Raw genomic sequence first — 54,766 nt, forward strand, 5'->3', positions numbered from 1 at the left:
CAGAAAAAGACAAACAAATAAATGAAATGAAAAAAGGATTTAATGAAAAAATTGAAGAAATTAATGCCCTGAAAGACATTCCTGCAGATACCAAAAAAAATAATCAATTCAATATTACTCGCCCAGAAATAAGTTCTTATTCAGATACAAGATTAACTTTACTGCAGGTTATGTAGGCATAGAGATTGTTGATTTGTCTTAATGTAAATCCAACCATAAATGCAGATATTATAGTGCCGACATTAACAGCTGCAAAAATGTTTGTATACCACAGTCCACACATTACCAAAGAAATTATTACCATTGATGCATCAAAACCCATTTTAATAGTTGAAAATCTCCATCCTGTTACAATAGCTATTGATTCAACACATCCTTCACCAGAAAGAGGCGCTATGTTTGCAGGCATATATACAAATATTCCAAACGCTATTAAAAAGATACTTAAAACAAGATAAGCAACTGCCATCACTGCAGATCCATCAAATGGAATCAAATTCACAATATACAAAGAAAGATTAGTGAAATATCCGAAAAGGACACAATTAATCAGCTGAAGCAGTCTTCTTTTATGAAATTTTGATTTTAAAATTAAAAATTGGATAAAAACCAGTGCCGCATTAAATACAAAAGTAGTCATTCCAATGTCTATATTGGTTATTAAAGCTAGGGAATATGCAATTGAGCTTATCGGAGTTGTTCCAAGCGTTGAGACTATTGAAAATGCCACACCCATTGACATTATGAACAATCCTACAACAAAAAAACAAATCCTTTTAATCATAATTTAAATAGACTCCTTTAAAGTATAAATAACTTTACATCTTTTTTAAATCTACAGAATTTCCTGTGATATGAAAATTCAGTTTATGGATATATTTTACGCAGGTGCCTATAAAGAGCGCACTCAAAATTGTTCCAGCCCCCACACTTCCAAGCTCTCCTAAAAATCCGTAACTTAACAGTAAAGCTGTTAATACAATGCATACATCAATATATACCTTAATTTTTGAAAATGGACGATTTGATTTAATGGCTATTGCCTGAGTAACTCCTTCAACTGAAAGCGGAATGAGATTTGTCGGAACATAGAAAAATAAGCCCAAAGCAATAAAAAGAACAGCAAGTGCAGTCATTAATAATGCAATTAAAAGATTATCTGCATTAGGGACGAAATTCATTAAAGAGACTGAAAAACTTGTAAATACACCAAACAACACACCCACAAATACCTGAAGGAAGTGTTTTTTATTAAAATCATCCCTAAGCAAAATCCATTCTATAACAACAAGCAATGCATGAAACAAAAATGTTGCAACTCCAATATTAATCAGCCAGATAAGATTAATTGCATATGGAATTGAACTGACCGGCGCTGAACCCAGACATGACTTGATTGAAAATGCCACACCCAATGTACAGGTACAGGCCAAAGACATAACTAAACACCCTTTTAAATGTGAGCTCTTCTCCACTAAATTGCATATAACTCAATATATTTTAACTATTATTTAAAAATATTGTCCTACTTTTAAACAAATAAATAAAATTTATTTCACAACAATAAAAAAATTGAATAAAGTGACATATTAAAAATATTTAATAAGTATAAAAATTAAACATATTAATAGCTGTATACTGGCTAATCGTTATATATCTCGGAGGAATTTAATGAATGATATTTTATTAATGCTTCCCGGTCCGACAACAGTTCACCCTAGAGTACTCAATGCAATGTCCCAGGCTGTTGTTAACCACAGAAGCGCAAGATATGGTGAAATTTTAACTGAAACTACTGAATTGATGAGTAAAGTTTTCCAAACCCCAAATAATTCTTATTTATTAACTGGATCTGGAACTGCAGCAATGGAAGCTGGAATTGCAAATACTGTAGCTCCTGGAGAAAAAATGTTAAATGTAGTAGGTGGAAAATTCGGTGAACGTTTCATGAAAATAGCTCAAACCCACGGAATTGACGCTGTAGAGTTAGCTGTCGAATGGGGAACTGCTGTAACTCCTGAAGCTATCAAAGAAGCTTTGGACGCTGATGAAGATATTAAAGCAGTTAGCGTAATTCACAATGAAACTTCCACTGGAGTAGCTGCACCTATTAAAGAAATCGGTAAAGTAATGAAAAATTATGATGCATTATACATTGTAGATACCGTTTCATCCCTTGGAGGAGACGAAGTAAATGTAGAAAAATTCGGCATTGACGTTTGTCTTACCGGATCTCAAAAATGTTTAGCTGCACCACCTGGAATGGCAGCAATTACCTTAAGTGACGATGCATGGGCTGCTGTTGACAAAGTGGAAACCAATACTTTCTACTTGGATTTAAAAGCTGCAAGAAAAAGCGGAGACAAAGTCCCACCTGAAACCCCATATACTCCATCTGTTTCACTTACCTATGCAATGAACGAAGCTTTAAAGATGGTTATGGAAGAAGGACTTGATGAAAGAGTTGCACGTCACCACAAAGCTGCTAAAGCAAGTGTAGCTGCTGTTAAAGCATTAGGTTTAGAATTATTCGCTGATGAAGCTGTTTCATCTGCAACCGTAACTGCAGTTAAAATGCCTGAAGGAATTACCGATGCAGACTTCAGAGGCACTACCCGTGACAAATACGGCGTAGAGTTAGCAGGCGGTCAAGATCACTTAAAAGGAAACATTTTCAGAATCGGACATATGGGAAATATTTCCTACAAAGAATTAACCCAAACCTTTGCAGCAATCGGTATGACCTTGAAAGGTTTAGGTGTAATTGACGATGCAGGCGCAGGTGTTGCATCAATTGCAGAATCATATTTATGATTCTGATATTTTCTTTTTTTTTGAGTCTGTAAAATTTTATAGGCTTATTTGATTTTAAATTTTTACAGTTGAAATTTCACTTCAATGAAAATTCATCCTAATTTTTCTTTAATTTTAATTTTAATGGTTAAAAAATAGTAAATTACTTAAATAAGTGAGGATAAATAATATTTTATGACCAAACAAAATATATTGCCCCTAATAGTAATATAGACTTCATACAACTTAAACTTTTTGAGTTATCTGGTTATTTAAATTTCATCAGAGAGCATTTGAAAAGTAATGCTCTCATTGTTGCAATTCATCCATGACTTGCAGAAGTCCCGGTATTCTTGCACTAATTAGATAAACTCATACAAAATATATAAAAAATGTTTAGATACTTATCATTTTACATCTCCAACATCCAATAATAATTATTCATAATTTATATCAAACAATAATTTTTTTCACTACCTATCACACAGTTAAATATTATTAAATATATAACATAAAATTATGAGTATTAAGGATTTGTTTTCAGATGAAAAGGTGAACACAGGTAGGCAAATGGAACTTGATATAGCAAAAGGCCTTTCAATTATTTTTATGGTTTTTATTAATTTCCTGATATTGGTTGGGGATTTTAATCATTCAATTAGTTTTACATATAATATTCTTTTTGCAGATGTTTTAGGAGGACCTTGTCCTGCTCCAATTTTCATGTTTTGTATGGGAGTAGGTATTGTCTATTCAAGGCATAGCCAATGGGACACCATGATTAAAAGAGGATGCATTTTATATCTTACAGGCATTTTAGTGAATTTATTTGAATATGTTTTACCTTACTTTACAAGCGGTTCACTATTGGGCAGGTGGGATCTTTACCATATCCATGGCGGATTAATATTCTTTTTTTGTGGGATTTTAATATTTGCAGGTTTGTCTTTCGTTTTAATAGGCATTCTTAAGAAATTTGAACTTTCAAACAAATGGCTGATTATCATAGCATTGGCAATGTCTTTAATTGGTAGCCTCTTGAGATGTGTTGATTTCGGCACACCAGTTTTAAATATATTCATTGGTTATTTCATTGGAACCAATACAGAATATACAGCATTTCCATTATTTAACTGGTTTATTTTTCCAATTGCAGGATTAATATGGGGACAATATTTCATCAGAGTTAAAAACAAAGCACAATTCTTTAAATACTGGCCAATTTTTATTATATTGATTATAATATATTTCGGACTATCTCCAACATTATGGGGAAAAGAATTATTTGCCGGCAGAGGGGTACTGTATTATTACATGACAACATTGGACGCAATATTGTGTATAATCTATATTCATGGAGTTATGGGGCTTTGCTATTATTTGGCTAAATATTTGCCGGATAGAATCAATAAGGTATTTTCAACATTAAGCAGCAACATCAATAGAATTTATATTGGACAATCATTTTTCATACCTTTAACAATAATAGGTTTAGCTTATATATTTAAAGATATTCTATTTACCGATTTGACATGTGCCATATTTTCAATATTAATTTTAATCGTATCTACAGCCTGTGCTATATTGTCTAAGAAATTAAGAACTGGTTGAAGTGAATATTTTCTCTAGAAAAAATTTAAAACATATTCTTACTTCAACTATTTTAAATCATTGCATGCCTGCTAAGTACATATAAGCAATGTCAATTCTTGTTCTCCTTTCAATTTCACGAGATGACAATCCTCCGTCAAAAACACTCATTAAAACTAGTCTAAGCAACATTTCACGAGGATAAGCGAGTTCACCTGACTTATCACGAAACTCTCGGTTTGCTTCAGAACAATCAATTTAATCGACCACATTTTTAATAAAATAACATGGATGATCTTCAGGAATCAAATTCCTCAAGTCCATAGGCACCAACATAGTTTGATTAATAGTATCATCTTTCAAAAGCATAAATAAAACAACCATAAAGATTTATATCTATCATAAGAGATTGTAATTCATAATATATAAAATTAAAGGAAAAATAAGCAAAAAAAATTTAAAAAATAATGGGAGTCATGTCCCATCCTGATCTGTAATTTTAGTATTTTATAATATGCATTTGACTGAGATATTGAATCCGGATTTTTTAAAAATTTTTGTTATAAGTTATACTAATTTACACTTGAAATTGTACTAACTTATAAGTAATATATTTTTTACATAGAATTTTTGGTCGTGATAAGTTATAAGTAACATATTTTTACATTGAAATTTTTTTTGTGATAAGTTATAAGTAATATATTTTTTACATCAGTATAAGTTATAAGTGAAAAGTTACACTTGAAATACACCTCTCAGTTAAAAATTTTAAGTTATAAGTGAAAAGTTACACTTGAAACACACCCCTCCATTTCAAATGTATAAGTTATAAGAAAAAAGTTACACTTGAAACTTATGTCTAAACTACAAAAAAAGTATTACTGAAATTTAACTAAAAAAATATTTTAAAGATTAACACCAACAATTATATAAGAATAACAGGATGTGAAACTATGTCTGAAAATATTAAAGTAGCAGTAAGTGAACTGCACAAACTCATAAATATAAAAAATGTAATCGGCGAGCCAATCGAAACCGAAGATAAAATAATCATTCCAGTTATGAGAATGGGAGTAGGATTCGGTGCAGGCGAAAACCTGACAAGCAATGAAGGTGGAGCAGTAGGTGCAGGTGCAGGTGTTGAACCAATATCAATGGTACTGATTCCTAAAAAAGGAAATGACTCTGAAGGAGTTCGTGTTCTTGATTTAAGTAAAGGAACTGAAAAAAATAAAGCATTATCTGATTTAAGTCTAATCATAAGCGACCTTGTAAAAACATACCTGGGCGGCAGTAACGATGATGTTGAATATGACGAATCAGAATACATAGAACCCGAATTTACAACAAAAGAGGAAATAGAAGAATAGGAATTACCATATGTTAAACATCCTAGGGATGATTATTTTAATAATCATCTTATTTATTATTATTTTGCTCTATATCGGAGTTAAGCTGGCTTTTGTTTATGAAAAGCAGGGCAGCGAATTTAAAGGATGTTTAAAAATACTTATTTTAAAGAAAATTAAAATTTATTCTGTTAATTTTCCTTCTGATGATGAAGAAGAAAACGAAGATGAAGAGGAAAATGAAGACCGTGATTCCTCACTCATTGAACTAATAAAACCGTGTTTAGGATACTTCAAAGAATTTATAAAGTCTTTTATCAAATGCATTAAGATTACAAGGCTTGAAAACCACCTGATTTTTGGACTTGACTCCTATGCAGACACTGCCAAATACATCGGATATATCTGGAGTCTGATTATTATTGTAAATGAGGTTCACAAAAATGCAAGATTAACAGCTGAGCCTTCATTTAACGGAAGCAGATTAGACGGCAAAGGAGCAAACGAGCTTGATATCAATCTTTTGAAGTTACTTCCTTCTGCAGTCAAACTGATTTCTAAAAAAGAAGTCCGCCAATTAATAAAAGGTGTTAGAAATGGATAAGCATATTATCAGCTTTTTAGAAGACATTGTGGGATATGAAGAAATTCAGGAGTATGAATTTGAAAAACTTTACGGTTTTACATTTGTCTTTAAAAAAGCAATATTTACAATCAATGATAAAATTTCATCTGCAGAAATAAAACCTGTCGGAATAATTTTTGAAGAAAATGGTGAATATTACCTTGCACCTATAGATGTAATTGATGAAATAGAGCAAGTTGTTAAAGAATTTGTTGAAAAGGAAATTATTTAGGTAGAGGGACATCCTCACTTCTAACAATCACTTCAACAACAATAGGACCCTTAAGGTCTTTTTCAAGAAGGTACTCCAAATCAGACAGCCTGTCTATGCGAACAGCATCTATAAAATAGCTTGAAGCTAATTTTACAAAATCAGGATTTTGGAGTTTTATCTGGTACGGTTTCATATCATAGAACTGCTCCTGCCATTGTCTGATGATTCCAAATTCTGAATTGTTCAAAATGAATATGATTATATCCAGATTATTTTCCCTGATGCATGCAAGTTCCTGAAGGTTCATCTGAAAGTCACCGTCACCGACTATGCATACTATTTTTTCACCAGTTGCAAAACTTGCACCGACAGCAGCTGGCAATCCGTATCCCATAGGTGCAAGACCTCCTGAAAATAACAGCTGGCCAGGTTTTAGTGATTTTTTTAAAAGTGTGGTCCAGGTGGTGTGACTTCCCGCATCTGAAGCTATAATAGTATCGTCAAATTTCTCCAAGATTCTTTTGATGGCAGCTTGAGGAGCTAAATCATCGTCAAGACCACTAATTTCAATGGAATTGTCTATTTTTAAAATTTCATCAATCCAGTGAACTGGTTTGAAGTTTATTTCATCTAAAAAGTCTTCAACCTTTCCATGAATCTGACAATCACCAACCAGAACGTCCTTGTTGATGTTTACATGAATGAGATTATCCGGAATTTGAGGCAGTGTTCTCTCACTTGCTCTGATTCCAAGTCCTATTATGCAGTCGGCATTTTCATATGCATATTTTGATCTTGGTGAATTTCTAATTCCTGCAAGACCCAAATTCAAATCATCCCTGTCTGATATTATGCCCTTTGCATGAAATGTTGTGGATATGGGAATCTGATATTTTTTTGAAATTTCATAAATCTTATCTCTCTGTGAGATTGCACCTGCACCCAATATCAAAAGCGGCTTTTCAGAAGAGTCAATAAGTTTTTGAGCATCAGAAACCTTTGACAGGTCATCCTCACACAGATAGCACAAGTCAAATTCCTTAAAATCTTCTGACATGAGCACATCCTTTGATAAGTTAATATGAATCGGACCTTTAGGCATATTTTTAAGCTCATAAAGTGCTGCCTTTAAAACGTAAATTGCTTCTGTACCATTTAAAGGATTATATGATGCACGAGTAAGAGGTTTTAAGACCTCAACTTGCGGAAGACTTTGGAAATAATCACTTCCACGATATTTAAGCTCATTATCACCTGTCAAAAGCAAAATAGGAACATTGTCCTTAAATGCAGTTGCCAGTGCCATTGTAAAGTTTAAAGCACCCGGTGAAACAGTTGAAATGCATACTCCGATTTTTCCGCTTGATCTAGTATAGCCGTCTGCGGCATGGGCTGCAGCCTGTTCGTGGCGAACCAGAACGTGGTTAATATCGGATTTTGATAATGCTTTGTATAAAGGCAATATCTGATCGCCTGGAATTCCAAAAACGTCTTTAACGCCTTCATTTTCTAAGATTTCAACCAGCTTATCTGCTACATTCACTCTTCCGCCTCCTGGTAAGACCCGTTGTACTCTCCTGAGCCTTCAACCGGAAATACAACTGCCTGGGCAATCCTGTCACCTGATTTGATTTTAAAGTCATATTCCCCATGATTGTAAATCATAAACATCAGTGTTCCGTAAAATCCAGGATCTCCAACTGCGGTCTGAACTGAAACAAATGACCTTAAAAGTGTTGAGCGGGGAAGGTAGAGCATAGTATATCCTTTGGGAATTTTAATTTTCCTTTTTATGCTTGCCAGATATGCTTTATGAGGCTTTAATGTGTAAATGTCACCTTCAAGTTCTTTAATTTCAGGCAAATTTTTTTCATTGTCTATTAGTGAGCCTTCAGAGCATTGTATGTAAATTTTATCAAGTTCAAGGTCAATTCCGGATGGCTGTACCAAATCTGCAAAGTCCGGAAACAGCTTAACGAGTTCTTCTTCACCGAGCATAATTATCAAATCCTTTAATAATCTATATATACTCCATAGATAATAAATTTTAATTGGTGATAAAAAATGCCTGTAATTACAATAGCTGGAAATAACGGAATAACTTTAGAAAATAAAAGAGAAATGGTAAAAAAAGTATCAGAAATTGTTGCTGAAGCATATGAATTACCTGTTGAAGCAATAACCGTATTGGTTCAGGGCTACGACAAGGAAGACATTGGAGTAGCTGGAGAACTTCTATCTGACAGGGAATAATTACTTTATTCCTTACTTTTTTTATAATAATTACCGTCCTTTACAAGCAGATTCATTTCAATAAGTTCACCCAGATTTTTATCTATCTTTTCATCGAAGTTTTTGGATTTGTATCTAATCATTGCCTTTTTAATATCTTCAAATGTGGATGAATCATCAATTGCATCATAAATGCTTTTCTGGAAAGGCGTTAATGTAAAAATAATCTCATCGAGAGCCTGAGCTTTACCTGTGACATTGCCGAAATCCCAGTAGTCATCCTTAACTTTAACATTAAGCTCCTCTTCCAGCTGCACAATTTTGTCTTTTAGAAGGTCAAGGTGAGGATAACTTGCAAGACCGTATTTGTGCTTGGATATTTTAGCTAAAAACTCTTCATAACATTTTTTAAGATCAATATTTTTTGAATAAAATGAATCAAGAACATATACATTATCGTCAATGACTTTAACTACCTTATAGTCACCTGAATCCTCGCAGTAGTTAACAGTTTCAAATTCATTGACATTCCACATATGATCCATAAGGAAATTTCTCACAAACTCCGCATCTTCAAGACTGTCATAATATCCGAAGATATAGTCATCACCGGCAATACGTTTTTTGATTACGAATGTATCAAATACCTTTAAAATATTGAGACCATATTTTGAGTTGTTCGGGTTTCTTTTATGCTTTTTAACCAGTCTTGAAACAGTATCTTGGGAGGGTTTTTGTTTGTATTTGGCAAGAAGATATATTTTATCCTCATAAACTGTTAAAACAAGGTAATTTTCATCATGCCCGATGATTTGAGGAGTTTTATTTAAATCCCAGTCATTTTCAACCAAAAAGTCCCTGATAAATATTGCATCGTCCAGATTAGTTATTTTTGCATAGGTTTTGGATGCCTTTACAATAGTATATGAGTTTCTGTTTTCCCTGATGTATTTCATTGTATATATATTGAACTTACTATTAAAAAAAATATTGGATAAAAAAAGAAAAAAAATGCTTTAATTGAATTTAACAGAAGCTGCCACCTGTTTAATTAAAGCTAAATTGTCACCGCCAATGAGAACAACCTGATTGTCATGACTCAGACATGCCACATAATCATCATCTTTAATGGCCGGAGTTATATCATCATCAAAGGACAATTTGACTGAACCGTTGGAATTATCCTTGTCTGAAAATTCCATGCCTTTTGATGAAATGGAGAGGTTGTCACCTTCTGCTTCGGAAACGCTGAAATTGTCTTTGGAAAGGGCTACAGAATCGCCGTCAACAGAGAAATTCAAGCCTTTTTTTGGAATAAAGCTGCTTGCAAAATCAAATGCCTCCTTGAATGAACCGTTGACATTGCCTGCTTTTATATTCGGATTTTTGAGCTTGACTATTGTGCAGTTTGCATTTTCCTCAACAACGTCATTGCCTTTTTTCAGGTCATTTAAAAACTTGGCGGCCATGTCATTGCCTGAGCGGGAGTCATTGAAATAGACTATGCTACTGATATCCTTGGAATTGTTTGCGGTATTTTCATAAACAACAAGAGCCATATCTGTCCCATTAGCACTGATGTTGGTTGTAGCCTGCTCGGAAAAATCACACTCTGCAGGAAGATTGATGCTGAAGTTAGTAAACTCAATAGCACCTGCTGCAGATATTGTAAATGCAACGAGAACTACAATCACTATACTCAATATTTTAGAATTAATTTTCAAATAATCACCATATAAAAATATGGAAACAGGTAATAAAAAAACTATCGAAAAAAAAAAGAAAATAAGAAAATAATTCCTATTTTTTAACAGTTACTGTCTTTTGAACAGTGTCTTTTAGATAAGTTGCCTTATATGTTATTTTTTTGCCGACTTTAAGGTTTGAGGTTTTAAAGACAGCTTTTGAAATTCCATTTTTGTTGGTTTTGACTTTTAAGGTTTTACCGTTGAATTTAAATTTAATAACCTTATTTTTAACTTTGCCTGAAAGCTTGGCTTTTAAAACCACATTTTTGGATGATTTTTTAACTTTAACAGTGCTTAAACTCAAAATATGTTTTACAGTGAGCTTTTTGCTTGTTGAGGCAGATTTGAAAAATGCCTGAATCCTGTACTGGCCAGGTTTTAATTTGTTAACCTTAAGTGTGGCAATGCCTTTCTTATCTGTTTTGACCTTAAGTGTTTTACCTGCAACCTTGAAGGTCACATAGGTATTTTTAGCAATCTTATCGTTTATATAGACTTTAACTTTGGCATTATTTGTATAGGCAACATTAACGTTCGCTATTTTAACTTTAGTGTTTAAAACATCGAAAAATGCAAATAATGTGACATTATATCCGTTATCTCCAATATAATATGCATCAACATCATATGTTCCGATTTTGAAGTTTTTAAGTGAAAGACGTGCCTGGCCGTTTTTAATTTGGACAGTGAAGTTTTGGCCGTTAATACTGAAGATTACTTTTCCTTTTGAAGTCTTTAGGGTTTTGACAACAACTGATTTGTCCTCACCGACATAGATTTCATTAGGACATGTTATATCCGGTTCGACTTCAAGATAATCGGTTCGATTGCTTAGGTTAAAGTCATCACCTGTATAAGTTGCAAAGATTTTATAAATGTCAGGCTCGAGATTACCCAAATCGATCAGGGCATATCCTTTGACAAGTTTTGCGCTTTTGAAAAATTTATCGTTAACGTATACTTCAAGACTGCCTTTAGCTGAAGGAGGAAGTGTTAAATGTACCTCTTTTTCAAGGCCGATGTAGGAGGATGACTGAATGTAAATCTCGTATTCAATTGTGAAATTTGTTGATTCTGACCAGTTGTAGTATTTATCATCTCCCTTGAAGTCAAAATTGAGTGTGTGGTTTCCGGCAGGAAGTCTTGAAACATCTATTTCAATCCAGCCTGAATTGTCTATTTCAAAATCTCTGATTTGAGCACCGTCAATAGTAATGTTAATCAGATTTTTGTTAAAGTCTGTCGGCACGACTATTACGACCTGACCTCCTTCACCGTATATGAATGATCCATAATCAAAGATATCCACATAATAGTCCACATTGACCTGCACTTTTTTGGATTTGGAAAATTTGCTTGCATTGTACTGGACTTCAATCATATGCTGGCCGCAGGTTATTTTTGGAAATGTTGAATATAAAAATTCACCGTATTTGTCGAGTTTATCTGAAAAGACTTTTTTGCCGTCAACAAAGACGCTTACAACACCGTCAGTATTGTTGATTATCCTTGCACTTATGCAGTCGTCATGTTCGAGAATGATATGGGAAGGTATGTCTATCAGCATGTCAACAACAGTGAAGTTGAAAGTCCTGTTGAATTTCTTATAGTACTTATCCCCGCTGTAAACCACAGTCAGGTTATGGCTTCCAAGAGGCAGTGTGTTGAATTTTGTAACATTCAAAAAGCAGTACTGACGTGCAGTGAAATTATCTGCAAAAATACCATCAATATAAATTTTAACTTCCCCATTTGCAGAAAAGGGGAAAAATAATGATGCACGAGCCATCTCATCATCCTTTAGAATTTCTTCAGTAAATCCCGGAGTTGTAAAGTTAGAAGGAATATTCATGACTTTAAGAGTGTGATTTGACGGGATTAAAGTATTGTTGAAAAAGAGATCTATTTTGTAGTTTAGATGGTCTGTATTTCTGTTAACAACTATTAAAGAAATTGCCTTTTTAGGAATTGAGATTGGAATCTTGACGGATTCTGATATGTTTTCATTGTAAAATTCCACATTATTGATTGTTGCTTTTAGATTTCCGCTTGTATTTTCCGGAATTTCAACATCAATATATCCCAAATCTTCTTTATAAACAGTATCATTGAATGATACCTTTATATCATCGACTATTTGCGTTTCGTTGGCGGCATCTCCTGATGCGGAAATTGGAGCCATCACGCAAAAAGCGAGTAAAAATATTAAAATTAACAATAATTTTGATTTCACGATTTTCGCCTCTAAATTATATTTGAATATATCTATATTCAAACTAATATAAAACTGATTGGCAAAAAATTAAAAAAAAAGAAAAAATAGATAAAAATCTATCTTTTAACTGTGACACCAACTTTAACAGTGTCTTTTAGGTAAGTTGCCTGATAGGTTATTTTTTTACCTGACTTGAGTTTTCCTAAAACTTTTGATGGAATAGTAAGTATTGCAACACCTTTTGAATTGGTTTTTACCTTGGTTGATATACCTGGGAATTTGAAACTGATCCATTTGTTTTTAAGGTATTTTCCGTTGACTTTAGCCAAACTTGCCTGAATGACAAGACTTTTTGCTGACCTTTTAACAGTTACTTTTTTAAGTGTCACAAGATGTTTTACTGTCAATATTTTTGTTACAGTTTTACCAAGAGCTATTGTGGTTATTTTATAGTTTCCAGGAGCTTTTGTGATTTTTAAGCTTGCATAACCGTTTTTATCAACAAATGTGGATTTAACTTCAACATTGTTGATTTTAAATACTACTCTTGCGCCGGCAGCAGGTTTAGAACCGATTGTTACTTTTACCTTGTAGATTCCGTTGGCAGTATATACTGTATTGAAATTGCTTGCTATTACAACGGAATTTGTAGGATTTACAGCTTTAAAGGAAGCATAGATTCCTTCACCATCATTAAATGAAGATGATTCTTCAAAATTGACATAACCATATTTTGCATCATTGATTTCAAATCCAGTAATGTCATAGTTTCCAGAAGCCAGTCCGATTGACGGGATTACAATATTGCCGTTTTTATAAGCTATATCAAAGTCAATATAATCATCTAAAGCATCACTATATATTGAAAGTAAAAATGAACCTTGAGCATCTTTAGGCAAATCAACTGACAACACATTGTCTTTTCCTATAGTGATTTTATCTTTAACATTGATTTTAGGATAAACATCTAAAGATGCTTCCTGGTCGAAAAGATAATCATCATCACTAAATTCAAAACGATAGGTATACATTCCCATATTTAAATTGGAAAATACTGCTTTTGAAACACCATTAATTACATCAAAATAAATCACTTCACCGTCAATATAATCCCCTTCACCATCAAAACGGGAAGGAGTAACATATAATGTTCCGCTAATGTTTCTGTGTAAATTCAAGATAAATGTTGCACTTTCTCCAAGAGCTACACTTTTAGGACCTGTGAATTCATAATCAACAATACTTAAAACCATTTCACCGTCAGTTACTGCATAATCATCACCTTCATATACAAATGTTAATAAATGATCTCCGATAAACTCATCTTCTGCAAAATTAAGGTCAGATATTTTTACCTGAGCAAATCCGTTAACTAACTCAACACCTGCCAGATAATCTCCGGTATCATAATCCCCTTCAAATACTGAAAGATTACCGTAAGCATCACTTGGAAGGGTTAAGCTGGCAATAACTGCATCATCCATATAATAAACCGGACCCAATTCTTCATTGACCTCTACAATAATTTCATCTTCATCCACTTCCCAGTCATCGTCGTCTTCATCTTCACTATCATCATACCAATCGTCAGAATCATCCCATTCGTCAACTGCCGAAAGAGCATCATCGCTCTGGATTGATAAATCATCAGCTGAAGCAATATCGCCATTAGCGCTGACAGCTCCAACCGAGAGTATGGTCAAAAGAATCAGACAAACTAAAAAAATTTTTTTAATCTTCATGATAAAATCCCCTGATATATATAATTATATTTATCTAAAACAATACTATATAATTATATTTGTAATATTATTTAGGCATTTTTTAGATACAAATTAGTCCTTAAGATTAATTAATCCATGTGAGTTGGATTAGAGGTATATTTCAAGTGTAACTGCCTGAAATCATGAATATGACCAAATGCTTTCAAAAATATAATGTTATAAATGATTTTATCCAAAAAATAAATGCTGAGCTGAAGATTCCTCCAAACTACAAAACGGGCAAAAATCCTGAGTTACTGGCAAAAAATTTTCATACAGTAACAGGTTCAAATCACCCTGATTAGAGTATAATTTTTTAAAAGCAGCTTTTTTGAAAAAATCAAAATTTTAAATTTAGAAAAATACAAATAATAACAAGACAAGGCCAGATTCACCCTGAAAAAAAATTCAAAAATTCTGAGTTACCGGCAATAACAGTGCTTTATTGGAAAAAAATTTTTTTCTAGACAATGGCTTAAAAAGGCCAAAATTGAAAAAATCCTCTTGGATATATTTTGCTTTTGACATGTGTTTCAATTCACCTCACGAAAAAGAAATGAATAAATTTATAACGATTTATAATATAGTATATATTATGGCAATTGAACTTGACAGCACTGAGGAAAAAATAGTAAGCGCAACCTATAAAATCCTTCTACGAGACGGCAGGGACAAGGCTACAACCAAAAGAATATCCAAAGAGGCCGAAGTCAATGAAGTAACAATATTCCGGAAGTTCAAAACCAAAAAGAACCTGATTGAAATTACCGAAGAATATTACCTCCAACGCTTTCAGGACACTGTTGAAAATATTTTTGAGTTTAATGAAGATGATGAGCTTGAAGATTATCTTCAAAAAAATTTTAAAGGAATGTTAAATCTTCCTGAAGAAGAATTCCGTATAATTAAAATAGCTATGGAAGAAGTGGACGATGTTTTAAGCAAAAAACTTATAATCGCTTTAATTACAGACACTATCCTTAAAAAATATGAAGAATTCTTTACCCTTCAAATCGAAAAGGGTAAAATCAGGGATGTTGATGTGAAGGCCATAAGCCTGACTGTTTTCAGTATAACATTCCAGTCTGTCGTTTTATGGAAAGTATACAACAAAACTCCTAATGAAGAAACAAGAGATCTTTCAGAAAGTTTACTGGACATCATCTATAACGGAATCAAACCTTAATTCTTACAGTCCAGATTAATTAAAGGAAAATATGGCAGACTTCATAGATAGTCAGCTCCATCGCCAAAACACCAACAACATTACTGATTTTGAGATAAAATACTCCTCATATTAACATTTAAATTTAAAAATAAGATTATATTATAACTATTTTATCTAAAAAAATATAATTATTTCATTTTAAGTCAAAAAAAACAATATAAATAAGCAAATATATGTAAAAATCTTTATATATGGATAGTTTCATATATTTAATTGTGCCTTGAAGTAATTCAAAGGCACAGTCAAAAAAAATCATTGACCCATTAAGTGAATATCCGAATTTATTTTCGGAATATTCCCGTTTTAATTAGAAAATTGGGAGGCCATACTCCCAATTTCTCTAAGAACTAATTTTTTTATCCATTTACCTGATTTGAGGAACAAAAAATATCACCTGCTTGAAAAACTTATATGATTTTAGAGAGAATATAAATATCCCATATCCTAATTTAAATTTAAAAATAAGATTATATTATAATTATTTTATCTAAAAAAGCATTATTATTTCTTTTTAAGCCAAATAACAATGCAAGTAAGCACTTGCATGCGAAAAACTTTATATATGGACAGTTTCATATAATTAATTGTGCCTAGACAAACACACTGGCACAGCCAAAAAAAAATCATTGACCCTTTAAATGAATATCCGGATTTATATCCAAAATATTCCCGTTTTAATTAAAAAATTGGGAGTCCATAAAATACACACCTCGAACATATAATAAACTCCCAATTTTTCTTAAAACTTATCTTTTTATTCATTCACACGATTCGGGGAATAAAAATATTCCTCAAATCTAAAACTAATCGTTTTTACCATATTGGAGGGAATAGAAATATTCCCTCACCCTATTTTAAATCAAAATAAAAACTACACCTGCAGTATTTAAATTTAAAAATATGAGTTTATTTTAATTATTTTATTTAAAATAGCATTATTATTTCTTTTTTAGGCAAATAAGAATGCAAGTAAGCACTTGCATGCGAAAAACTTTATATATGGATAGTTTCATATATTTAATTGTGCCTGGGACGAACTCACAAGGCACATAAAAAATTCATTAACCCTTTAAAAAAATATCCGGATCAAATCCGGAATATTCCCGCATAAATTAGAAAATTGGGAGACCCATAAATAGCATACCTCTAAAATTAACTCCCAATTATCTTTAAATTGATCTTTTGATTCATTCACAAGATTTGGGGAATAGAAATATTCCCCAACTCTTTAAATTTATGGTTTTACCATATCGGGGAATAAAAATATTCCCCCACTCCCTTTAATTTAAATTTACTTAAAAAAAAATTTTCTCCATTTAATCCCTGGGAGATTTTTAATTAAATCTCCCACACACTACAAAACTATTTTTTAGCTTAAAAAACCTATGATTGCAGTTAATGTAAACACACTTAAAACAACATTTGTAAATGTTAAAGATCCCATCAAATCAGCATCAAGGCCATATTCTATAGCAAGCACCAGAGCATTTCCTGCAGTTGACATACCTGCTTCAAGAATTGCAATATTAAATGCCATACCAGATATCTTAAATATTGAAAGCATACCAAACATTACTAGAGGAGCAATCACCAGCTTAATGACAGATACCGCTATTGAAGGAGAGATATAGTTTTTCACATTTCCAAAATCAAGTGAAAGACCAAGTGCCAGCATGATTAATGGTATTGTAGCCTGTCCGAAATAGTTTAGAGTGTTTTCAACAACATAAATCAGCGGAATATTGAAAACATTAAATATCAATGCCAATATCACTGCCCAGACCGGCGTAAATGTCAGTGCTTTTTTAAGAGCTTCCTTCCTGTCGCCTCCAAACTTGCTTGCAAGGATAACACCGTAGAGAACTACCCATGCTGATGTTGCAAGATCATAAAACACCGCATTGATAAATCCTTCATTTCCAAAAACACCCAGCGATACAGGAAATCCTATAAATCCTGTATTCATGATTGATGCTCCAATAATAATTGTCCATGTGGTCTTATTGGAGTAATTTCTCGCTCTGCAGTAGGCATATGCAATGACTATAAGTATGCATGTCAGAGCAAAACCCAGAACCGGTAAAAAGAGCATGTTTTGAGATATCTGGGCATCATACAGATTTATAAAAATCATTGCAGGAAGTGCGATGTATAAAACAATCTTTGAGAGAAGTTCCCTGTCCGATTTTTTTAAAAAACCCTTTTGCCTTAAAAATACGCCTAACAGAATCATTATTGTCGGCACTAAAATAACTTCAATTGGACTTGCCATCTAAAATTCCTCAATTAATCAGTTCGATATTACTATTTAATATTTTTTGATATATAAGATAATTATTATTTTAATTTGAATTTAGATAAAAAATCGTGATTTTCAATAATGAAATTTTTTTCGAGTAAGTGGAAAAATTCACTTGAATTTGAAATTTGGACCTCTTGGAACACATTATCATGAAAAAAATTTGAATTTGTTAAAAATACCAACATCAGGCAATACTTACCACTGCATAATAAATCCATAAAATATCATTGATTAAATTAATTATGTGAAAATAACATGTAAAATTATTAACCGGATTTTACATTAACGATGATGATTTGATAAATAGATGTCAGATGAAAATGCAGATATATATGTGCACATTGAAAAACAGCAATTGAGATGGGAAATCTTTAACGTTAATGTTAGGAACCTGCTTGATAATGGTGACTACAGCAGCACCTGCAGAAGTATATGGAAACTATGAAATATTATTGATAATATGAAATTTGGTAAAAATTACCTGCAAAATTATTAATCTAATTTTACATTAACGATGATGATTCGATAAAATAGACTTAAATAAAAATGTAGATATATATGTTCACGTTGAAAAACAGTAATTTAGATAGAAAATCTTTAATGTTAATGTTAAAAAAAAAGTCAGTACTTAGTTACTGCCTGCAAGTCATTTAATTCCAACAGGCAGCATCAACACTTTTTGTCAAATCGCAGAGTTACACCTCCACTGGATTTTTTTACAGATTCTATGAGAACCTTGAATTTTATTAGAGATCAAAGAAATCACACATGATTTCGCCTCCAGTAATTTAATTTAGAAACTTTCGAATTCTTTTAAAACTTTAATGGTTTCTTCCAAACAGCTCATAATTTCACCTCCAACAATTTTATCTTGAAATACTATTAGAAACTTTCGAATTCTTTTAAAACTTTAATGGTTTCTTCCAAACAGCTCATAATTTCACCTCCAACAATTTAATTTTTGAAAAGCTATTAGAATCCTTCGAATTCTTTTAAAACTTTAATAGTTTCTTCCCGAATTCTTTTAAAACTTTAATAGTTTCTTCCAAACAGCTCATATTTTCACCTTTTAAATTTTTTTTAATTCAACAACTGAATACAAATTTTTTGTTTTGAACTTGTCATGTCCAATTAATACTTTATACAAGACCATATAAATAGTTTTTCGAATGTAAGTGCCCACTTACATCTTAAAATGACAAAAATAAGAATAATATTCAATATTTTTTAAAAATAATAGCTATAACAAGGTTATAACATCACAAACAGGAGCGTTAATGTGATTTGAAAAAAATCAGATATATATTTATAATCCTATTTTGAAAATTAATATTATAGTAAAAATGTGAATAACATATGGAGGAATTCAATGGGACTCAACATAAACATAGAAGTACAGAATGATGACGAATTCAATCAGCAACTGCAGATATATCTGGCACAGGGCTACAAACTGCAGAGCAATTACAATGGAACCGCAATTTTAAAGAAAAAATCCTATAACTTAGGCGTTTTGATTGTGCTTATTTTATTATTTTTAATCGGAGCAATAATCTACTACCTTCTTGCAGATGATGATATCGTAACCATCAAAAACACAAACGGCACAAGATCCTCACAAACCTACAATACAACTGCAGATGCCAACAATTACGTTGAATACTGTGAAGACTGCGGACACGGATTATTTAAGGACTCCAAATTCTGTCCAGGATGCGGAAAGGATTTAACTAATAACGGAATAACTCCTGAAGCTGAAAAATGTCCGAACTGCGGTGCTGAAGTGATGGACGGTGCAAAATTCTGTCCGAACTGCGGACAGGACTTAAGTGAAGTTGAAGAAGTGAAAAAATGCAGAAACTGCGGTGAAGAACTGATGGATGAAGCTAAATTCTGTCCGAATTGCGGTGAAGACGTTACTTCTAAAAAAGAAATTACAGCAGAAGAAACTGCAGAAGTAATCCAACTAGAATCCGGCGAAGAAAACAAAGAGGAATAAAATGACATATTGCAGCAATTGCGGTAATGAACTAAAGGAAGGCGCTAAATTTTGTGACAAATGCGGAACTGCAGTAAACGGAGGCAGAACCGGACCTGAGCACACTAACATTAACAGAGGAACAACATGTCAAAGATGCGGCTCTTTAGTTCCCTTTGGAAATACTGCATGTGCACAATGCGGCGCCCCAGTATATAAAAATGAACATAATGCAGCCATAATCATAGGATACTTATGTTCAGTCTTTTTCCCGCTTGTTGGAATAATAATCGGAATATATCTGCTTACAAGAGAAAACAAGGACGTTCACAAACACGGAATAATCATGATAGTTCTGGCAATTGTAATAAGCATTATTGTCTTTATACTTTTCTTTTCATACATGTCTTATGTAAGCAGAATGAGCTATTACTATTAGGTTAAGTGTTAATTCACATTAACCCTCTTTTTTTTAATCATTTACAAAATAAGAATAAAGTTCGTCTTTAACTTCTTTTTCAATTTTAAATTTAAAGTTAACAATAGGCTGATTCTTGCCGTTAATGTTACGGTAAACCTGTCTGTAGCTTAATGGAGTCAGTTTACCGATATAGTAAAACTCGATTCCTTCATCGTTGCTTTTTTGTATAAACAGTTGAGTGTCAACGCCGTTATAGTTAATCAATGGCTCAAGTTCAGGTGATGAGGTTTTACGGTTGTTTCTGCTCATCCAGTTGAAAGTGTTTTTGTTGATGAAATGGTCTTCGTAGTTTATTGTCTCAGAAATGTCTTCTGCCTTGTTATAGGTTACAAAAATCGGACAGGTATTGTATTTGATTTTATATCCTCCGATATTCTGACCGTTCATGAACCTCTCCCAGTTCATAAGCCTCAAAACGTCCTCACGGGAGTATTTTTCATAGAGTTTAAATTCATCAGGTGAAGAGTATATATTATCGTATTTGAAAAATCCGTACTTCAGGGCGTCATTTAAATGATTTACAAATACTGGATTTGTAAGGGCAACTCTAAAAGACTCTGAAATTTCAAATCTGTAATCTTTGTTGTTTTTGAGATCTCTGAAAACCTCCTCATTGAAATTGAAAAACAAATTATGCGGACTCACAACAATCTTTTCTATGGTATTTGCCTGATAGCCTTCGCCTTTTTCTTTTAGATAAAAATTCAGACTTAAAAAGTTGATTGCACCTTTTATTGAATCAAACTGGTCAGTTAAATCAAAGTTCTCATCAAGGCATCTTTCGATTTGTGAAACAGTGAAATACCTGTTATATTTTAGACATTCAAGTATTATAAGCTCATGAGGCCTTATTCCCTTTAAAAGCTTTTTGGATATGAACTTCAGATGGTCAAGATTGTCAATGTGTGACTTGTAGTCATCATCGATTTCACAGAGGAAATTGTGATATGTCGGAAAGTCCTTGTGATTGAGGATAAGTTCAGGGTTGAATTCTGCATTAACAGCAAAGTCATATAATAAAGGCATCCTTCCAAGCTTGTATTTTAACTGATTGTACTTTTCCTTAAAGAGTGCCTTCTTATTAAATGATGAATTGTTGATTGACTCATATATACGCTTTCTTGAAACTTCATCAAAGTTTATCGAAGAGGCGCCCGGGATGATTTTGCTTCCCTCCATGAGATACTTTCTGATTTTGTCCTTGTCATAGGAGCGGTCTCCTGAAAGGGCAATCGGAATCATGAAGTTGTTTTTATAGTTTCCAATGAAATCAAGGATTACAACATACTCCTTGCTTTGATATTTCCTCAAACCTCTTCCGAGCTGCTGGATAAAAATGATTGGAGACTCGGTAGGTCTTACAAGCAGGACCTGGTTGATTTCGGGAATGTCAACACCCTCATTGAAAATATCCACTGTAAAAATAAACTCAAGCCTGTCGGGGTTTTCATCATTTGTAAGTCTGTCAATTGCATCAAGACGGGTTTTTTGTGAATCGTCACCTGTAAGGACAGTTGAAGCATAACCCCTCTTGTTGAACTTTTCTGATAAAAGTTCGGCCTCACGCTTTCTTGAACAGAAAACCAGAGCTTTTCTTCTATCGCCTGAATAACCGTAGAAGTTTGACTTTTCAATTAGATAATTTACCCTTTTATCAGATGATAAAAGATTGAAATCACTGAAATCGTCGTCAATCTCTCCGTTTTCAAACTCAACGTCAGTTATTCCAAAATAGTGAAATGGACACAATAAATCCTCTTCCAAAGCTTCCTGAAGTCTGATTTCATGAGCGATGTTATTGTCAAATAAATCATAAATGTTAAAGCCGTCGGTACGCTCAGGTGAAGCTGTCATTCCCAAAAGGAACTTAGGCTTGAAGTAGTTTAAAAGCTTGATATATGAATGGGCACCTGCCTTGTGAACCTCGTCAATAACGATAAAGTCAAAGTGGTCTTTGGCGTATTGTGTGTAGATTAAATCCTTGGACATGGTCTGGACGGTTGCAAAGACGTAATTTTTATCAAAATCCTTGGAATTTCCAGAAACAAGACCGAAATTTTCATGGTCATCAAAAACATGCTTGTAAGCCTCAACTGACTGCTTTGCAATCTGTTCCCTGTGAACCAGAAAGAGAAATCTTTTGGGTTTGAAATCCTTAACCGCAAATGCTGATGCATAGGTCTTACCTGTACCTGTAGCTGATACAAGAATTGCCTTGTCTTCACCCATCTTGATGAGGTTTCTGAGGTTTTCGAGAAACTCCTCCTGCATATAGTTTGGAGTAAGCGTGATGTTTTTTTCCTTGATTTCTTTTGTAATCTTTCTTAAATCAGTGAATTTCTTATGGTCTTCATAGATTTTTTCATATTTAGAAATAACATCACATAAAGGATCAGCCTGAGCCCATAATGTGTCAAACTCACGTCTGATTTGAGAAAGCATCTCACCTTCAGCCATACTTGAAAACTCGACATTCCACTCCTTATTGACACTTAAAGCATTCATTGTCATATTGGAACTGCCTACAATACCTGTGTAGACGTCGTTTTTTCTGAAAATATATCCTTTGGTGTGAAAGCCTTCCTTTTCCTGACTGTAAAGCTTGACTTCAATGTTTTTAAATGCCTGGAGTTTTCTTAAGGCCTTAGGTTCTGTAAAGTTTAAATAATCAGTGGTGAGGATTTTACCTTTAATATTGTTTTTTTCCAAGGTTTTAAGCTCTTCTAGAAGCGGAGTGATTCCACCCATGGTGATGAAGGCTGCAGAAATGAAAAACTCATCGCAGCTTTTAAGCTCGTCCTTAATTGAATTAATGACCTTGGTGTCTCTGTCATTGTATAGAAGTTTTGGCCTGAAATCCATGTTGGAGTCGAGAGTCTCATCTATGAATGCTGTTCTAGCCCCTTCCATGATTTCATCAATGTTCATACAATCTACTCGTTTTCAATGTGTTTGATTAAATCGTTGAGTTTGTCAATTTGAATTTGAAATTCCTCTTCTCTAGGAGTGCCTTTGACTTTTTCGAGTTTATTTTCAAGTTCTTCTAGTTTGTTTTTAGCAAGTTCCAGTCTTTTGTCTGCCATTTTAATCATCCATAGTTTCTTTTAGATAATCGATAATCTTAATGTCTGCAGGAATCCAGTTAACCTCATCAAGCTGATCTTTTGAAAGCCACCTGGCGTCGTTGTGCTCCAATAGCTTTGGAGTTCCTTCAGTGATTACAGCTTCAAAACAGTCCATCTTAAGATAAAATGTAGGATACTGGTATTCAAGGTTTAAAGCAAATTTTACAGGTTTAATAGTGCAGTCAAGCTCTTCTTTGATTTCTCTTATGAGAGCTTCCTCTTTAGTTTCTGAATTTTCAATTTTGCCGCCCGGAAATTCCCACATGTTAATGAATTCACCGTAGCCTCTCTTGGTGGCCAGGATTTTGTTGTCTTTTTTTATAATAGCTGCTACAACATTTAAAGTTTTCATGTTTTTCCTCTGGTTTAATATTTGGCAGCTTACGTTATATAGTTTAATAAAAGAGTTAACCCCATTGTTTTATAAAGTTAGTTATAGTTGTTTCATCAACTAATTGGAAAGACCCATCCCAATCAATTGAAATTAAATCATATTTCTCCAATTTATTAATAAGAATAATAATCTGACCTTTTGTATAACCTAAATCCAATAAATCTCTTTCATTAAATGTTTCAGAAGGTTTAAAATATTCTAAAATCTTTTTAAGTTTTAAAACAGTGATTTCTTTATCTAAACAATCAAAACATTTATCACTTTTACTATCACAGTCTAATGAATTACCGCATATAGTACATTTACTTTCAGATTTGTATCCTTCTTTAAATTTTTTTGCTAAATCCAGATATTCTTCATTGAAAATTATTCTTGCATCCACTCTTTGTTTGGAGTCCCTTTTAGACAATTCTTCTAATTCCTTACTCAATTCAACACTATTATAAAATAAACGAGTTTGCATATTCAACCGTGTTTCGGCAGGAATATTATCAATATACACAGGGAACATAAAATCATAAGCCTTTAATGGAATTAATTGTGAAACAACATCTTTAGATAAACCCCAACCCTTACTGCTATATGATTTTCCAACCAATAGATCAGTATCTATATAATTAATGTTATCTGAATTAAATTCATCTAAAGATGCATCTAATTCTCTTTTATTGAATTTTATCTCAATAGGAACCTTAAAATTTTCATCTTTTGATTTCAGATCCCTAAGGTGATTTTTTAAAGGTTTTCCTTTATAAAACAACCGAGGATTAATAACAATCCTACATGGCGATATTATACCCCTAATTCTAATATAACATTCTTTTTCATATCTCAATACAGGAATAAATTCACGAATATCAAATAAGTTTAAAGCCCATCCTGATGGAACATCTTTAATTCTCATTCCCAAATTAACATGAGTTAAAATTGAATAATCGCAATCTTTTTCTTGTAAAACTGGTTTATTTGACATTTTAAATCAATCACTATTATCTTCTATAAAATCATGAATTTCCATTTGGAATTTTTTTAGCCTATTTCCTTTTTGAGAATTTTCTTCTAAATCTTTAAGTGCAATAATGCCTGTATTTGCATATTCCATAGCAATATCAGCTACTTTTAAATCATCATTTACAATTTCTGTATCTTCAGAGTCAGATATTGCAATCGCATACATTAAAGACAATTCTTCTTCAGTTAATTGATTCATAACAAATGTATCATTACCACTAGCTTTCGGATTTTCAAAGGGTGTTTTAAAACCTATAGAAAATCCTAATGCCATAAGAAGTAAGAAATTTTCCCGTTTAATTATTCCTTCACTTCTAGGAGAATTTAAAATTTCTGATTTCTTAAAAAAATCCTTATAATTCTTCTCAATATAAAAATGGTTTGACATATTCCCCATAATTATTTCCCCTCAATAATTATTTGTTTTTCAGATTCAGATTCTCTTAAAGAGTATTCATTAACATGTTTTTGTTTATATAATTGTTTAACTGGCTCAGAATATTCTTCTTCAAGTAAAAATAAGAGTAATTGCTTTTCTTCACTTACATTTAAACAACTTTTAGCTACATTTAATCTTTGTTCACCACCAGTTCTTGCTAAAAGTGTATCAACAACCAATGGAGAATCAAATCCGGAAACTGAATGAATAGCTAAAATAAATGCCAAAGCTAAAAGTTCAACTTCAGAAGCACTTGCAGAGGATTTAGATGGTCTACCATCTTCATCGAATAATTTAACTTCATAATTCTCATTAATTTCAATTTCACCGTAAGTCTTAGATTTACGTATTAAACCAAAGAACATTTCTTTTGTAACTTCCTGAATAATTTTTCTAGTTTCAGCCATCATGTCTTCTTTAACATTCTTAATGACCACTAATGCATCAGTACACAATTTTATTTTTGCAGAAATTTCACGATATTCCTCTTCTTCTTCAAGTAAATTTAGATATTCTTCATGTAATTTTTCTATGCATCTCTGCAATTTTTTATTGTTTTCATTTAGATTATTTAATTCCGTGTTTTTTTCAGGCAATACTTCCAATAATTCATCACGCCTATCAATACTATCTTTAAGATGCTCATTAACCTTAATTGTATGATAAAATTCTTTTATTTCACGTTCTAATGTTTTAACTGCATTATCTAAATCAGATATGTCCTCCATCAATTCTTTTTCAGATTTAATATAACTTTCTTGGATATTTTTAAAACGATTGAAAAATTTTTTATTATCGTTTAAAATTTTATCCTCTGGAGAAATAAGATATAATTTAGCTTTTTTCTTTTTAATATAACTCATTAATTCATCGTCAAAAATCCGATCACATACTTTACACGAATGATCATGAAGCGAATCTTCCAAAATATCTTCATCAATAGGATACACATAAGAATCATCCTTATTTTCTTCAATTAAATTTAATGCTTTAATAAAAGCATGTTTAGCTAAAATTTTTGGAGATTCCTTAATAATAAGATCATTTAAACTTTTCTCCTTAGAAGATATTTTTTCATTATTCTTATTCTTTTGAATAATTTTAGCATTTCTTTTCTTTTCAACATCCTTAATAGATGGAACTGAACCTAAATTATTAACTAAACTTTTCAATTCATTTTCTAATGATTTATAAGAATCTTTTAAATTTTCATATCTATCTTTTTCAGATTTTAAAAACTCAGATTGTTCATTATATTCCTTTAATTTACTATCTGCATCCGAATTAGGATTTCCTTGTTTTCTAAGGTATTTTAACTTTTCATTTAATCGCTCTTCCATTTCATCTAAAACAAAAATATGAGATAATGTGAATACTTGGTCTTTTATAGCTGTAGACATTAAAAAATAATTATCTAACTGTTCACCATCAAAAAAGAAAAATTCCTTAATAGCTTCAGGAATAAATGATGACACTAACAACTCACACTCACCAATGTCTCTGCACACATTAGACTGAGAACCTTCAATTTCAGTTACAGTGAACTCCTGATCAATCCATTCCTCACGTTTACCATTATTTTTGTAATAATCACTATGAATACTATGAATTTTAAAAATATCAGAACGTTTATAAATTAATTTTAATCCATCACCCGCAACAGTAATCCTAACAGAAGCTTTTTCAAAATCATTATCCGAATTATTACTTACTTCTGTATTTAAAGTAGGCAATGCATCATCTTGGTCTTTAATTTTAGGTTCTTCATTATAAAGACACCAAGTCATTGCATTTAAAAAAGTTGTTTTTCCAGCTCCGTTTTCAGCAATAACCACATGGATATCATTATTATTTTCATTATTGAAGTTAATTGATGTATCAACATATTTTCTAAAATTTTTAAATTGAATTTCTTCAATCCTCATTAAGATACCCCTTACAATATTTATCAATTAATTCATCATATTTTGCATTCCATTGGCGCAATCCCCTATTTTCTTCAACGAATATTTCTTGAAGAAAATTTGAAACAGAATCATTACCTGAATTCTTTTTTAAACTTTCATATATTTTTCTCTGAGTATTCATAGCAACACCTTATAAATTTTTATTCAATTCCTTAATCACATAATCATAATTTTCGGCAATATATCCAATTTGTTTATATCTCTCTTTTTCTCTTTCAAAGATGAATTTTTCGAATTTTTGTAATGATTTATCCAATCTATCCCCAGAAGGCCTAACTATCAAATCATAAATATCCGCGTGAGTTTTACCTTCATAACGTCGGATAACTCGACCAATTCTTTGAATAAATTCTCTAGAACTATTGCTACTGCACATAAATATTGCTTTTGAAGCAGATGGAACATCAACCCCCTCATCCAAACAATGCATAGCAACCAATACGTGATAATTTCCATCATCAAAATCTTTTAAAATCATTTCTCTTTCAGATAAACCCCCATATTCTTTTAAAGGAGTAGTTTTTTCTTCCATAGTAAACTTATGGGCAACGATATTTTTTCTAGCAAGAATATTTAAAACTTTATCAATCTGATTATGACTACAGTAAATAATCAATCCAGAATAATCATCAATATCATCCAGTACTTCTTCAAATACATTAAATTTATTGAAGGCATCTTTTATTAAATCAGCTCTTTGGAAAAGTAAATTAGCTTTTTGTTTACTGTATTCTTCATCTTGGAATTTAAAGAGATTTAACGTTATTTTTTTGTATTTTTCAAGTTCTTCTTTTGTTAAACTTAAAAAGTAAGGATGGTAATTATAAGGAGTTAAATAAGATTTTCCGGTACGAGGATTATAAAAATTATAAATTGCATCTTCTAATGATATTTTATATAATTCATCACCAAAAAACTCAAAAAGAAAATCAGACTCTTCATCTGAATACCTAGTTGGAGTAGCACTTAATCCTAATCTGAAATCATATAATTTATCATTTAAACCATTTGTTCTATAAGGAGAACCCAAACCATGCATTTCATCTCCAATTAAAAAATAGTTAAATTTTTTATATTCTTTAAGATAATTTATGAAATCATCACTTGCTAGAGTATCATGAGTGGTTAATACAACCAAATTATTAATGATATGTAACCTTAAATCCAATAAGCCATCTTCTAATGCTTTTCTCCATTTCGTATCTCCAGTAGCAGTAATTACCCTATCCAAATTTAAACCAAGATCTTCAATAGATTTATTCCATTGCGGAAGTAAATGTTTAGTCGGAGCAGTAATCACTGTTAATAATAAAGAATCATCAAGAAGTAACTTTTGCAAACATCCTAATGCTGTATAAGTTTTACCAGTTCCTGTTGCCATGACAAAAATGCCTCTTTTATCATTATCAAACCATTTATCCCTTGCATCAATTTGATAATCATATAATTCAATTTTTGGAGCCATAGGAGGAATTGTATCATGAAAAATTAAATCATCAAAATTCTCAGGAGCATCATCAATTAATTTTTGTTCAATTGCCTCAGGAATGTCCAAAATCTTATATGACTCTGAATTTGAATTCCATAAATCAGTGAATGTAACTAAATTTTCTTTGAGATGCTTTAATTCACCAAGATTCCAATCTCTAAATAAATGAAATTCTTCACCATTCTTTTCCCAAGCAGCAGATGTCTCATTAATTGAACCACTAAAAGAAATAAGATTATTTTTACAGTCATACATTAAACCTATCTTATAATGTAAAATTCCACCACCATTAGTAACAGGAATTCCATTTTCATCTGTCTTAACCGCAACTCTAATTCTCAATTGTTTATTTGCAATCATCCACCCTAAAATTTTAACATGATTTTTAACAATTTCATCTTCAATAGAATTTAATTCATTTAAAAAATTAGAAGTCAATATTTCTTCAGGATGTTTTGAAGCAAAATTAATCATATTAACATCTGCCGGATTTAAATCAACACCACATAACAAATCCATTTTACCATTATTTAATATAAAATCTTTTAAACCAATAGCAACAGAAGCTAAACTTTTTGAATTGAAATAACCTACAACCCTACGGTATTTTTTAGAATTAGCTAAAGCAGGAATATAAAAATCTTTCAACAAATTATCTTTTTGAGAATCATAATGTTCTTTGAAATTTAATTCCTGAAATGTTTTCATTTGAATCCCTTTAATTAAAAATACAAATTACAGTTAGAGAAAATTTAATTGCTTAATGACCCCCAATCCAAGCGCATCTCCATAAAATACTTGTTTTTGATCAAAATTTTACTAAAAGAGATCAAAATTGTATGAGATCATAAAATTGTTCTCACTTCGTAAAATTGCTTTCATTTAAGAATTTATTTAATAAAGTATATAAATTATGCATATAAAAGAATTTAAAAAAAATAATTTAATAGTTATAAATCAAAAGTTCATTAATTGGCCCTCTTTTGTTGCCTTTAGAATTAATTGAACGCCTTACTTCAATTTTTTTATGATTGCAAATTTTCAATCCCAATTTTCCATAAGTATCTTTAAAGAAATTATTGTCAGGATCATGATTTTTTGGGTCAGAATTGCTTAAAATGAATTTTGCACCTCTATTATCAATCCATTTACAAAATTGACTTAGTTCTTTCTGTTCATTAATACCGAAACCTTCAGCACTATAACTTGTAAAACTAGTTTTTTTAATAGGCAAATAAGGAGGATCCAAATATACAAATGTATTTCCATCAATAAAATCTTTTGAAGCCATATAATCTTTTGAAACTATAGTTACTCCTTTTAAAGCATCATGCACATTTTCAATATTCCCTTCATCACATATTGAAGGATTTTTATATTTACCAATAGGAACATTAAACTTACCACTTTTATTGACCCTATACAAACCATTGAAACAAGTCCTATTTAAAAAAATCATCTGTGCTGCTCTAATAATATGGTCATAAGAATAATTTTTGTAATCAAATTCTTCTAAATTATTATTAAAATCACTTCGAATATCATTGAAATATATTCTTCTTTCATCTTGATTCATTTTTAAAAAAGCATTAGAATACGATTTAAGTTTAGAAATTAATTTTTTATATTTATTTCCTTGAATAACATCATATGTTAAAATTAATTCCCTATTTATATCCCCTAAATAAGCTTCTTTTATTTCAAATTTACTAATTAAATGAAAAAAAACTGCTCCACCGCCTAGAAATGGTTCTGCATATTTTACAATAACATTTGAATCTTGAATTTCGTGAGGTAATTTTTTATCAATACACTTGATAACCTGCTTTTTACCACCTGCCCATTTTAAAAAGGGTTTTGCATTTTTTTCATTACTAGATGACATCAAATAATTCCTTAAAAACAATTAGATATATAAATATTCATGAAAAATAAGAAAAAACCTATTTCATGATCAATAAAACTTTTATTAAACAACCTATTAAAAAATACCGATTTGTTCTTCTAAATAACATATAAAAACAATCCTAGAAAAATTTTTGAAAGTAAATATTTAACATATAATATAAACATATAATAAAGATAATACTTCCAATATTATTTTTATTAAATCTTTCTTAACATCAATATCATCTAGCCCATTTAATTCTATTATAACAAAAATAAGAATTAAAAATACATTAATTAAATTAAAATTATTTAAATTTATGGTTATTTGGTTTATAAACAATAATACATTAATTATTTTAATAAATAATCCATAAAATACTCCATAATCTAAACTCAAATTTAACTTTGAGTTTAAATTCAAATAACCATAATTGGATAGATTGTACTCTTGGCGATATTGTCACATTTAAAAGAGGATATGATTTACCTAAAGATAAAATGAACAAAGGAAAATATCCGGTTGTTGGTTCTAATGGTATTATTGGTTATCATGATGAGTTTACTACAGAATCTCCAGGAATTACTGTTGGCCGTAGTGGGAATGTGGGAAATCCATTTATTGTTAAAGGAGATTCATGGTCTCATAATACTACCTTATTTGTTGAAAAATTTAAGAATGTTGATCCTTACTTTGTTTACTATTATTTAAAAACCATTGACCTAAAACAATTTGCTGGAGGTAGTGCAGTTCCTACTTTAAACAGAAATCATATTCATCCTATTGATATAAGAATTCCTCGAGATATAAATGAGCAAAAGAAGATTAGTACATTATTATTAACTATTGATGAAAAAATTGCTGTTTGCGAATCTATAAATAAAAATTTAGCAGCATTGGCAAAGACTATTTTTAGAGATAGGTTTATTTTTTATAAAGGTTATGAATCTCAAATGATTAAAACTGATGTTGGAGAAATTCCGAATACATTTGAAGTTAAATCAGTTGATGAGATATCAAAAGATGTTGTTTGTGGTAAAACTCCTTCTACAAAAGTAGAAGAAAATTATGGGGATAAAATGCCATTTATAACAATTCCAGATATGCATGGTAATGTTTTTGTAATTGATACTGAGAGAAAATTATCTGAAATAGGAATAAAAAGTCAAATTAAAAAGATATTGCCTGAAAATAGTATTTGTGTTAGTTGTATTGCCACTGCAGGATTAGTTTCGCTTACTTCTGAAGAAAGTCAAACAAATCAACAAATTAATAGCGTCATATGTAAAGAAGGGATTAGTCCTTATTTTGTTTATCTTTATATGGAAGAATTATCAGAATATATTAAAATGCTTGGATCAGGGGGAAGCACTACATTAAATCTAAACAAAAGAGAATTTGGTAAAATAGAACTTGTAATTCCTCCTCAAGAGGACATGATTGAATTCCATAAACAAATATCTCCTATTTTTGAAGAAATTAAAACCAATCAATATGAAATAGAAAAATTAACTAAATTACGAGATACATTACTTCCTAAGTTAATGTCTGGTGAGATTGATGTTTCACAGATAAATTGTGACTTGCAGATAACACACAAGCAAAATTGTATAAATGAATTTACATTAACATTTCACAATAATATAATAGAGGCATTAATATGAAAACTAAAATCATTTCCAAAATTCAAAATCAAATGAAACCTTACCTAAACCAAGGCCAATATATAAAATTAACAAGTTCCTTGCTAGATTCCTTGCAAGACATAGATATTATTGATAACAATAATGAATTAAATGAAGTGGATAATTTTAAATTATTGAACCTATTCTTATCTGCTAAACAAGTTGAAGGATGTTCCGAAAAAACAATCATATATTACAAATCCACAATAGAAAAAATGTTACAAAAAATAAAAAAACAAGTCTACAACATTAACACGGATGATTTGAGAAAATATCTTTTTGATCACAAAAATGAAAAAATGTCATCAAAAACAACCATAGACAATATAAGAAGAGTTTTTTCAAGCTTTTTTTCATGGCTAGAAGATGAAGATTACATTATTAAAAATCCTGTAAGAAGAATACATAGAGTAAAAACTGGTCGAGTGGTTAAAGAAGTATTAACCGATGAAAATTTAGAAACATTACGTGATAATTGCAGTGAAATAAGGGATTTAGCAATGGTTGAACTACTAATATCAACAGGAATAAGAGTAGGAGAATTAGTGCGGCTGAATATTGAAGATATTGATTTCTATGAACGAGAATGTATAGTATTTGGAAAAGGTGAAAGTGAAAGAGTAGTCTATTTTGATGCAAGAACAAAAATACATTTAATGGAATACCTTCAGTCTAGAATAGATGATAACCCTGCATTATTTGTTTCTTTAAATAGTCCATATGATAGATTAGGAATCAGCGGAGTAGAAACACGAATAAGAGACCTTGGAAAAAAATGCAATATTAACAAAGTCCATCCCCACAAATTTAGACGAACAATGGCTACAAACGCAATTGACAAAGGAATGCCTATTGAACAAGTACAAAAATTATTAGGGCACGTGCAAATTGATACAACAATGCAATATGCAATGGTGAACCAAAGCAATGTAAAACTAGCCCACAGAAAGTTTATTGGTTAAATTATTGTTTAGTTCTCTGAAAATCTTATAAAACTCAAATATAACACTGTTATTATTAATATAAATATAGCTCAAATTAATGTTGAATTTAAAAAATAAGAACAAATAGCTGTTTTTGAATTGAAAATATAAAAAGAAGAATAACAGTAACCACCGTTATTCTAAATCACAATTTATCTTCGAGACATCGATTTCGCCAGACATTAACTTAGGAAGTAATGTGTCTCTTAATTTAGTTAAACTTCCAATTTCATTTTGATTTATGTATATTTTATCAAAAAATACTTTACTAATATTTTCAAATTCAAATAATGAGTTTTCATCAGGTAAAACAACATTAACCATTTTTAAAGATTTTTGAGTAATTAATGGTTGAGTTGAACCAGTATTTAAAGAATCATAATCAATTCTTTTTAAAAGTTGATAGACAAATCCATAATATTTAGATTTAATTACAAATGTATTATCTGAAGGGAAACAAGGATAATTAACTCTTTGAACAACACCATGTGTACCAACACGTCCAATAATCAGAATATCCTCATCATATGAAAACTCTTTTGTGTACCCCATGATTTTACTTGCACCAAACAAAGGAATATTAAAATCATCTGTTTTTGTCTCAGATTTTTCATCTGGACGATCTCCACTTGTTATTTGAATTAACTCTCCAAAATCAATATTTTTCCATTCTTTAGGTATTTTTCCCCAATCAGTTTTAACTAATGAATCTTCATCATAATCACTACATTTAACAAAATAATCATCAAAAATTAAACTTAATTGTTCTTCTAAATTTTTATTTATTTTTTTGTTTGTTTCAATTTTTTTATCAAAATATTGAATTATAGTAGCTATCTTATTTTGAGTATTTAAATCGGGCAAAATTATATCTAAATCTTTAATTATCTTTGTTGTTAAACTTCCTCTAGTACTTGCATGATCCGAAAGTTGCCGTAACTCAGGATATCTAAATTTTAGATTATATAATAAATAATGAATGTTTACTTTATCATTAGGACTTATAACAATAACAGATTGATTGACATATGTATCAATCATTACCATACTTGATTGTCCTCTAGTAAAACCTTGTCCTGCCGATGCAATTACAATATCACCTTTATTCGCTAATTTTGTAGATGAATTATTAGCACCTTCTTCTGTGATGAACTTATCAGTAGCGTAAATATAAGTATTTCTAGTTTCCCCAGAAGATAACCAATTTAAATCTCCATCCCAATATTCTTTAATTTTTGTGGATGGAGTTCCACCAGAAAATATTTTTCCTAACTCTCCAATTTTACAAGATTCCCATTCTAAACTCAAATTTATCACTCCTTTAAATAAAAATTCTAAATTTAAATCTAGAATTCAAATCCAATCTCCTTTAAACTTTGGCGAATCTTTGCTTCAAGTTCATTAGATTCTTTAAACAATTCATCCAACTCTGCTGTTAATGTTTTCATCTTCTCTTCAAATGGTATTCCATCATCTTCTTCAGGTTTAAATCCTACATAACGTCCAGGAGTTAAAATAAAATCATGTTTTTTAATCTCTTCCAAATCACTGACTTTACAGAATCCTTTTTCATCTTCTAAAGAACCTTCTTCAAATTTATTGAAAGTATCTGCAATTAATTCAATATCTTCATCAGTTAGTTCACGCAATTTCCTTGAAACCATTGTTCCCATTTCACGTGCATCAATAAAGAGAGTTTTTCCTTTTTGTTTCTTGTTACGATTTAAAAACCAAAGACAAACTGGGATTCCTGTTGTATAAAACAGTTGTGTCGGTAATGCAACAATACACTCCACCAAATCATCTTCAACGATTGCCTGCCTTATTTTTCCTTCACCAGAAGTAGTTGAAGACAGCGATCCGTTAGCTAAAACCAAACCTATTTTTCCTTTTGGAGACAAATGGTGAATCATATGCTGCATCCATGCAAAGTTTGCATTTCCTTTTGGCGGAATTCCATATTTCCACCTTACATCATCCTGCAATTGTTCCTGTCCCCATTTTTTAAGGTTAAATGGCGGATTCGCCATTACAAAATCGGCTTTAAGAGTCTTGTGCAAATCATTTAGAAATGTATCCTCCTGATGTTCTCCAAGGTCTGCTTCAAGTCCACGAATGGCCAGATTCATTTTTGCCATTTTCCAGGTTGTTGGATTGGATTCCTGACCATAAATTGACAGATTATTTATATTTCCACTATGATTATCAATGAAGTTTTTAGACTGGACAAACATTCCTCCGGAACCACAGCAAGGGTCGTAGACACGACCATCATATGGTTTTAAAACTGAAACCAAAGTTTTTACAACACATGCAGGAGTATAAAACTCTCCCGCCTTTTTACCTTCAGTTTCAGCAAACATACTTAAGCAGTATTCATAAGTACGCCCCAAAATGTCTTTTTTATCCCCTTTTTCAGACATTTGGACATTAGTAAATATGTCAATTACTGCACCCAGTTTCTTTTTATCAAGTTCAGGTCGAGAAAAGTTTTTAGGTAGAATTCCTTTAAGGGATTTGTTATTGTCCTCAATAGCTTTCATCGCATTATCTATTGTTAGGCCGTTTTCTGCAGTATTTGCTTTAGCAGCAATTTCTGACCAACGAGCTTCTGGCGGAACAAAAAATATATTTTCAGAAGTATATGCATCAATATCTTCTTCAAAACCTTCATCCTCTTCAACCAGTTCCTGATATTTTTCTTCAAATTTATCAGACAAATATTTTAGAAAGATTAAACCTAATACTACATGCTTATATTCTGCAGCATCCATTGAACCTCTTAATTCATCAGCTGCATCCCAAATTTGCTTTTCAAATCCAATTTCACTACTATTTTCTTTTGCCATTAAATCACCTAAGCTGCTTCATCTACCCATAACTCACATTGAGCAATAACTTTTTCTAATGCCCCAGCCATCTCTTTTGGAGGATAATCATATTTTTTAAGTAATTTTTTAACTATAAGTCTCATTTTAGCCCTTGCAGACTCTTTTTTCTGCCAATCAATTGTTCTATTGGCTCTCAGTGCTTCTGTTAATTCCTGAGTAATTAAAACTAGTGTTTTATCATCATAGAAATCACGAATATTTTCTGGAAGAGCTATTGCATTATAAAATGCCAATTCTTCTTCGGTTAATCCTAATTCTTCACCTTCATTATGGGCATTTTTAATTAATTCTGCCATCTTAACTAATTCCTGAATAACTTCTTCATTAGATATATTTCCTTTAATATATCTTTCCATTGTTTCTTTAAGCATCTGAGAGAATTCCTCTGATTTAACCAAATTAGTTTTTTTATAAACTCTTACTTGCTCATTCAATAACTTTTCTAAAATCTTAATTGCCAAATTTTCCTCCCTCATATTAGCAACTTTATCTAAAAAGTCCGGATCAAATAATGAAATTTCATCAGCCACATCAATTACACTAATGACTCCCTCACTTTTAATAGATTGTTTTAGTAATTCAGAAATCCTTTCATTAATTTCATGGAAGGATAAATGTTTATCTGAATTCAATTTAACTAAAACAGATCTGACAGCTTCAAAAAATGCTGCTTCAAATCTTTCTTTTTCTTTTGCAACACTTCGACATAAAGATAATGCATGTTTAAGCATCAGTGATTGTTTAATATATTCCTTTTTCTTTTCATCCATTAAGGGATGTTCAAAGAAATTAACTCCCCCACTTATTACATTTGACCTTTCTAAATTACTATCACCAAAAAATTTAGAGTAATCATAACCATAGAACAAATTACGGCAAATTTCAAGTTTTTCCTGGAATTTCGGATAAGCTACTTTTTCAACATCCATCTCACCATAGTTTTTGTTGTCCCTATCAGTATATTCACTCATAGCTTTTCTTAAAGCGGATGCTATACCAATATAATCAACAATTAGACCGCCTTCTTTTCCTTTAAATACCCTATTTACACGGGCAATAGCTTGCATCAGGTTATGGCCTTTCATTGGTTTGAATACATACATTGTCGAGAGTGATGGCACATCAAATCCCGTAAGCCACATGTCTACAACAATTGCTATTTTCATGGGGTCATCATCATCCTTAAATTTGTTTTCCAATTGTTTTTTGTAAGATTTATCTCCAATGATTTCATTCCATTCCTTTGGATCTTTATTAGAACCACTCATTACAACTTTTATTTTCTCATTCCATTCAGGGCGCAGCTCCAATATTTTTTTATACATTTTTATAGCAATTTCTCTTGAATAACCAACAATCATTGCCTTTCCAGTAAGTTCATATTGACGATTTTCTTCGTAGTGATAGATTATGTCCTGACAGATATCTTCAATGATTTCAGGAGCTCCAAGCAAACTTTCCATTTTACTTAATTCATGTTTGCTTCTCCAAATATCATAATCCTGAGCCTCTTCAGCTAATTTATCATACTCCTCATCAATTAATTGTAAAATTGACTCATCCAAATGTATTTTTGCAACACGACTTTCATAACTTAATGGAACTGTAGCTCCATCTTCTACTGACTGAGTCATATCATAAATATCAATATAATCACCAAATACTTCCCTAGTGCTTTTATCTATTCTAGAAATTGGAGTTCCAGTAAAACCAATATATGTTGCATTTGGAAGTGCATTTCTAATTCTTCTTGCAGCGCCTATTTTAATTTCACCTGTTTTAGGATCTACTCTTTCTTCAAGACCATATTGACTTCTATGAGCTTCATCTGAAATAACAATAACATCCTTTCTGTCTGTTAAAACATCACTAGATTCTTCAAATTTTTGCATTGTTGTAAAAAATATTCCATTGGCTTGGTGGTTATTTAATAATTCAGTTAAATGTTTCCTACTTGTTGCTTGTATTGGAATTTGTCTTAAAAAGTCAGCACATTTTGTAAATTGCTCATATAACTGTTGGTCCAAATCATTTCTATCAGTGACAACAACAAATGTAGGACTATTAAGCTCATTTATGAGTTTTTTAACATAAAATACCATAGATAAACTTTTTCCACTACCTTGAGTATGCCAAAACACACCTGCTTTTCCATTTGTTTCAATAGCATTTAAAGTTGATTTAACAGCTTTATTTACTGCAAAATACTGATGATATGCACCCATAATCTTTATAGAGTTTTTAGTATCTTTAGAATAAACAGTGAAATATTTTAATATATCTAAAAAACGAACTTTGTCAAATATTCCATTGAAAAAAGTATTAAAATCCGCCCATTTTGTTGACTCGTAACTTCCATCCACAGATTTCCATTCCATAAACCTATCTTCAGGAGCAGTTATTGTACCTGCTCGAGATTCCGCCATGTCACTCATAACACAAAAAGCATTGTAATTAAATAATGATGGAATAACATACATATACCTATGCAACTGATTATATGCTTCAGATACATCAGTATCGTCTCTAGAAGGTGACTTAAGTTCAATAACTACTAATGGAAAACCATTAAGAAAAACAACAATGTCAGGACGTTTAATTTCTTTTTCTTCAATTGTCCATTGGTTAATAATAGTAAAAGTATTATTTTCTATATTTTCCCAATCTACCAATTTAATTAGTGTTGCTTTTTCCTCACCATCTTCCCAATAATTAACAGATACACCATTTTGCAGATAATCCATAAATTTTTCATTTTTATATTCCAAACTTCCGATACCAAAATCTTGAATAATATTAATTGTATTCTCAATGGCCAAATTGCTTTTATCAGAATTAATTGAATATATATTTTCTAAATCAGCCATAAACAAAGGATTTTTATAATCTCTTTCAATTTCAGGACCGTAATAGTGAGAATATCCTAAATTTTGAAATAATTCAATTAAGGATTTTTCATAAGAATCTTCATTATAACCAGAAATATTAATCAACTCCATACAATATTACAAGCTAACATCAAAATTGATTAATAATAAGTTTATAACAAGTATTATATTAAATTTATTCAATTAACCCCATTTAATCATTTTAAAATAAAAACATCACATTAACAAGTAAAATGTCATAAATAGAGAATTTAAACTCTAGGATATGTATCCTCAACCGAAATTATACTCCAATAATAGAATCATTGCCGTTAATGTAAATCATGATTAAAATAAAAGAAAGTTAAGAAGAGATACTGAATTTAATTACTCAAAATACAATAAATAAACTAGACTCAAACTCCACATTAACATTAACGATTCAAAACTCCAAAATCACACCTGATTAAAGCCTATGATATATATCCCCGTGAAAAATCAGGTTTAAAAATGCAAAACCTAAACGTTAATGTAAAAAACGACTAAAATAAACAAAAACTCTCAAAATATTAAGCAGATAATTAAGGCATTATAAAAATAAATATATACAAAAATCTACATAATAGCAATTAAATAATGTCAAGAGGGTTTAAAATGAGAAAGATTTTTCTAATTATACTTGTTATTCTAGCAATTGTATCAGTCAGTGCCGTTTCGGCATCGGAAAATATAACTGCTGATGATTCACTTTTAAGTGAAAGTTCACAAGAAAATCCAAATGACAACACATACAATAGTGAAATCACAGCAAAATACGATGAACCTAACGAAAGAGTCAAGATTTATGTTAAAGAGAATTATGGTGAAAAAGAGGATGCCCTAGTTGAAAAGGTCAGGTGTAAATTTGACAATAGAACTACAAAATCTACTGACAGCTACATTGACGGATATAATGGTGCATTCTATGCTATTTCCACCAGTTCATTGGATAAAGGAAAACATCAGGCCGAAATCGGAATTGTGGATTCCTTTTATAAGGCAAAACCTATACTTTTTGATTTTACAGTAAACAAAAAGATAGCTACATTACATGCAGTTAAAATCACAACCACTTCAGACATCATCTTAAAGGCCACAGTTAAATGCAACGGCAAGAATGTCAATGAGGGAAAGGTAACCTTTAAAATCAAAGGCAAAAGTTATACTGCAAGTGTGAAAAATGGTATTGCAACCAAAAAGATCAAATTGGGTAATGGATATTATACCTATAAAGCCACATTCAAGTCATCTAAGTTTAGTGCCAAATCAAGCAGCAATCATGCTATAAAAGGAAATAAATATTATACATTTAAGCAAAAAGGAGTTTATGGGGGAACATATTCAATCAACATTCCATTCAAAAAGTACCTGAAATTGGTTGAAGCTAAAAGAAATGGTTATTATAAATATTTCACATTAAAAACAGGAAAAACCGACAAGTTCATCAGTTCCAAAGAGATTTACACTACAAAAACCGTCTACAAATGGAAGCAGGTTAAGGTTTTAGATTATACTTCCTATTGGGACACCCAGGAAAGTTATACATTTAGCCTATCCAAATATTACACTAACGGCTGGACATATGTTGGAGGATACGGCAAGACTTATTCAAATGGATACGATCATTATTCCATCTTTAAAAAGAAAGTGAAGACCACTCAAAGGGTATATGTCGGATCCAAAACTGTTTATTCGTCTAAATCATATCCGCTCAGATTCTTCATAGGCGTTAATGAAAACAGCAAATTATATTGTAAATGGGGCGTTACCCGTGAAAATCAGCTCAAAGCGTGTATTGTAATCCCACATTGGAGCGGAAGATTATAGCACTCACGAGAGTGCTCTCTTTTTTATTTTTTACATTAACGATTCAAAACTCCAAAATCACCTGATTAAAAGCTATGATATATATCCCCCTGAAAAATCACTTCCAGAAATCAAAAAGGCGACCGTTAATGTAAACTACACCTAAAAATAAACAAAGATTAAACTAAAAGTATCACTAAATTAAGCGGAAAAATTAAGGGATAGAATACCCCCGCAAATAGATTATTTCCACACTAAATTTAAAATTATAAATATTACCTGCAAAATCAGCAAAACAGTTATGAGAGTTTTGTTTTCCTGGTTTGGATTTCTCAAAACTGTCATTGCTAGTGCAATAACAATAAGTATTCCCGCTACTGCCGACAACACTGACATGATTTGACCTCCATATTTCTTAATAATATTTTTAGAACAATCATATATTAAATTAACCCTGTAAAAATCCCAAACCTAAACATAAATCAACATATTTATATTATTTTTAAAAGAAAGAAATAACTGGTGAGGGATTAATGAATAATCAAAGTCAATGGAATTCAAGAGTTGCATTTCTTTTATCAATGATTGGTGCGGCTGTCGGACTTGGAAATATATGGCGTTACAGCTATGTGGTCTATTCCCATGGAGGAGGGACTTTTTTTATTCCATATTTAATTGCAATTCTGATTATGGGAATTCCATTTCTTATACTTGAATACGGTATAGGATACAGGCACAAGGATTCCTTTTCAAATATCCTCAAGGGCATCAATCCCAAGCTGGAGTATGTCTCCTGGGCGCTGGTTCTGATTATTTATTTTGTTTTGATTTATTATCTTGTTATTGTAAGCTGGGATCTAGTATATCTCGGGTCAAGCATTAATTTCGGCTGGGGAGCGGATTCCGCATTGTATTTTGTTAGAAATGTTGGCGGAAGCTCTAATCTGGCCAATATGGCAAACTTTATAATTCCGACAACCGTTGCAATGGTGATTGTATGGATTTTTGTCTGGTACATTTCACACAAGGATTTGAATGAAGGAATAGGCAGGGCTTCAAAAATATTAATGCCACTGCTTTTTTTTATAATGGCGTTTATTATCATTTTCGCAGTGACACTTCCTGGAGCCGGTATTGGAATAAGCGCACTTCTAAATCCGGACTGGCAGATGCTTTTAAATGTTAATATATGGCTTGCTGCCTTTTCACAGATTATTTTCTCATTGAGTATGGGAGAGTCAATTTCTCTTACATATGCAAGTTACCTGCCTGAGGGGTCTAAATTAACGGACAACGTTCTGATTGTGGTTTTTGCAAACTGCGCATTTGAAGTAATAACTTCATTCGGAATATTTTCCATTCTCGGATATATGTCCTATACTTCAGGAACGCCGATGGTTGAGCTTGTAAGTGAAGGTACAGGACTTGTATTTGTTGTATTTCCGATGATTTTTAATGTTATGGGATTTTTCGGACGTATAATTGCACCCCTGCTCTTTATAGCAATATTATTTGCCGGAATTTCATCAGCAGTTGCAGTATTTGAACCTATGATTAATTCCACTGTCCATAAGCTCAGCTGGTCCCGTAGAAAAGCGGTGACTGTATGGTCAGTTGTGGGATGTATAATTTCACTTGTCTTTACAACAGGAATCAGCAGTTATCTGGTGGGCATTGTCGACAGTTTCATTACAGAATTCTGCATTCTCTTTTTAATCGCAGTTCAATGCATAATATTTACATGGTTCTATGACATTGAAGAGGTTATTCCGATACTGAATGAAAATGACAGAGTTAAAGTTGGAAAAACATGGTTATTTACACTTAAATATATATTGCCGATATTTTTACTGTTAATGTGGATTAATGGGGTATATCATTTGCTTTTAAATGCAAAAACATTTGAATTAACTGTTTATGTGATAATAACAGTTATTATTCTGATACTGAGCTATATTTTTACAAATATTAAAGAAAAGCCACAGTAACCAGGAATTTTAAGAGTTTTTTAAAAAAATAGAAGATGCTGTGTATTCACTACACAACAAAAATTAAATTATTTTTTTCTTTTTTGAATTGAAAAACTGCCGAATAACACAATGAAAACAGCAATAATGCATGTTATCGGATTTCCGCAGGCAGGCATTCCAGCAGATTCTTCTGATTTTTTTGAATCAGAATTAACGGGAGCTGTTTTTTGCGGTTCAAAAGCTGGAGGCTCAGGAGGAATAATATCTTCGCCATTTTCATCGACATTAACTGTTACAGCATATCCTGAAGACGTATTATTTTCCCTGCATGATACATTTGCCTCATTTGTAAAGCTTCCTTCTTTAAGGGCAATGCAGTATATGTCCAATGTTGCATTTTCACCATTTGCCAGATAGCTTATGTTCCATTTTCCGCTTAGAGGATCATAATCCCCTTTGGAGGCATTATATGATACAAATTCAAAATCTGACTGCAGTTTATCAGTTGCCATAACTTCATGGGCATCACATGGACCATTATTGAAGACGGTTATAGTCCATTTGACAGTATCTCCAACAAAGACTTTTGAAGGCTCTACGGTCTTTTCAATGCTCAGTTTGCAGACCGGCTCTTTAATATATATTGAATTGCTTACGATTTCATTGGTTCTGATATTATAAGAGATAATTGAATGCTTTCCGGGTTTCAAACTGCTGATGTTAAAAGCACATACGCCCTCCTTATTGCTGGATGCATCTTTTAAAGTGCCGTCAATACAAAAGTTAAATTCTGAAGATTCTTTTAAAATAGTACCGTTTTCATCCAATCCAGTTACATTAAAGAAAGTGGCATATCCGTAATATTCCTCCAAATCACTGGAAAAGAGTGTCTTTTTGACTGTGATTTTTGCAGTGGTCTGATTCTTGCCGAAAGGTCCGTCATATGATATCAAAGCGTCATATTCTCCAGGCTGCATTGTAATGGCAAGTGAAGCATAACCTCTAGGTGAAACTGTGCGCTCATAGACAGTCCCATTTACCTCAATTGAGACTTTCTCGCCAACTAAAGGGACGCCGTAATTATCTTTGAGATAAACATCCAAACTTTTATAATATGTTTTGTAAGTATTGACGTCCTGTGATTTTATAGTTACACCATAATCTGTTGCATAACCTGTTACGTTAACTATTTCGCTGCTGCCGTCAACGTGTGAAAGTATGCTGTATTGTCCTTTTGTCTTTGGACGGACATTTAAAGTTATTTCCGGAGAATTCACAGACGAAGATAAATCCCATTTCACCTCATGGGCTGATGAATCATAAGTGAAGTTACCCCATGAAACTTCCGCATTTACAAACTCGACTGCATCATCAAGGGTAAAAACAACAGTCATATCCCCATCAGCATTATTTATTCTGTAATGAACAGGGGTTTTGCTTCCGACAAGTACATTATCTGAACTGTTCAGCACTTCAATGTGTGAATCTATTGACTGATTTTCGAAAATGTAGGTTGTTATATATAGCTTGTCCGGATTATCCGGAATGATTGACTTCGGGAAATACTTGTCGTTAAAGTAACAGTAGGATACGATTTTTGAAGTGTTCAAACCGACATTGCGTCCGTTATCATCTGTTACATAGATATCAACACCATACTTTTGCCCATCTGAGGTATCATGTGGCTTGTAATCATATGAATAAACATTACGCCTGTTCCAGCCGTTATTTTCAAAGGAGCAGATTTCAATAATTGCATCAACAGGATTGATTCCATAATCATAATAACTTCCATGACGAAATCCAGTGTCATAATTTGGAATAATCAGATAGTCTCCAGGCTCCAGCTTTCCAAATATACACTTCTGAGCAAAGGCAATTCCGTAGCTTCCGTCAGGTGCCTTGAGGCAGAAATGACCAACATTGAACTTCTTAAAAATATTCTGAATCTGAGCAAATGAGTCATTTGAAAAGTTTTTGGAGAGAATCATGTCTCCGGCAAGCGCCTCGATAGTCCTTGTGTCACTAATGTTTCTGCTGTCTCCGCCATGGCTTGCAAACCATCCGTCTTCACTAAGCATTACATGGATAAAATGAGAGCCAGGCGTATCAATCTCCTGAACAATCATTTCCTTATCGTCCAAAGTATCATTGTGAAGGGTAACCCCATAGCCGTTAACAGGTGAGTCCTGTCTAAATGCAAAAACAGTTTCATCCTCTTCCTGAATGACAAAAGAACAGCATTCAGAATTTTCCTTATTAAAATCCATATCCCCGTCAGTTTGATTCCCATCATTAGCCGATACAGCAGATATGGAGAAAAAAACTATTAAAATTACTATAAAAACAAACTTAATATTCATAAAATCCACTCAGATAATATTATATTATGAATTAGATTTATTTAAATATTGCACCGCAGAATAAGAGCCTTTTTATATTCCCGTGAAAATTCAGGTATAAAAATCCGGTTAAAAATAAACAATGATTAAATCAAAAGTATCACTAAAATAAAAAAAAGTTAAAAAATTAAATTAAATTTTTTAAACTTTTAAATAGAAAATTTTAACCCTGAGAAGGACATACCTATTAGGATAATCCTCATCAGGCAGTTCCCACCGGCCATCATCAAATTTGCAATTTTCTATGTCAGTTACAATTTTTCCATTGTATTTATTTTTGAAATAGAATATTGCTTTAGTAATGACAGTGTGTTTTGATTTCTTTTTAAAGATAACTTTCACTTCTTTTTCATCGAAATCATTTTTATATTTAAGAGCAATTTTATCTTTAGTTTTTAAAACTTTAGTGGCCTTTGATTTAAGAATGACAGAAAATTGTTTTCCTATTAGGATTTTAGACTCTTTATTGATTTTGTATCTCTCATCAGCAGAAGTAATTACCACTTTATGAGATCCAGGCTTTAAAATTTTAGTATTGAATTTAGCTATACCTCTATAATTGGTTTTAACAGTGTATGTTTTACTTGTGGAACCTGTAAAAATCTTTAATTTGATTTTTACGTTTTTAATAGGAATATCATCATCATATCTGTCTTCAATTTTTATCTTAAAATAGTTATTAGATTTATATCTAAAAGCTACTGCATCAGCTTCAGTTTTGGTTGCAATTTTTCTAACAGGATTTTGACTGATAACGGAAGGTTGGTTGTTAGTTTGAGAGTTTGTAGAATTAGAATTTTTATTTGAATCAACATTAACAGTTGAAGAATTTGAATTATCTGAAATATTAGATACTGAATTTTCTAAATTACCTGTAACTTCTTTAACAGTATTTGAAACCTCAGAAATTTCTTCAGAGGAATCAGGAAGGCTCGTTGAATTTAAATCACTTGTGGCAGATACTGCAGATATTGTAATGAACAAACATAACAATACTGTAAATATTATTGAAATTTTTTTAATATTCATTGTTAATCTCTCCTTAATATGATAAAACATATTGGTAAATAATATATGAACTACATAATATATAAACATTTACACCAATCAAAATCAGCTTCAAAAATCCAAAACGTTAATGTTAATGTAAAATCAGGTTAAAAACAAGCAATGATTAAAAAAAAAAAGAATAGTAATAAAAGACATGTAGAAATTGTGGAACAATCATTAATACAAATCCACAATTAAAATGCCCTTCTAATAATAGACTATAAAAACATAATTATTAATAAATTTAATAACAAATATAACACCAAAACATATAAAGGTCATCATTATGAAATTCAATTTAAAAAAAGGAATAATGATTTTAAGTTTGATAATGATTTTATTTACAACAGTTAGTTTCATATCAGCAAACGAAAACAATACCTCCACAATAGCATATCAAACTGAAGAAAATATTGAAAATAATTTAGAAATAAAAACAGATATGGATGATTACTATTCCTCGCAAAATAATATTGAAGAAAATTGTACACATAATTTTGAATCAGATAAATTACAATTGACTTCCGAAGATAAACTTGGATACGACTATATTTCTGACCATACTTTTGAAATTGACACTACACAAGAAAAAAATTATGGAACTTTAACTATTAAAGGAGCACATCCTACAATTTATTTAGCTAAAGGATATGGAAATTGGTATAAATACACAGCTAAAACATACTATAGTTATAATAAAGGAAAATATTCTACAATAACAATTGAATTACCAAAAATTGAGGGAAAACACCAATATCGATTAGCTACACATTACAATAATCTAGCAGATATTGATTATTTTAATATCAACATAAAATACAAATCTTTTTTAACAATCACCAATGCAAGTGTTGATATTGGAAAACAAGCTTCTGTCAATATAAAAATAACTGCTAATTCATATTATGCAAGTAACATTACAATAAACATTAATGGGCAAACTTATACTTTATCAAAGAGTTCTACAAAGTTTACAACAACAATAACTAAACCCGGCCATTATGTAGGTACTGCTAAATTAAATCTCAATGGATATGCCACTTCTAGTGAAAAATTTTACATTAATGTGTATGAAGAGCCGTTAATTGTAGCACAGGACTATTATATTACTATATTAGGTCAAGAATATAAACTAAATATCTATGTTGTTAATTCAAATGGAGATCCAATAAATGGAGGAAAACTCTATTTAAATGACACATCAGCTCCAGTGAAAAATGGTTATGCCCAATTTATTTTAAATCCAAAAGACATTGCATTTGATTATTACACTATTAAATATACCCCCGGAAGTTCAAGTTACTATAAATCAATTTCAATTAAAAATGCATTCCCCATTGCAACAATATCTGCAACAAAATTAACCATTGATCCAATAAACACCATTGCAGGAACTAAAATTAAAAATATCAAATACACTATTACAGATAGTTTAGGTGATAAAATTAATCCTTCAGGATATTTTTTAATTAATGGAAAAAAATATAATTCCTTAAAAGATTTTAAAGCTCCTAAAAAAGGAGGTACATACAAATATACAGTTAAATTTGTTCCAGACCTAATTTTATATGCAAATAGTACTGCAACCCTAAAAATTGTAAATAAAATTAAAACTAAAGTTAAAGTAAAATCAGTTAGTGGATATGAAAATAAAAATGTGAAAATCACAGCAATAGTTAAAGATAACCTGGGTAAACATGTTAAAAAAGGAACTGTGACTTTTAAAATTAGAGGTAAATCATATAAAGCAAAAGTTAAAAACGGAAAGGCTACAAAAATCATTAAAGTTCCAAAACCTGGGTCAAGAGGGATATACTACTATTATTACAATAAAAACGGTAGAGAAATACAAAAATCAGTTTACGAATCTGAAACATACAAATGCAAAGTAATATTTAAAGGAGATTCTAATTATATTAAAAGCTCATCAACATTTAAAGTAACCTCTAAAAAGAAATCCACATCTAACTACTATCACACCCCATATAATCCTCCATCTGAATCACCAAGCAGCAGTAGCAAAAAAACTACAACAAAGAAATCAAATACTAAAACTTCAAGTAAATCATACGGATATTATCCAACATATCATAAGCCACAACCTTGCTTAAATCCAGATTTATTTAAAAAAGAACCTGCCATAAACACAAACAATATTAAAATAAGCGATATTAAAATAATTGTTTAGAGTAAATAAATTTTACTCTACTTTATTTTTTAGTGAAAATTAAATAAGAAAATCATGTGAAATATTTTTGCAATAAATATTCCACAAAATTTAAAAAAACTATTTAAACTTAACAGAATGTGCCATTTCCTTTAATGAATCAAAATCACTACCCATTATGAATAGCATTTTGCTACCTGTACTTACCGCAGCAATAGCGGGATGAGTATCATCAACAGTTTTTGGTTTAAGTATTTCAACATTTCCATCCTGTATTTCATAACATTCATTCAAATCAGCAACTGAAGACTCAAACATTTGTTGAACAAAAGCTACAGAAGAATTTTGAGAAAATACTGGTGAATCCATATACACCATTGCTAAATTTTCACTAGAATAAATTATATTTATAGATTCAATTTCATCATTACTAGGTTGTTCTTCTTTTTGAAAGGAAACACCTTTGGGAGTTTTCATTGAAAAATGATTATCAAAATCACGAACAGTTAAATCGGATGCACTGACGCTACCAATAACTAAAAGAGATGCAAAACTTATTATTAATAATAAAATCCATTTGTTATTCATTTTACCACCTATTCATAAAATTCAATTGTATTTACCATTGTTTTTAAAAAATTCAAATCATTTCCTCCAACACCAACAAGTTGATGACCTCTTTGAATCAAAATAGTCTCGGTAAAATTAGACTTGTCAACCGTGCTACCAACTTTACCATTAGCTTTTTTGTTATGTACTATAATCAAATCACCGTCAACATTAACTGTAGCATTTCCTGAAGAATTAGAAATTTCCACAAAAGCATTTACAACTTCATGTGTAATTAAAGGAGAAACCGCATATGCAACGAAAAATTCATTATTTTTATCAAGATAAGTGTAACCTTGACCAAATAATTGATCACCAGAATTATTCCAGGATTTTAAAAACTTTGTATCCTTTGGAACATTCATTGTAAATTCTGAATTAAAATCATAGACTTTCATCCCATTAGGAACTCCACCATCTGAACTATTGTTCTTTAATATAAAAGCCAGACTAGCACTTAATGCTATAATGGCAATTATTAATACTATGATAATTATCTTATGTTTCTTTTCCATTTTATCACCATTATTATAATATTGATAGTAAAATCATTTAAATCATTACTATTAAATATTAAACACAGAGGCCTTATATGGAAAATTATTGTAAAAATTGTGGTGCAGATATCAAAGACAATGCTCAGTTTTGTCAAGAGTGCGGAACAAAAGTTGAAAATATTTCAAAATTATGCTCCAAATGTGGCGAAAAATTAGATGATGACTCAGAATTTTGCCAAAAATGTGGAACTAAACTAAAAAATACCTGTCCCAATTGTGGAGCAAACACCGAAGAGAGTGAAAACTTTTGTGAAAACTGCGGACATGATTTAAACACACAAAAAATTGTTAAAAATGAAAATTTAATTGAAAAATATAAAATTCCTATAATTATTACCCTAATTATAATAATATCCATTATTGGAATTCAAATAGTGCCATCCATTATGGATTATGCTATTGGAACCCAAATAGTATATGTAGATGAATTTAATTATAAAATACCAGCAAATTTCAATTCTACAACTGAAAAACTGGTTAAATCAGATGATCCAGGCGTTTCAAACCGTTGGAGCAATGGTAATGAATATATTGAAATATGGGTTTTACCTCCAAAACACGAAGAAGATAGTGCAGACAGCATTATATCAAATGTTGGGGGAGGAATACATAATAAATATGGTTATACTGGATACTATAATAAATTTACTGATGGGGGAGAAGCTTTTTCATATTCTAGGAATAATAAAGCAATTACAATATTCGTATCTGACGAAAAATTATTTGATAAAATAGAAGTTTTATAGGAGGAAAAAATGAAGTGCCCTAATTGCGGAGAAGAAAATAATCCCGATTCCAAATTTTGTAAAAATTGTGGAAACTCATTGGAAAGTATTGTAACTCCAGAAAACACACCAAAAACATTAGAGAAAAATAAAATTATTATCATTGCATTAGTTGCCGTTATAATCATATTAGCAGTAGGCGTAATCTTTGCCGGAGGATTTTTAAAAGGAAACGTGCCTCTTGAGACAATGGACTTTGAAATATTTAAGATGGATGTACCTGAAGGGTCAAATTTTGTTGAAACCAGTTCCATTCCAAATTATGGTTTTGGAGGATTTGTAGGTCTTCAAAATGGAGGAAAATATTCAAAAGAAGTTAATTCACTACTCATATCAAATATAGCCGGTTCGTCACACCCTTCAGCAGTTAGTTTAGATAGAACTGAAGGTGATATTAAAGTATTTAAAGACAATCAGGGGCATGATACTTATTACATCGTTAGAGAACTTGACGGATATGAATTTGTTTTAATTGGAAATGATGATCAAACCATGATTAAAATGCTTAAATCAATACAGATTACCGACAAAGACAAATTGGCATCTCAAAGTTCACAGGAATCCAGCAGTTCACAAACAAGTTCATCAAAACCTTCATCATCAAGCCCTTCCTCAATTTCAATTTTGGGAGGAAGTTTCTCAACAGGAAGTGCCGATGAAGATAAAACATATGCCAGAATCAATGTTGGAACTTCACATGCTGGTGAAGATGTTATTGTTCAAATTTTCTATTCAAGAGACGGAAATAGCTTAAATAATGGTAATATGGTGCCTGCTACAGTTCACTCTGACGGTTATCTTGAAATAGCTTCAGCAGATGCATATCTGTATTATCCAGATTATGCGACAATTAAAATCTATGATTCAAATAGTAAGCTTTTAACAACTAAAAGCGTTTCTTTAAGTCCGACAAGCGGTACTCAAACATTTTAGAGTACCATTCTTTTTATTTTTACATTAAAACTAAAATTACAAAATAAATATTGGCTTTGTAGAAATCCTCATTTTTCTTGAATATATTCCTTGTTTGAACGTGTTTTTGCTTTATACTCAATAATATCCATTTTTTGCTCGTGTTTTTAATGGTATTTGATTTTTTGCTTTTGTTTATTCGTTCTGACGGGTTTAATATCCTATACTCCATCTGCTAGGCTGTATTTTGGATTGTATTTTTTTATATTTCTTATTGCTACTATTACAGCATGTGTCGAATCTTGGGCTCCTTTAGGCTACAAAATGAGGAATTTATTTTGACTCTACATCGATTGAAATATAATTTTTTACGTATATTACTTATTTTTTCAAATTTATGTGAAATTTCAAGTGTAAATCTTAATACTTGACAATTTAGGTTATTTTTATTGAATTTAAAGCAAAAATTAAAATAAAAATAGATTTTAAAAAAATTTTGCAAAAATCAAATAGGATTTCTACAAAGTCTTTATTAATTAAAATCAGACCCAAAAATTAAATAATTGGACGAATTCACGTGAGTAATTTAACTAATTACCCACATACATAGACCCAGAAGAACCGTCCGGATTTGTATAATACTCAACATGTTCTGAGCTGTCATAATAAGTATGATATCCTCCTTCAATATCTCTTTCAACATCCCCATTTGCATAGGTTTTTTCTTGAATACGATATCCTGGAGCATAATCCCAGCTCACAAAATCTCTTGAACCAACAACATCATTATCGCTTGATTGTTCACTGCTTTCCGATGATGTTTCCTGCTGAGTAACAGGCTGTTCAGTAACTGTCTCTTTCTGTTTAATTGTTAATTTTTGAGTTGTATTGTTTCCAGTGTAATTTGCATCTCCGGCAAATGTCACATTAACTGTGTATTTTCCTTTGCCCAAATCAACTTTCATATGGGCAGCACCTTTGGAATTGGTTTTTAAGGTCTTATTAGCAACCACTTTACCATTCTTATCAGTAATAGTCACATTAACCTTTGCCTTTTTAATAGGAGTCTTGTTCAAGTCAGTCAGCTTTACTGTTAAATTATCGCCTTTGTATAAAGTCTTGTTACTTGTTACTGTTATTTTTGAGTCCTTATGAGCATTTGATGACGGCATGAACATCACACCCACTGCAACGCCAATAACAACAATCAAAATAACCAGAATAATTAAAATATGTTTGCTTTCCATAAAATATCACCCCTACAAATCAATCATGATACACTCCTGCTTTTTCATCCCAGGCATCTCTGGAACCGTGGTAATGTCCGCCATGCTCAGGAGTATACTGCCAACCCAACTCATCAGCTTCTTCACGAGTTACTCCACCTGAATCAACAGCAGGACGATAATCATTTTGACTGGAAGAAGAGGAACTCTCTTCAGCATATGATTCACTAGACTGCTGGCTTTCAACTGGCTCATCAACAGCTTTTTCTTCTATTTTCAGCTTTTGAGAGGTACTGTTTGCTGTGAAATTGTCGTTTCCGGCAAATGTCACATTAACAGTATAGTTACCATTATCCAAATCCAATTTAAGATTTGCCTTACCATTAGAATTTGTTTTTAAAGTTTCATCAACAACAACTTTACCATCCTTATCCTTGATGGTTACATTAACGCTGGCCTTTTTAATAGGAGTCTTGTTCAAATCAGTCAGCTTAAATGTTAAGTTATCTCCACTATACAAAGTATTATTACTTGTTATTGTTATTTTTGAGTCATGTTTGGCAGTAATTGAATGCATTGACATCACTCCAATCACCGCTGCAAGAACAATTATAACAATTACCAAAAGAGCAATAATAATGTTTTTATTATTCAATTAATCCCCCCTTCAATAGGAATATATATGTAGTATAAGTGTAATATAAGTTGTGAATATCACCTGCACAAAAAACCTGTAAACTCCAAAGAAATATCCACATTAACGATTGAAATATCCAAAATCAAAGCTAAATAGATGCATGTATATATGTGGGTCAATGAGTTTATAGTTGATGTAGAGCATCAATAGCAGGGTTGCCCTCTCCAAATTCAACTTTAAAATTAATTATTATTGACGGTTTAGTGATTTTTACTTACGAATCCGCCATGAAATACTATTTTAAATTTTAAATTATATAATGAAAATTTATTATAATTTTTAGAAATATTATCAGTATACAATTTAAAAAAGCAAATATTTATAATAATAAATAATAAAATTAGTATATAGTTATGATAATTCGTGAGACTTATTTAAAAAAAATTCGCAAATTCATTGATGAAGAAGAGATAAAAGTTATCACCGGCCTTAGAAGATCAGGTAAAACCTATTTCTTAAAGCAAATAATAAATGAACTTAAAGAAAATGGAATTAAAGATAGCAATATAATATATCTCCCTTTAGAATCTGCAAAGTACGATGAAATTAAAACATATAAAGACCTGAATAAATTTATTTTTAACGAAGCACAAAACATTAAAGGCAAAATTTTTTTATTCTTTGATGAAATCCAACTTATTAAAGATTGGCAAAAAAGCATTAATGCATATAGAATTGACTTAGATGCTGATATTTATATAACCGGCTCAAATTCAGAAATTTTATCAGGAGAGCTCGCAACACTACTTTCAGGAAGATACATTAAAATAGAAATCTTCCCTTTTTCTTTTAATGAAATTTTAGAATATCATAAAATGAAAAATGGGCAAATAACTTCAAATGATGAAATAAAAATTTTTAATGAATATATGAAATATGGCGGCCTTCCAAGAACTTTGAATTTCAATGAAGAGGAAAAAATTGATTATTTAACTGATATTTTTTCAACAATTGTATTGAAAGACATTATTTCAAGAAACAACATTCGTGATGTTGTATTTTTAGAAAGGCTGATTAAATTCATAATAGTAAATACAGGTGAAATTTTTTCTGTTAACTCTATTCGAAATTTTTTAAAACATGAAGGAAAATCTGTTTCAACAAATACAATCAGCAATTATCTAAAACAAATTGAAGACGCATATATTATAATTAAATCCAAAAGAGAAGAAATCAAAACTAAAAAAATCTTAACAACAAATGAGAAGTACTATTGTATCGATCCAGGATTTTATGAAATCCAAACAGGATTTAATAAATCAAGAGGTAAAATTTTAGAAAATATTGTT

At 31.2% G+C, this 54,766-nt stretch carries 47 protein-coding genes; 19 read left to right on the top strand and 28 right to left on the bottom strand.

The window, feature by feature from the left end:
- Positions 1 to 136: 136 nt before the first annotated feature.
- Together QZU75_RS08320 and QZU75_RS08325 are read right to left on the bottom strand one after the other, a co-directional pair.
- On the bottom strand, positions 137 to 784 hold the full coding sequence (locus QZU75_RS08320; RefSeq protein ID WP_296882955.1) for a YitT family protein: 648 nt from the start codon (positions 782 to 784) through the stop codon (positions 137 to 139).
- Positions 785 to 818: 34 nt separating this feature from the next.
- Positions 819 to 1,439, bottom strand: coding sequence for a YitT family protein (locus tag QZU75_RS08325; protein WP_296882957.1), 621 nt, complete (start codon positions 1,437 to 1,439; stop codon positions 819 to 821).
- A 232-nt stretch (positions 1,440 to 1,671) separates the two neighbouring features.
- On the opposite strand from QZU75_RS08325, the gene QZU75_RS08330 reads away from it, so the two are divergent.
- Together QZU75_RS08330 and QZU75_RS08335 are read left to right on the top strand one after the other, a co-directional pair.
- A complete protein-coding gene (locus tag QZU75_RS08330; protein ID WP_296882958.1) occupies positions 1,672 to 2,814 on the top strand; it encodes an alanine--glyoxylate aminotransferase family protein in 1,143 nt (380 codons plus the stop codon).
- A 498-nt stretch (positions 2,815 to 3,312) separates the two neighbouring features.
- Positions 3,313 to 4,404 (top strand): heparan-alpha-glucosaminide N-acetyltransferase domain-containing protein, encoded by a 1,092-nt coding sequence (locus QZU75_RS08335; protein WP_296882960.1) that lies wholly within the window; start codon positions 3,313 to 3,315, stop codon positions 4,402 to 4,404.
- A gap of 57 nt (positions 4,405 to 4,461) precedes the next feature.
- Here the strand turns inward: QZU75_RS08335 and QZU75_RS08340 are convergent, their stop codons facing one another.
- Positions 4,462 to 4,641: a transposase gene (locus tag QZU75_RS08340; protein WP_296883028.1), complete on the bottom strand. Its 180-nt coding sequence runs from the start codon at positions 4,639 to 4,641 to the stop codon at positions 4,462 to 4,464.
- A gap of 695 nt (positions 4,642 to 5,336) precedes the next feature.
- Between QZU75_RS08340 and QZU75_RS08345 the strand changes: the two genes are divergently transcribed.
- The 3 genes from QZU75_RS08345 (at position 5,337) to QZU75_RS08355 (ending at position 6,589) form a co-directional block, all read left to right on the top strand.
- Complete coding sequence (locus QZU75_RS08345) at positions 5,337 to 5,753, top strand: GerW family sporulation protein (protein WP_296882962.1); 417 nt, start codon at positions 5,337 to 5,339, stop codon at positions 5,751 to 5,753.
- Between the two features lie 64 nt (positions 5,754 to 5,817).
- A complete protein-coding gene (locus QZU75_RS08350; protein WP_296882963.1) occupies positions 5,818 to 6,336 on the top strand; it encodes a DUF2953 domain-containing protein in 519 nt (172 codons plus the stop codon).
- Positions 6,329 to 6,589, top strand: a complete 261-nt coding sequence (locus tag QZU75_RS08355) for a hypothetical protein (protein WP_296882964.1) — start codon at positions 6,329 to 6,331, stop codon at positions 6,587 to 6,589. The genes QZU75_RS08350 and QZU75_RS08355 overlap by 8 nt, the downstream gene beginning before the upstream one ends.
- Here QZU75_RS08355 and QZU75_RS08360 read toward each other — a convergent pair.
- Positions 6,582 to 8,114 (bottom strand): thiamine pyrophosphate-binding protein, encoded by a 1,533-nt coding sequence (locus QZU75_RS08360; protein WP_296882965.1) that lies wholly within the window; start codon positions 8,112 to 8,114, stop codon positions 6,582 to 6,584. The genes QZU75_RS08355 and QZU75_RS08360 overlap by 8 nt on opposite strands.
- Positions 8,111 to 8,569 carry a deoxyuridine 5'-triphosphate nucleotidohydrolase gene (locus QZU75_RS08365; protein WP_296882966.1) on the bottom strand — a complete coding sequence of 153 codons (459 nt, stop codon included), beginning with the start codon at positions 8,567 to 8,569 and terminating at the stop codon, positions 8,111 to 8,113. Before QZU75_RS08365 ends, QZU75_RS08360 begins: the two co-directional genes overlap by 4 nt.
- A 66-nt stretch (positions 8,570 to 8,635) precedes the next feature.
- Between QZU75_RS08365 and dmpI the strand changes: the two genes are divergently transcribed.
- The gene (dmpI, locus tag QZU75_RS08370; RefSeq protein ID WP_296882967.1) at positions 8,636 to 8,824 is read left to right on the top strand and encodes a 4-oxalocrotonate tautomerase DmpI; all 189 of its coding nucleotides are present in this window, start codon (positions 8,636 to 8,638) and stop codon (positions 8,822 to 8,824) included.
- A gap of 5 nt (positions 8,825 to 8,829) precedes the next feature.
- Here the strand turns inward: dmpI and QZU75_RS08375 are convergent, their stop codons facing one another.
- The 4 genes from QZU75_RS08375 to QZU75_RS08390 form a co-directional block, all read right to left on the bottom strand.
- Entirely contained in the window at positions 8,830 to 9,759 is a 930-nt protein-coding gene (locus QZU75_RS08375; RefSeq protein ID WP_296882969.1) for a hypothetical protein, read from the bottom strand.
- Positions 9,760 to 9,819: 60 nt separating this feature from the next.
- Positions 9,820 to 10,527, bottom strand: coding sequence for a hypothetical protein (locus QZU75_RS08380; RefSeq protein WP_296882971.1), 708 nt, complete (start codon positions 10,525 to 10,527; stop codon positions 9,820 to 9,822).
- A 76-nt stretch (positions 10,528 to 10,603) separates the two neighbouring features.
- Positions 10,604 to 12,784: a hypothetical protein gene (locus tag QZU75_RS08385; protein WP_296882973.1), complete on the bottom strand. Its 2,181-nt coding sequence runs from the start codon at positions 12,782 to 12,784 to the stop codon at positions 10,604 to 10,606.
- A 98-nt stretch (positions 12,785 to 12,882) separates the two neighbouring features.
- Positions 12,883 to 14,508 carry a hypothetical protein gene (locus QZU75_RS08390; protein WP_296882974.1) on the bottom strand — a complete coding sequence of 542 codons (1,626 nt, stop codon included), beginning with the start codon at positions 14,506 to 14,508 and terminating at the stop codon, positions 12,883 to 12,885.
- Between the two features lie 170 nt (positions 14,509 to 14,678).
- On the opposite strand from QZU75_RS08390, the gene QZU75_RS08395 reads away from it, so the two are divergent.
- The gene (locus QZU75_RS08395; protein WP_296882976.1) at positions 14,679 to 14,834 is read left to right on the top strand and encodes a hypothetical protein; all 156 of its coding nucleotides are present in this window, start codon (positions 14,679 to 14,681) and stop codon (positions 14,832 to 14,834) included.
- Positions 14,835 to 15,124: 290 nt separating this feature from the next.
- On the top strand, positions 15,125 to 15,715 hold the full coding sequence (locus QZU75_RS08400; RefSeq protein ID WP_296882977.1) for a TetR/AcrR family transcriptional regulator: 591 nt from the start codon (positions 15,125 to 15,127) through the stop codon (positions 15,713 to 15,715).
- Between the two features lie 1,411 nt (positions 15,716 to 17,126).
- Here the strand turns inward: QZU75_RS08400 and QZU75_RS08405 are convergent.
- On the bottom strand, positions 17,127 to 18,029 hold the full coding sequence (locus QZU75_RS08405; RefSeq protein WP_296882978.1) for an AEC family transporter: 903 nt from the start codon (positions 18,027 to 18,029) through the stop codon (positions 17,127 to 17,129).
- Between the two features lie 337 nt (positions 18,030 to 18,366).
- Between QZU75_RS08405 and QZU75_RS08410 the strand changes: the two genes are divergently transcribed.
- The 3 genes from QZU75_RS08410 to QZU75_RS08420 all read left to right on the top strand — a co-directional run bounded on the left by QZU75_RS08410 (position 18,367) and on the right by QZU75_RS08420 (position 20,476).
- Positions 18,367 to 18,504: a hypothetical protein gene (locus QZU75_RS08410; protein WP_296882980.1), complete on the top strand. Its 138-nt coding sequence runs from the start codon at positions 18,367 to 18,369 to the stop codon at positions 18,502 to 18,504.
- A 924-nt stretch (positions 18,505 to 19,428) separates the two neighbouring features.
- On the top strand, positions 19,429 to 20,058 hold the full coding sequence (locus tag QZU75_RS08415; protein ID WP_296882981.1) for a zinc ribbon domain-containing protein: 630 nt from the start codon (positions 19,429 to 19,431) through the stop codon (positions 20,056 to 20,058).
- A 1-nt stretch (position 20,059) separates the two neighbouring features.
- Positions 20,060 to 20,476 carry a zinc ribbon domain-containing protein gene (locus QZU75_RS08420; RefSeq protein ID WP_296882982.1) on the top strand — a complete coding sequence of 139 codons (417 nt, stop codon included), beginning with the start codon at positions 20,060 to 20,062 and terminating at the stop codon, positions 20,474 to 20,476.
- A gap of 33 nt (positions 20,477 to 20,509) precedes the next feature.
- Here the strand turns inward: QZU75_RS08420 and QZU75_RS08425 are convergent, their stop codons facing one another.
- The 9 genes from QZU75_RS08425 to QZU75_RS08465 all read right to left on the bottom strand — a co-directional run bounded on the left by QZU75_RS08425 (position 20,510) and on the right by QZU75_RS08465 (position 30,828).
- Positions 20,510 to 23,446 carry a DUF3427 domain-containing protein gene (locus tag QZU75_RS08425; protein ID WP_296882983.1) on the bottom strand — a complete coding sequence of 979 codons (2,937 nt, stop codon included), beginning with the start codon at positions 23,444 to 23,446 and terminating at the stop codon, positions 20,510 to 20,512.
- A gap of 5 nt (positions 23,447 to 23,451) precedes the next feature.
- The gene (locus QZU75_RS08430) at positions 23,452 to 23,601 is read right to left on the bottom strand and encodes a hypothetical protein (RefSeq protein WP_296882985.1); all 150 of its coding nucleotides are present in this window, start codon (positions 23,599 to 23,601) and stop codon (positions 23,452 to 23,454) included.
- A gap of 1 nt (position 23,602) precedes the next feature.
- The gene (locus QZU75_RS08435) at positions 23,603 to 23,995 is read right to left on the bottom strand and encodes a (deoxy)nucleoside triphosphate pyrophosphohydrolase (protein ID WP_296882987.1); all 393 of its coding nucleotides are present in this window, start codon (positions 23,993 to 23,995) and stop codon (positions 23,603 to 23,605) included.
- A 55-nt stretch (positions 23,996 to 24,050) separates the two neighbouring features.
- Entirely contained in the window at positions 24,051 to 25,010 is a 960-nt protein-coding gene (locus QZU75_RS08440; protein WP_296882989.1) for a hypothetical protein, read from the bottom strand.
- 6 nt (positions 25,011 to 25,016) lie between these two features.
- The gene (locus QZU75_RS08445) at positions 25,017 to 25,445 is read right to left on the bottom strand and encodes a hypothetical protein (protein WP_296882991.1); all 429 of its coding nucleotides are present in this window, start codon (positions 25,443 to 25,445) and stop codon (positions 25,017 to 25,019) included.
- A 2-nt stretch (positions 25,446 to 25,447) separates the two neighbouring features.
- Entirely contained in the window at positions 25,448 to 27,412 is a 1,965-nt protein-coding gene (locus tag QZU75_RS08450) for an AAA family ATPase (protein ID WP_296882992.1), read from the bottom strand.
- On the bottom strand, positions 27,402 to 27,575 hold the full coding sequence (locus QZU75_RS08455; RefSeq protein WP_296882994.1) for a hypothetical protein: 174 nt from the start codon (positions 27,573 to 27,575) through the stop codon (positions 27,402 to 27,404). The genes QZU75_RS08450 and QZU75_RS08455 overlap by 11 nt, the downstream gene beginning before the upstream one ends.
- A 9-nt stretch (positions 27,576 to 27,584) precedes the next feature.
- Positions 27,585 to 29,651, bottom strand: coding sequence for a DEAD/DEAH box helicase family protein (locus tag QZU75_RS08460; protein ID WP_296882996.1), 2,067 nt, complete (start codon positions 29,649 to 29,651; stop codon positions 27,585 to 27,587).
- Positions 29,652 to 29,886: 235 nt separating this feature from the next.
- On the bottom strand, positions 29,887 to 30,828 hold the full coding sequence (locus QZU75_RS08465) for a Dam family site-specific DNA-(adenine-N6)-methyltransferase (protein ID WP_296882998.1): 942 nt from the start codon (positions 30,826 to 30,828) through the stop codon (positions 29,887 to 29,889).
- A gap of 410 nt (positions 30,829 to 31,238) precedes the next feature.
- Here QZU75_RS08465 and QZU75_RS08470 point away from each other — a divergent pair, with 410 nt between their 5' ends.
- Together QZU75_RS08470 and xerA are read left to right on the top strand one after the other, a co-directional pair.
- A complete protein-coding gene (locus QZU75_RS08470; RefSeq protein WP_296882999.1) occupies positions 31,239 to 32,495 on the top strand; it encodes a restriction endonuclease subunit S in 1,257 nt (418 codons plus the stop codon).
- Positions 32,492 to 33,478, top strand: coding sequence for a site-specific tyrosine recombinase/integron integrase (xerA, locus tag QZU75_RS08475; RefSeq protein WP_363139645.1), 987 nt, complete (start codon positions 32,492 to 32,494; stop codon positions 33,476 to 33,478). Before QZU75_RS08470 ends, xerA begins: the two co-directional genes overlap by 4 nt.
- Before the next feature lie 156 nt (positions 33,479 to 33,634).
- On the opposite strand, the gene QZU75_RS08480 is transcribed toward xerA, so the two are convergent.
- From QZU75_RS08480 to QZU75_RS08490, 3 genes are read right to left on the bottom strand one after another with little or no spacing between them, the layout of a single operon-like run.
- Positions 33,635 to 34,807: a restriction endonuclease subunit S gene (locus QZU75_RS08480; protein ID WP_296883002.1), complete on the bottom strand. Its 1,173-nt coding sequence runs from the start codon at positions 34,805 to 34,807 to the stop codon at positions 33,635 to 33,637.
- A 38-nt stretch (positions 34,808 to 34,845) separates the two neighbouring features.
- Positions 34,846 to 36,348 carry a class I SAM-dependent DNA methyltransferase gene (locus QZU75_RS08485; protein ID WP_296883003.1) on the bottom strand — a complete coding sequence of 501 codons (1,503 nt, stop codon included), beginning with the start codon at positions 36,346 to 36,348 and terminating at the stop codon, positions 34,846 to 34,848.
- A gap of 8 nt (positions 36,349 to 36,356) precedes the next feature.
- Positions 36,357 to 39,383, bottom strand: coding sequence for a type I restriction endonuclease subunit R (locus tag QZU75_RS08490; protein ID WP_296883005.1), 3,027 nt, complete (start codon positions 39,381 to 39,383; stop codon positions 36,357 to 36,359).
- A 528-nt stretch (positions 39,384 to 39,911) separates the two neighbouring features.
- On the opposite strand from QZU75_RS08490, the gene QZU75_RS08495 reads away from it, so the two are divergent.
- Positions 39,912 to 41,123, top strand: coding sequence for a hypothetical protein (locus QZU75_RS08495; protein WP_296883006.1), 1,212 nt, complete (start codon positions 39,912 to 39,914; stop codon positions 41,121 to 41,123).
- 512 nt (positions 41,124 to 41,635) lie between these two features.
- Complete coding sequence (locus tag QZU75_RS08500) at positions 41,636 to 43,090, top strand: sodium-dependent transporter (protein WP_296883008.1); 1,455 nt, start codon at positions 41,636 to 41,638, stop codon at positions 43,088 to 43,090.
- Between the two features lie 68 nt (positions 43,091 to 43,158).
- Here QZU75_RS08500 and QZU75_RS08505 read toward each other — a convergent pair whose 3' ends face one another.
- The gene (locus QZU75_RS08505; RefSeq protein ID WP_296883010.1) at positions 43,159 to 45,435 is read right to left on the bottom strand and encodes a hypothetical protein; all 2,277 of its coding nucleotides are present in this window, start codon (positions 45,433 to 45,435) and stop codon (positions 43,159 to 43,161) included.
- A gap of 180 nt (positions 45,436 to 45,615) precedes the next feature.
- Positions 45,616 to 46,503, bottom strand: coding sequence for a hypothetical protein (locus tag QZU75_RS08510; protein ID WP_296883012.1), 888 nt, complete (start codon positions 46,501 to 46,503; stop codon positions 45,616 to 45,618).
- 307 nt (positions 46,504 to 46,810) lie between these two features.
- Between QZU75_RS08510 and QZU75_RS08515 the strand changes: the two genes are divergently transcribed.
- Positions 46,811 to 48,712, top strand: a complete 1,902-nt coding sequence (locus QZU75_RS08515; protein WP_296883013.1) for a hypothetical protein — start codon at positions 46,811 to 46,813, stop codon at positions 48,710 to 48,712.
- 99 nt (positions 48,713 to 48,811) lie between these two features.
- On the opposite strand, the gene QZU75_RS08520 is transcribed toward QZU75_RS08515, so the two are convergent.
- Complete coding sequence (locus QZU75_RS08520) at positions 48,812 to 49,279, bottom strand: hypothetical protein (protein WP_296883015.1); 468 nt, start codon at positions 49,277 to 49,279, stop codon at positions 48,812 to 48,814.
- Positions 49,280 to 49,287: 8 nt separating this feature from the next.
- A complete protein-coding gene (locus QZU75_RS08525) occupies positions 49,288 to 49,815 on the bottom strand; it encodes a hypothetical protein (protein WP_296883016.1) in 528 nt (175 codons plus the stop codon).
- A gap of 77 nt (positions 49,816 to 49,892) precedes the next feature.
- Between QZU75_RS08525 and QZU75_RS08530 the strand changes: the two genes are divergently transcribed.
- Together QZU75_RS08530 and QZU75_RS08535 are read left to right on the top strand one after the other, a co-directional pair.
- Entirely contained in the window at positions 49,893 to 50,603 is a 711-nt protein-coding gene (locus QZU75_RS08530) for a zinc ribbon domain-containing protein (protein ID WP_296883018.1), read from the top strand.
- Between the two features lie 9 nt (positions 50,604 to 50,612).
- Positions 50,613 to 51,575: a zinc ribbon domain-containing protein gene (locus QZU75_RS08535; RefSeq protein ID WP_296883020.1), complete on the top strand. Its 963-nt coding sequence runs from the start codon at positions 50,613 to 50,615 to the stop codon at positions 51,573 to 51,575.
- Between the two features lie 569 nt (positions 51,576 to 52,144).
- Here the strand turns inward: QZU75_RS08535 and QZU75_RS08540 are convergent.
- Complete coding sequence (locus QZU75_RS08540; protein WP_296883022.1) at positions 52,145 to 52,801, bottom strand: hypothetical protein; 657 nt, start codon at positions 52,799 to 52,801, stop codon at positions 52,145 to 52,147.
- Between the two features lie 19 nt (positions 52,802 to 52,820).
- A complete protein-coding gene (locus QZU75_RS08545; protein ID WP_296883024.1) occupies positions 52,821 to 53,435 on the bottom strand; it encodes an Ig-like domain repeat protein in 615 nt (204 codons plus the stop codon).
- 395 nt (positions 53,436 to 53,830) lie between these two features.
- Between QZU75_RS08545 and QZU75_RS08550 the strand changes: the two genes are divergently transcribed.
- Positions 53,831 to 54,766 (top strand): ATP-binding protein (locus QZU75_RS08550; RefSeq protein WP_296883026.1); only part of this gene is annotated, 936 nt, incomplete at its 3' end.

The sequence above is a fragment of the uncultured Methanobrevibacter sp. genome (genome assembly GCF_902764455.1).
In the GTDB taxonomy this organism is placed as follows: domain Archaea; phylum Methanobacteriota; class Methanobacteria; order Methanobacteriales; family Methanobacteriaceae; genus Methanocatella.

Excerpts from the sequence above, each read along its gene's own strand:
- QZU75_RS08395 (WP_296882976.1), top strand. The coding sequence starts at position 14,679 with ATGACCAAATGCTTTCAAAAATATAATGTTATAAATGATTTTATCCAA.
- QZU75_RS08410 (WP_296882980.1), top strand. The coding sequence starts at position 18,367 with ATGTCAGATGAAAATGCAGATATATATGTGCACATTGAAAAACAGCAA.
- QZU75_RS08445 (WP_296882991.1), bottom strand. The coding sequence starts at position 25,445 with ATGGGGAATATGTCAAACCATTTTTATATTGAGAAGAATTATAAGGAT.
- QZU75_RS08530 (WP_296883018.1), top strand. The coding sequence starts at position 49,893 with ATGGAAAATTATTGTAAAAATTGTGGTGCAGATATCAAAGACAATGCT.
- QZU75_RS08520 (WP_296883015.1), bottom strand. The coding sequence starts at position 49,279 with ATGAATAACAAATGGATTTTATTATTAATAATAAGTTTTGCATCTCTT.
- QZU75_RS08540 (WP_296883022.1), bottom strand. The coding sequence starts at position 52,801 with ATGGAAAGCAAACATATTTTAATTATTCTGGTTATTTTGATTGTTGTT.
- QZU75_RS08320 (WP_296882955.1), bottom strand. The coding sequence starts at position 784 with ATGATTAAAAGGATTTGTTTTTTTGTTGTAGGATTGTTCATAATGTCA.
- QZU75_RS08495 (WP_296883006.1), top strand. The coding sequence starts at position 39,912 with ATGAGAAAGATTTTTCTAATTATACTTGTTATTCTAGCAATTGTATCA.
- QZU75_RS08425 (WP_296882983.1), bottom strand. The coding sequence starts at position 23,446 with ATGAACATTGATGAAATCATGGAAGGGGCTAGAACAGCATTCATAGAT.
- QZU75_RS08525 (WP_296883016.1), bottom strand. The coding sequence starts at position 49,815 with ATGGAAAAGAAACATAAGATAATTATCATAGTATTAATAATTGCCATT.
- QZU75_RS08465 (WP_296882998.1), bottom strand. The coding sequence starts at position 30,828 with ATGTCATCTAGTAATGAAAAAAATGCAAAACCCTTTTTAAAATGGGCA.
- QZU75_RS08450 (WP_296882992.1), bottom strand. The coding sequence starts at position 27,412 with ATGAGGATTGAAGAAATTCAATTTAAAAATTTTAGAAAATATGTTGAT.
- QZU75_RS08345 (WP_296882962.1), top strand. The coding sequence starts at position 5,337 with ATGTCTGAAAATATTAAAGTAGCAGTAAGTGAACTGCACAAACTCATA.
- QZU75_RS08335 (WP_296882960.1), top strand. The coding sequence starts at position 3,313 with ATGAGTATTAAGGATTTGTTTTCAGATGAAAAGGTGAACACAGGTAGG.
- QZU75_RS08420 (WP_296882982.1), top strand. The coding sequence starts at position 20,060 with ATGACATATTGCAGCAATTGCGGTAATGAACTAAAGGAAGGCGCTAAA.
- QZU75_RS08505 (WP_296883010.1), bottom strand. The coding sequence starts at position 45,435 with ATGAATATTAAGTTTGTTTTTATAGTAATTTTAATAGTTTTTTTCTCC.
- QZU75_RS08510 (WP_296883012.1), bottom strand. The coding sequence starts at position 46,503 with ATGAATATTAAAAAAATTTCAATAATATTTACAGTATTGTTATGTTTG.
- QZU75_RS08375 (WP_296882969.1), bottom strand. The coding sequence starts at position 9,759 with ATGAAATACATCAGGGAAAACAGAAACTCATATACTATTGTAAAGGCA.
- QZU75_RS08415 (WP_296882981.1), top strand. The coding sequence starts at position 19,429 with ATGGGACTCAACATAAACATAGAAGTACAGAATGATGACGAATTCAAT.
- QZU75_RS08455 (WP_296882994.1), bottom strand. The coding sequence starts at position 27,575 with ATGAATACTCAGAGAAAAATATATGAAAGTTTAAAAAAGAATTCAGGT.
- QZU75_RS08535 (WP_296883020.1), top strand. The coding sequence starts at position 50,613 with ATGAAGTGCCCTAATTGCGGAGAAGAAAATAATCCCGATTCCAAATTT.
- QZU75_RS08330 (WP_296882958.1), top strand. The coding sequence starts at position 1,672 with ATGAATGATATTTTATTAATGCTTCCCGGTCCGACAACAGTTCACCCT.
- QZU75_RS08430 (WP_296882985.1), bottom strand. The coding sequence starts at position 23,601 with ATGGCAGACAAAAGACTGGAACTTGCTAAAAACAAACTAGAAGAACTT.
- QZU75_RS08515 (WP_296883013.1), top strand. The coding sequence starts at position 46,811 with ATGAAATTCAATTTAAAAAAAGGAATAATGATTTTAAGTTTGATAATG.
- QZU75_RS08325 (WP_296882957.1), bottom strand. The coding sequence starts at position 1,439 with ATGTCTTTGGCCTGTACCTGTACATTGGGTGTGGCATTTTCAATCAAG.
- QZU75_RS08440 (WP_296882989.1), bottom strand. The coding sequence starts at position 25,010 with ATGTCAAATAAACCAGTTTTACAAGAAAAAGATTGCGATTATTCAATT.
- QZU75_RS08355 (WP_296882964.1), top strand. The coding sequence starts at position 6,329 with ATGGATAAGCATATTATCAGCTTTTTAGAAGACATTGTGGGATATGAA.
- QZU75_RS08500 (WP_296883008.1), top strand. The coding sequence starts at position 41,636 with ATGAATAATCAAAGTCAATGGAATTCAAGAGTTGCATTTCTTTTATCA.
- QZU75_RS08485 (WP_296883003.1), bottom strand. The coding sequence starts at position 36,348 with ATGGCAAAAGAAAATAGTAGTGAAATTGGATTTGAAAAGCAAATTTGG.
- QZU75_RS08400 (WP_296882977.1), top strand. The coding sequence starts at position 15,125 with ATGGCAATTGAACTTGACAGCACTGAGGAAAAAATAGTAAGCGCAACC.
- dmpI (WP_296882967.1), top strand. The coding sequence starts at position 8,636 with ATGCCTGTAATTACAATAGCTGGAAATAACGGAATAACTTTAGAAAAT.
- xerA (WP_363139645.1), top strand. The coding sequence starts at position 32,492 with ATGAAAACTAAAATCATTTCCAAAATTCAAAATCAAATGAAACCTTAC.
- QZU75_RS08460 (WP_296882996.1), bottom strand. The coding sequence starts at position 29,651 with ATGAAAACATTTCAGGAATTAAATTTCAAAGAACATTATGATTCTCAA.
- QZU75_RS08405 (WP_296882978.1), bottom strand. The coding sequence starts at position 18,029 with ATGGCAAGTCCAATTGAAGTTATTTTAGTGCCGACAATAATGATTCTG.
- QZU75_RS08365 (WP_296882966.1), bottom strand. The coding sequence starts at position 8,569 with ATGCTCGGTGAAGAAGAACTCGTTAAGCTGTTTCCGGACTTTGCAGAT.
- QZU75_RS08390 (WP_296882974.1), bottom strand. The coding sequence starts at position 14,508 with ATGAAGATTAAAAAAATTTTTTTAGTTTGTCTGATTCTTTTGACCATA.
- QZU75_RS08435 (WP_296882987.1), bottom strand. The coding sequence starts at position 23,995 with ATGAAAACTTTAAATGTTGTAGCAGCTATTATAAAAAAAGACAACAAA.